The sequence below is a fragment of the Dyadobacter jejuensis genome (assembly GCF_003149085.1).
Taxonomy (GTDB): Bacteria; Bacteroidota; Bacteroidia; order Cytophagales; family Spirosomataceae; genus Dyadobacter; species Dyadobacter jejuensis.
Genome location: NZ_QGDT01000003.1, coordinates 461,371 through 519,041, shown reverse-complemented (window position 1 = coordinate 519,041; position 57,671 = coordinate 461,371). Strand labels below are relative to the sequence as shown.

Below are 57,671 nucleotides of genomic sequence, written 5' to 3'. Positions count from 1 at the left end.
GATTTTTAACCAAATTGAAATTGTACTTTAAACCTTGGCCTATCAAATCCTCTGGGTTGCAGTTCCAGCATATGGTGGCGTTTTTGTGCGGAGCTGCATCCATGATAGTCTTGATGTTGGGGAGTTCTTGTGTTTCTTTGCCATGTACTTCTAGCCGTATCTGCTGGCCAAAGTCTTGTGCATATCGACCAAGTTCATCTAAGGCCCTACCAATTTGTTCTAGCGTTTTTTCAGTGGGGACTTCTTTATGCAGTGCATTGGGCTTCACTTTGACTCCCGTACCTCCTACATCAGCACTTAGTCTTATAAATTCCTTGGTACGATCGATGGCCTTTTTAAGCCTTGCCTGGTCGGGGAAGTCGTATTGTTCGTTGGTCCCCAAGCCTACTATTTCTATTGGGCTGTCGTCAAAGCGCATTTTAACTTCCTTTCGGGCGGCAGCACTCAAGTCGGGCATTACCTTATGGGCATGATCGACCCGTAGCTCCACACCGGGTATCTTCGCCGCGCTGCAATTGGTGATCAGAGTCGGGACGTCCCAGTCTTTACCCCATAGATAGGTAACAAGGCCCAGCTTCATGCGGGTTTTGGCATTGGGCTCAGTGGCCATTCCTTCAAAGGGAAGGCAGGCCATTCCAGCCATCGTTCCCAAACTCATTAGAAATTCGTTCCTGTTCATGTTTTGTTAAATATTTTTTTAGCCGGAGTAGTACGGTTTCGTTTGTAGTATACCAAGGCGGCAAATGCCTACCTGCCCGGCCGATTGCTGTTTTACCTTATAAGACGAAGGACCGCTATAGTTACCACCGTTTCATTATTTATTTTATGGTTATCCTGCAATTAATGCCCTTAAGAATGGAGCAAGTAAGGGTATTATTGGGAATTTAGGTGATTTTTTTTGATTCAAAATGGATGATTACTCTCCAAGTCTTTTATCTTCGCAACTCAACTTTAGTACTTTTCCATAATCTTATAGCCTAAATCCTCAATCCAATGGATCAGCAAGACATTTCAAGGAGAAAATTTTTAGAATCGGGATTCGCAGCCGCGGGCCTAATGGCCATTTCTGGAGCTTCGTTCGGTATGCCAGCCTACATAAAAAACTTAGGGAAACCCAATTCCCTTTTTAAAGGGGTACAGATCGGGGTGATCAGTTATTCGTGGCGGAGTATGCCAAGCAGTGCTGAGCAGGTCCTACAATATTGCATAGACAGTAATATTAGTGCCATAGAGCTAATGGGGCCGGCTGTGGAAGCCTTTGCTGGTGCTCCGGAGCTGCCATTTGAGCGTCAGGGGCGCAAAGCGCTGACTGCCGAGCAGAAGTCACTTCAAGAAGAATATATCCTAAAACTAGCCCAATGGAGGGCGACTGTGCCCATGACCCGATTCCAGCAGTTGGGAAAGCTATATAAAAAGGCTGGGGTAAAGATTTATGGTTATAAACCGTCGGCCTTAGGTGAAAAAAATACCGATGCTGAGGTAGACTATGCTTTTAGAGCGGCTAAGGCATTAGGGGCCAATCAGGCAAACGTTGAAAAGCCTAGCGATGCCGAAACGAAAAGATTGGGAGATATTGCTTCCAAAAATAAAATATATGCCGGCTATCATGGCCATACACAACAAACTTTTGATTGGTGGGATAAGGCCTTGGAACAATCGAAATATAATGCCCTGAATTTTGATATGGGGCATTATGTAGCCGCCGGGTTCGACCCCATCGAACTGTTGGAAGCTAAGCATCAGCATATCGTGAGCATGCACACCAAAGATAGAAAAAACAAGGCCAACGGTGGCGATAATGTGGTATGGGGCGAAGGGGATACGCCTATAGTGCAAGTATTGCAGATGATGCGTGATAAAAAATACAAGTTTCCCGCTACTATTGAGCTGGAGTACCCCATACCTCAGGGCTCCGATGCAGTGAAGGAAACCGCCAAATGTGTAGAGTTCGCCAGAAAAGCTTTGGGAGCCTAGCCTGGAGGAGATGGAATGATAATCAGAGTAGGATTATCGTTTGCTTTAATTATTATATCTGGTAAAACTTAAAAAATATTACTGGCCGTACTTTATATTTGGGGCCAGTAATATTTTTTAATGATGCGTAAAATTCCAAAGGGCCTTATGGTAGGGGTATGGCTCGGCATGATGAGTCAGATAAGCTGCCAAAAATCCTACCAAGTGGCCCAGTCGGGCTATAGCCAATATGTGATGGACGATAGCCTAGCCGTCGACTCCTCCCTGATACGGTATTATTTGCCGTATAAACGACAAATGCAGGCCGAAATGGACCGTGTGATCGGGCATTCGGCAGTAGCCATTACCGGTGGTAAAGGACCTGAAACCCTATTGGGGAATTTCTTTTCCGAGGCCATCCTGGATCAAGGACGTAAATTCGATCCTTCCATTCAATTCACTTTCGCTACAAGAGGAGGCCTTCGCAATACCCTTCCTAAAGGGGCATTGACCATTGGGAATATTTTTGAACTGATGCCTTTTGAAAATGAAATGGTGGTCCTCAAATTATCGGGCGACACTACCTGGAAACTTTTGGAATACATAGCCGCTAGTAAGGGCCAGCCTGTGGCCGGTTTACGCATGTATATCGATGGTGGAAAGCCTACCGAGATACTTATTGGTGGGAAGGCCTTCGACCCCAAGGCACAGTATACCATACTAACCTACGACTACCTCGTTAACAGTGGAGGGGATTTGTCGTTTTTGTCAGAAGCCCAGGATCAGCGGTTAGTAGGCAAACGCTTGAGAGATGCGCTTATCGACTATGTGGAAGATATAACGCAACAAGGAAATGAAATACAGGTGCAACTAGACGATAGAATACGTGTCAATGAAAACGAATAGGAGAGAATTTTTGAAATTATCGGCAGGTTCCGTCGCCTTGGCGGGCTTGTCTTCGCTGCCACTTTCTGCCTTGGCGCACCCCGATACCCTGAAGCTTACGATTCTGCATACCAACGACGTCCATAGCCGCATTGATCCTTTTCCGATGGATGGGTCACGGAATCAAGGTCTTGGGGGAGTAGCCAAGCGGGCTGCGCTCATCAATAGCATACGTCAACAGGAGCAGAATGTATTGTTGCTTGATGCCGGCGATGTGTTTCAGGGTACCCCTTATTTCAATATGTTTGGAGGCGAACTCGAGATCAAAATGATGTCGGAAATGGGCTATGATGCCTGCACCATGGGAAATCATGATTTCGATAATGGGTTGCAGGGGTTCTTAAAACAATTGCCTCATGCTAATTTCCCCTTTCTTTGTAGCAACTACGACTTTAAGGATACCATCTTGGCGGGTAAAACACGACCATACAAGATATTTAAGAAAAGTGGAATTCGCATAGGTGTTTTTGGGCTGGGGATAGAATTGGAAGGATTGGTAGACAAAAAGAATTACCTAGAGACCCAATACCTGGACCCCCTTCAGAAAGCCACTGAAATGGCCAGCCTGTTGAAGTTTGATCATCAATGTGACTTAGTGATTTGCCTATCCCATTTGGGCTTTAAATATGGCGACAGTAAGGTGTCGGATCTAGTATTGGCCAAAGAATCCAAGTACATCGATTTGGTTATTGGTGGACATACCCATACTTTTTTGAAAGACCCTGTGGATGTTCTGAACGCTGATGGCAATATTACCACTGTTAACCAAGTGGGTTTCGCTGGGATTAATCTGGGGCGAATCGATTATTATTTTGATCGGCATAAAAAGTCACAAACAAGGCTTTCAGCAGTGTTGCCCGTAGGGTCAGTGCAGGAGGTAGAGGATAACTGGCCATCTTAAATTAACGAGTGGGCTACATAGGATTACAGAAGGAGACCGGAATTGCTATTCCGGTTTTTTTATGGAGTAGTATTCGTTTTGATCCTCCTGCTTTACTGATCAAAATGTGCACACAACTCCCTGGTTTTACCGTATTTAGGTGGGGAGATTATGTGCCAATGATCGCCCTCGCAGGGGGAGCAGGGGTGAGGGCCATTGCAGTTGAAATTCGTATTTCGTAACTTTTGCCAACCTTTTTCGTAATGGTATAAATATATTAATAGGATTCAACCCTTTGCTAACCGAAGGAGAAAAGGTTTTCTGGCATGGAATTAATTGAAATGGAATATGCAGCAATTACAAAACACGGTAAAATTACTAAGAATCCCCTTTTCTTTTTTTTTGATGCCTCTTTTCTTATTTGCCTTAAGTCAAGCCCCATCAGTCAATTGGGTCAAGGCAATTACTGCTTTTAGTATCATACACTTTTTGGTATATCCGGCGAGTAATGGCTATAATAGCTATATTGACCGAGACGAGGGGAGTATAGGAGGTTTAGAAAACCCACCCATGCCTACGATATGGCTGTTTTACCTGACCCTGGCCATGGACTTGGTGGCGGTACTACTGGCTTATTGGTATGTATCTCCTGAATTTGCCCTTTGCATTATCGTGTATATATTGGCCTCGAGAGCCTATAGCTCGAGGCTAATCCGACTCAAAAAATATGCTTTTGGGGGCTTTTTAACCGTTATGCTTTTTCAGGGCGCATTTACGTATCTGATGGCCACGGTTGGGGTTATTGGCTCATGGCCTACATTCAATAATGCCTTTAAGTTAGTTTTATTGGCCTGTTCTCTGCAAATTGGAGGGGCCTATCCACTCACTCAGATTTACCAACACCAGGCCGACTTAGCCGATGGAGTCGTTACTTTAAGTTATAAATTGGGGTATAGAGGTACTTTTTTGTTTACTGGGGCAATGTTCGCCTTGAGCAACCTATGCTATTTTTTGTATTTTCAACGCATGGGGACTGGAATGGTTTTTTACCTGCTTATTTCATTCTTTATGCCGATAATCGTTTATTACATTTATTGGATGCGTCTGGTATGGCAAAACGAATACTTTGCCAACTTCACCCATACCATGCGGATGAATGCCCTGGCCGCATGGTGCATGAATAGTTTTTTTATTTTTCTAATCGTTATTCGGTATTTTCTTTGAGTTATATATCCTACATATCCACCGCCGTTCCCGACTATGGGTATGAGCAAAAACAATTGGCCGATTTTTATTCATTAGGAGCGGCTACTCCTAGTGAAAGCAGGAAAATAAACATTGTTTCGTCTAAAACTGGTATCGATAAGCGATATTCTGTTCTTCCCGATTTCAGTGATCAGTTCTCCGGTAACCTGCTCTTCGGAAGGGGAGCGGACAAGCCGTCGGCTAACCTGTCCGATCGAATGGAGGTCTATCGGGCCGAGGCCCTAAAGCTATCGTTAAAGGCGGTGGGTGGCTTAAAAGATTTTTTGCTGTGGAAAAAGGATTGTACCCATCTCATTACGGTGACTTGCACGGGGCTATTCGCCCCGGGGCTCGATATAGAGCTCATTCGGGAATTAGCGCTTCCGCCGAACATTGGGCGGTCCTCCCTTAACTTTATGGGCTGTAATGCGGCTATTTTGGCACTCAAGAATGCCGATTATATCTGTAAAAGTGTGCCCGATGCCAAGGTGCTGGTCTTATGTACCGAACTATGCACGCTTCATTTTCAGCAACGGTTCGACGACGATTATTTGCTTTCGAATCTGTTATTTGCCGATGGGGCTGCGGCCGTGTTGGTCACTTCCCAGGCCGAAGGACAATATCCTAATCCGGTTCGGATCGACGCCTTTCATTCCATGATCGTACATGAGGGATATAAGGACATGGCGTGGCAGTTGTCTGAAAGTGGGTTTATTATGAACCTAACTTCGTATGTCCCAAGAATTATCAAAGAAAACATAAAAGATATGTTGGATGCTATAGGTCTAAATCCTGAAGAGGTGGAACAATGGGCGGTGCATCCGGGAGGTAAGAAAATACTAGAAGAATTTGCTAAGTCGGTGGAGTTAGCGCCGCATAAACTAGCCGATGCCTACGAAGTGCTACGATCGTATGGGAATATGTCCTCTCCAACGGTTTTGTTCGTACTGGAGGCCATCCTCGCAAAGAGTACCACTTCTATGGCTGGCCAACAGCTATTTTCTGCAGCCTTTGGCCCGGGAATAAGCATCGAAACCATGAGCCTACGTTATGTTTAAGCATAGAAGTACTCAAAAAGAGCTCCTCGATGCGGTGGATATACCTGAAAAAGATTTGTTTCAAAATCTGAAGGAACTCGATTTTATTAACCATTGGCTTGGCGGCTATGCGGTCTCTTTTAATGCCTTAAAGGACTTGTTGCCTCGGGATAAGGCCTTATGTGTCGTTGACATAGGAAGTGGTGGGGGAGATACCCTGCTGCGTATGGAGTCCTGGGCACAGCAACAAGGTATTGACCTCAAACTAGTGGGCATCGACCAAAAAGAAGTGTGCATCCAGTATGCCGAATCACGACAGAGAAGTGGTAATATTCAATATTTCTGTGATGACTATCGGAATATAGGCCAGTATATTACGCATTTCGACTTAATTCATGCGAGTTTGTTTTGCCACCACCTTTCCCATACCGAAATGGTTGATTTGGTGCGGTTCGCCTGCGAAAGAAAGTGTATTCTAGTCATCAACGATCTAGAGCGCAATGCCTTGGCCTATTGGAGCATCAAGGTGCTTACGTGGCTGTTCTCTTCGTCCTATTTGGTCAAAAACGATGCTCCACTGTCTGTGCTACGAGGTTTTAAGAGGGTGGAATGGAAAAAGATTCTGCAGCAAGCTGGGGCTCAGCATTACCGTATCAAGAACAAATGGGCCTTTAGACATCAAGTAATAGTATATGGAAAGCAATAATAGGGTATATGCCTGTGCAATTGTGGGAGGGGGCTTGGGAGGCTTGTGCCTGGCCATTCAGCTGGCCGATCAGGGACGAGAGGTTGTTTTATTCGAAAAGAATATATATCCTTTTCATAGGGTATGTGGAGAATATATTTCTAACGAAAGTTGGGGGTTCCTAGAATCTCTAGGGGTCCCATTAGCTGAGTGGGATCTGCCTAAAATCAGCCAACTAGGCATTAGTGCCGAATCGGGCTATATGCTAAATCACCGCCTAGGCTTGGGAGGGTTTGGCATAAGCCGATACAAATTAGACGCCTTCCTGGCCGACTTGGCCAGAAAAAAGGGGGTTAAGGTACTTGAACACTGTAAAGTGACCGATGTTGTAGCCCACGAACAGGGTTACAGCATCGTGACGACCCGTGGGATGTTTTATGCTGAGCTCCTCTGTGGTAGCTACGGTAAGTACACCCCGGCTTTTGTTCAAAAAATGGAAGGATATGACTTAGCAACCGATACAAGTGCCGACAATTACATTGGGGTCAAGTATCATATTCGGGCCGATTTGCCAGCGCACCGTATTGAGCTACATAATTTTAGGGATGGCTATTGTGGAATTTCTAAGGTTGAAGCCAACCAGTATTGCCTATGTTACCTGACTAAGTCCCAAAACCTGAGGAATCATGGCAATAATATCCATGACATGGAAATGGAGATATTAAATAAGAATCCTTTTCTCCGCCGTTATTTCTTTTCTGCAGATTTTATTTATAAACAACCATTGGTGGTGAGCAATGTGCAGTTTCATAAGCGTAGACCTTTAGTGGGGCCCTTGTTTCAAATTGGCGATGCGGCAGGCACCATATCGCCCCTTTGTGGCAATGGGATGAGTATGGCCATGAGGGGGAGTAAAATTTTGGCCTACCAAATGAACCGGTATTTTTCGGGACAACTGAGCAGAACACAGCTAGAAGGGACGTTTAGGTCGGAGTGGAACGAAGCCTTTTCGAGTAGGATTCAAATGGGTTTCTATTTACAAAAGCTTTTCGGTAAAAATACCCTAACTGATTGGTCGTTGAGGGGACTCTCCTTGTCATCAGGTTTGAGAAATAGGATTGTTGCTGCCACCCATGGCGACGTTTTCTAAAGTCTGTGAACCGTAAGCCTGAATTTTTTGATGAGGTATTCGAATATCGATACATTTATCATTAACATCAGCATCCCGTAAAAAATATCTTCAACTGGGATAGTGAGTATCCGGATGCCCATATTTTCTAGATCGTTGTACCATACCACGGAGTCGGTTATTCCCGTTCCGGTCAGCAGACCATTGACAATTAGAAACGGGAGTATCAAAAACATATGGGAATAGTAAAATAAGCTTAGCCAGGGCTGTGGCTTGAGGTACTGTACGAAGATAAGGGCCAGGGCTAAGGCCGTAAAGGTCCATCCGGTATAGTAGTTCGTTCCATGCAAGGTGAGCCCTACTGCCAGGAGCATGAGGATAATAAACGTAATGCGTTTCTCATATTTAAGCTTAAAATCGGCAGGATAGTAGATTTTAAAACAATAGTAGGTGAATAAACATGCGTAAGGGATACATATAAAAAAGAGTATTTCTTCCAGAGGTAAGCCCCCATAGAATATGCCCAGCAGATAGGCAGGATTAAAACCCCAGACCCCTAAATGAGTAAAATAGCTATCCCATATCACAAAAGGCAAAAGAGTGCCTCCTATGGCCGGGAAAAGGGCCGACCATTTGTGATATAACCGTATTCTGGGATGAAAAGAAAAAAGTAGCGGTACCGATAGCGACAGCAGATTTATCCAAAGATATAGACTGTTCATTTGGTTCTTTTGGGATTTAAAGATTCCTTGTAGTACTTCATAGGGACCCATAACATACCGAAGCATTCGCCATGGTGTTTTCCTAAGTGTTTGTGATGCATCTTATGCGCCCTTCTGATGGCCCTAAAATAGGGGGAATCGGCGTTGCGCAGCCATTTGAAACGTCTGTGGATAAAAACATCATGAATTAAAAAATATGCCGCTCCATAAATGGTAATTCCTGCGCCGATCCATAATACGTAGGGGAATCCTTGGTAAATCCCTAAGTACATCAAAATGATAGCGGGTATGGCGAAGATTAAAAAGAAGAAGTCGTTCTTTTCGAAAAAATTTTGATCATCTCTTTGATGGTGGTCCTCATGGAGGAACCATAAAAATCCATGCATCAGGTATTTATGAGCCAGCCACGCCACAGATTCCATACATAAAAAAGTGATCAGCATTATTAACGTGTTAAGAAGCAAATTTGTCATAAGGATCGATGTCAAGCCAATTGTCTTAAAACTTCAGGTAAACATATTTTGAACCATTCCGTATAGTTTTGCGGATTTTGCCGCATGTCAAGGTCTAGTTCGGTCGGATGTACGAAACGAAAGTCTGCTGCTTCTTCAGGGTTTATCTGGGGAGCCTGGTCGGTAATACCATAAAAGACATGGTCCAATTCATGCTCGATAAGGCCTTTGTCCAAGTGAGCGAAGTACTGAAATTGATAGATATGTTTCAATGGCGTTTGAATGCCCATTTCTTCCCATAGCCGCCTTTGAGCCGCTGTGGCCACGGATTCATTGGGGAATGGATGGCTGCAACAGGTATTGGTCCATAGGCCACCGGAGTGGTATTTGTCATGTTGCCGCTGTTGGAGAAGCAGCTGGCCGGCAGTATTGAATATAAAAACGGAAATGGCCCGGTGCAATAGCCCTTTTTGGTGCGCCTCTAATTTGTCCATCAACCCTATTTCTTCATCCGATGGATTAACCAGTACAATTTTTTCTTGTATCATTTTGATAGGAATAGGATTAATTTCTACTTTGTAAACGCCACTGAGTCAATAGTCTTGCTTGTTAGGTAAAAAAGCATGGCTAGTGGAAATAAACTAAACAATGTGTTGGTTTCAAATGTTCCTCTAACGATGTCAACAACCAATTACATCCAATCGAACTGATGCCTCACCAATGAGCGGAGCATAAGCCCAGCTTTGTCGAAATCGGGAATTCTAATTCGAGCATTCATCACCTTTTCTGCAGGGGTGGCCTTGATGCGTAGGTAAAGCTTATAATAGTAATAGTAAGCCAAATATACGCCACGCCGGGCGCCTGGAGGGAGCATTTTGATCCCTACTAGTGCCTCCCTGAAATCATTCTCGATCTCCAGCTGTATTTGTTCCTTATCGGCTTTAGAGAAATGCTCGAAATTGACACCCGGGAAGTAACATCTCCCTAGCTGCTGGTAGTCGGCCTTCAGGTCCCGCAAAAAGTTGACTTTCTGGAATGCCGCCCCAAGTTTCATGGCATAGGGTTTTAGTTGGTCAAATTGTTCCTTATTGCCATCGGTAAAAACCCTCAGGCACATGAGTCCCACCACCTCCGCCGAGCCAAGAATGTACTCCTTGTAGGTGTCGCTGGTATAGGTTATATTTTGAAGATCCATTTCCATACTCTTGAGGAAGGTATCGATAAGTGGCCACTCTATGCCGTAGGTATGTACCACGTGTTGGAAGCTATTCAAAATTGGGTTCAGGCTTATTCTCTTCTCGAGGGCCATCACGGTATCTGTGCGTATTTTTGCCATCAGGTCGGCCTTGTCATACTCATGAAAACTATCTACAATTTCGTCGGCCAGTCGAACGAAACCGTAAATACCGTAAATGGGATTTCTCCATTCCGATTTGAGGAAATAAATTCCCAGGGAGAAGGATGTGCTATATAATTCCGTGGTGCTTTTGCTACAAGTTTCGGAAAGACGGTCGAAAAGTTGTTTCATAATGCTTAGTTGAGATGTTTTAAGATTTCCTTTGCAGCGATTTGGCCAGAGATGATCGTGGGGGGCACTCCAGGGCCTGGGACGGTGAGTTGTCCGGCATAGTACAGGTTGGATACCTTCTGGCTTCGCATTTTAGGCTTTAGAAAGGCCGTTTGTCGTAAAGTATTGGCTAGGCCATAGGCATTTCCTTTATAGGCATTATAGTCATTAATGAAATTATTGATACAATAGCTTTTCTTATAATCAATAAATTCTCTAATAGGCTCCCCGGCAAATTTCTCCAGTCTTTCCATCAGCATCTCGAAGTATTCTTCTCGCAAACTGGGGCTGTCGGCGAGGCCAATTGCCAGGGGCATCAGCAGAAATAGGTTCTCCTTACCGGCCGGAGCCACTGACTCATCGGTTCGGGATGGGCAGCAGGCATAGAATAGAGGGTTTTTAGGCCATTTGGGATCCTTATAGATGTCGTGCGCATGTTGGTCGAACGATTCTTCAAAAAATAAATTATGATGCCTCAATCCCTCTAGCTTTTTGTTGATTCCCAGATAAAAGATAAGTGCCGAAGGAGCAAAAGTGCGCTTGTCCCAATAGCTGGTAGGGTAGGACCTGTGCGATTTGGGAAGCAGCATGCGCTCTATATGGGCATAGTCGGCAGTACCTAGCAAAATGTCGGCTGGATAAAAATCATTGATATTTTGTAAGCCCACTACCCTGTTATCCTTGATTTGAATAGAATGGATATCTGTTTGGAACTTAAATTTCACTCCTTGTTCTTCTGCGATTTTTTGAAAAGTTTCGGCTACCCTTCCAAAACCTCCCATGGGGTAAAATGTCCCCTGTTTTAAGCCTGCAAAATTCATTAGGCTATACATGGCTGGGGTGTTTTTGGGTAAGGCCCCCAGAAACAAAACCGGAAACTCCATCAAAGCCAATAAACGGGGATCCTTGAAATACTCGCGCACATGGCCTTTAAAGGATGATAGGAGCTGTAATTTTAAGGCATCCTTTAGCAACCGTACTTTCATGAATTCGATTACAGAGTGTGCTGGCTGGAATACCATTTCACCCATGCCTACCTGGTATTTGTAGGCCCCATCTGCGATAAACCTACGTAGCTTTTCGGCCGCCCCCGTCTCGTAACTTTCGAAAAGGGTGCATATCTCTTCAAAGTCGGCCGGAATATCCATCACTTCATTTTGGCCAAATATGACGGCAAACCCCGGATCCAGCTTTTTTAGCTCATAGAAGTCGGCAGTGGTATAGCCAAATTCATTATAATATTGTTCGTAAACATCGGGCATCCAATACCAAGAGGGGCCCATATCGAAGCGGTAGCCTTGATCTTCGAAAACCCTGCCCCGCCCTCCCGAGGTGGTGTTCTTTTCTATCACCGTTACGTCTAATCCATTTTTTGCCAGCAACGCTGCCCCAGCCATTCCTGCGAATCCTGAACCGAGTACGATTGCCTTATTTGTTGCTATCATGATTGGAGTTGGTTTTTAAGTTGCTCTACGGAGTGGAGGGCTATAATGTTTTTTTCTGCCAATAAGTTATTAAGGTAATTGCTCGGCCCTGACACACAGATGCTTTGTTGTGGAAAGTGTGCCGCCAGCTGTTCTATAAATTTTTTTAAATAGGTTTCTGGTTGATTACTAACACAAAAGGTACATAAATGCGTGGGGCCATATACCGCCGCAACTTCCTTTAAGTTCTCGAATGGTACTCTACTCCCCAGATATAAGGCTTGTGCACCTTGGCGTATGATGAGGTAATAACTATAGAGCAGTCCAATTTCATGCTCTTCTTTTTCGTTTAAAAAGAGAATCCATTTCTGTTTAGAAGTTTTACGGTTTTCTAAATTGGCTATGACAGAGAATAGCCGCTTTCTAATAATGTTAGAAAAAAAGTGTTCCTGAGCCGGCGTCATTTTATCGTTCATCCACCAAAGCCCCGTTTTAACCAGTAAAGGATAGATGAATTTCTCATAGGTGTCATCTATTCCTAACTCCCCGATCAGTTCGTCGAGAACAGCATGGATACTAATTTCGTCGTATTCTAAAATGGCTATGCGGGTCTGGTTTATTTTAACGGCCAATTTTTGAGGACCAGTTGACTCCTGTTCAATGGCCTCTTCTACTTTTTGTTTCCATTCGACATCACTCAATTTGCCAATCGCCGATATTTTCATCCCCGCCTCCATGAGCATCATGACCGATAATAATTTCTTTAAATCATCATCGGTATAGAAGCGAATATTGGTAGCAGTTCTTTGTGGGGTGAGGAGTCCATAGCGCTGTTCCCATATTCTGATGGTATGTGCCTTCAAACTGGTTATATTTTCAAGGTCTTTAATGGAGTACTCGGCCATAATATTGTTTAATGTTTATCAAAAATAGTTAAACAAAATATAAATCCAAATCGTTTTTCATTTTTTCTTTTCATACGGTGGGGGCATCACTAACGAGTTCTGTGCTTTACGCTATGGCCTGGTGTAGGCTAAGGAAGTATTGATTTACATTTAATGAGTGGATCCTACTCTTTATCAAGAGGGGATTAGGAATCAGCGGATTAGATAAGAAAAAATTATCAAAAGTATTGTTAGTATCATTAAGATGTGTATATTTGATACTGTTAATATCTTTTTCATGTAAAACGCTTGTACAATGAAGAATCATGCAATTTATTGGTCGGTTAACATTAAGTTTTTAAGGTCAAGGCGTAAATTGAGTCAGGAAGCGCTTGCCGAGAAATTAGGAATATCGCGGGTGAAGCTGAATGCCCATGAAAGCGGTAGGACGTCCAACCCTGGTATCGATGATCTGATAAATTTTTCTGAATTCTTTAGAATGAGTATCGACAGTTTGTTGAAGATCGATTTATCCAAACTGTCGGAGCAGAAATTGACGGATCTAGAGGTAGGCAGTGAGTTGTTTATGAAGGGGGGGCAGATAAGGGTATTGGCCATTACCGTCGACAAGGAAGACCAGGAAAATGTGGAGTATGTGCCAGTAAAGGCCAAGGCTGGGTACCGGGCAGGGTACAGTGATCCGGAGTTCTTGGCAACCTTACCAAAGTTTAATTTACCAAACTTACCCAAGAACGGCACATTTAGAATGTTTCCTACCCAAGGGGATAGCATGTTGCCTATACCCGAGGGGAGTGATATTATCGCTCGTTATGTGCAAGATTGGACCAGTCTTAAAAGGGAGACACCTTGCATCGTAATTTTAAGGGGTGAACAGGACTTCGTATTTAAGCAGGTTACGGTTCATGATAACGGAACCTTATTACTGCAGTCGTTCAACAAACAATATTTTGCTTATACGGTGCCGGTTTCTGAAGTTTTAGAGGTTTGGGAATATTATAGTTTTCACAGCAAGTCCCTGCCTGAGCCGCAGACCGACTTACAGGTTTTATTGAAAATGCTTCAGGAAATGAAAACTGAAATTGGGCAACTTAAGGAGGGCAAATCCTTGAAGGGATAGGTTAGCAAAAAGATCGAATAAAGTTGAAAGGAGTTGATAAATATGATTGGTAATTAGTACTATATGTACTCATGATGTAGTAATAATTTTTGATAGATGTTAAAACATGCATTTAGGCTTATTTGATTTATTACAATTGCTGTCGTAACCTTTAGATCGATTATTATGGGTAGAACCAAGGGACTGGAAAGCTGTTTTTTTTAACCACAGAAATTTGCGGTTTGACCCCGCTATATACCTCATTTAGACCTTTAATTTCCTGCTCTGTGATGGCATTTATAGTTTTGCGGTAGATAAAACCTCAAATCATTATGCAATCATACTTTAAATTCCTCCTCTTAAATATGGCCCTTTGTTGGGTCATTCCTGGCCAATCGGTGGCTCAAAGTCCTACCGCGCCAGCTTTGAAATTTAATATTTTCGTAAAAGGCAACACAATTCTACAGTCTTCAGAAACGGAAGGACCGGTTGCCATCGGTGGAAATTTGACAAGTAACCAGTATCAAATTAGTTTTGATAAAAGCCTTGGAATATTTCATGTGGGTGGCGTATCTATTGGGCTGGCCGTACGTGGGGGTGTGAACCTGAATAGTGGCAGCCTTACCATCAACGGAAACAACTACGTAAAGATTGGAAACTGCACGACGCCAACACCCCTAAAAACATGGTATCGTGATAATAATGGAGCGGCTTCCAATATTCGAATCACCAAAGCTACTAGCGGATATGGAAGCACTCCTAATATCACCTTGAATGCTCAGGCCAATTCATTTGGTAGTGCAGAGTTGAGTGATGCCAATAATCCCATCTGTCAAAATGTATTTGGAACAGGGTCTTCTCAGATCGATATCGATAAGGCATTTACCAATTTGATCAGTAATTCGGATAAATTAGCCTTGCTGGCCGACAACCTCCCTATCAAAGATCAAAATGGTAATACCATTCCAGGAGCTGAGATGGGACCCTATAAGGACCCATCGAAGTTTGGAAATAATCCTCGCATTGTTGTAGATCCTAATAAAATTAATGTACTGACGGTATCGGCCGCCGTATGGAACTCCATTCAAAATATCAATATTCAAGGTATTCCTAATGGGCCTTCGCAAGTGGGAGCTGAGGTTCCCAACAAAAATTTTGGATTGATTATTAATATTGTAGACTACCCTGCTTTTGGGGGCACGCTAAGTTTTCCTGGATTTGGCGGGCTTAACGACAGCCAAGGAAGCTATATACTGTATAATTTTCCGGATGCTAGCTCAACGCTTACAGTAGGAGGGAATGCGCAAATATCGGGTACGTTATTGGCTCCGAGAGCTAATCTGATCAAGGACAATAACGGTAATATCAATGGCCAGGTGATCGCCGATCAGTTCACACACCAAAGAGATGAGATTCATTTTTGGCCTTTTCAGCCCGATGTTCCATTGCAAGAGGACAAGACTATTACGGTCACTGGGGGATCTGAGTGCGACAATAACGCTCCTTGGTTAAACTATACCATAACGCCCAATTACGATGCGACAGGCGCCACAGCGAAGATTGAATGGATCAACGCCAATGACGAAGTGGTTAAAACGGAAACCAACCAACCGCTGAGCGGCCGTTTACTTTTCCCAGGTGCTGCGATCGATGCCGATGGCAAAGGTATTGCCTGGCCGGGATGGACCAAAGTCGATGGCAAATGGCAGGAGATCGATGATGCCAATGCTTCGATAAAAAAGGCAGGTTCAAAAATTAGAGTTACTGTGTCACCCACAACAACATTTGCCATTAGCTATCCAGAATCATCGAGTACGTGCAAGACCTCTCCGCCCGACGACACTCCACTACCGGTGAAACTAGCATCTTATTCTGTTGAAAAGGTGAACTGTGCTGCGGTTTTACAATGGACGGTAGCAGAAGCAGAGAATTTCTCTCATTTCGAAGTGGAAAGGTCTACCAACGCTACCAGCTTCGTAGCCTTAGATGAGGTGACTTATAACGCTACTCAGGATCAATACGAATATATCGACTCCCCTTTTTCTAAGGAAAGCAACCAGGCTGGTAACCAGTATTACCGATTGAAGCAAGTTGATATGGACGGTAGTTTCGAATACAGTACCATCAAAGCGATCTCAGATCGTGGATGTGCGGTAACTTCTTCTGTAGCCGTATACCCCAATCCAGCAATCAATGAGCTAACGGTGTCTAGTACCAGTAACATTCAAAAAGTTGAGGTATTCTCTATGAATGCTGCACGTGTAAAGAGTGTTCAGCCGGTAGTTGCAGCGCATCAGGCACAAATCGGCATAGGAAGCCTGCCTTCGGGAACCTATGTAATGCGTGTTGTGGATGAGCAGGGTGTTACCCAGCAAAAGTTTGTTAAACAATAATTGGTGGCTTAAGACGGCATTGATGCTAAAAAGGAGGTGTTCCATTTGGAGCACCTCCTTTTTTACTTAGGCGATATCGGGTATTACGATAGCCGTCTGCCTTTCCATATATAGGTCTTATCTTGGGCCGCTAAACCAAACAGGCAGACGTAAAAAGGATAGAGCAATTGAGTGAGTGGTATATAAGGAATTGACGATCTTTTTTTGAGAAAACCCAGTATAGGGGTTAGGAATATCCATTCAGGCAAGCATTTTAGCAGACATATAATGGCTAAGTCTGATAAAGATATGCATCCAAATAGGGCTAAAACTACACTAATGAGCATGGATACATTGGCCATGAAAATAAAGATAGCCAATATTTTAGGTGTAGGATTGGTATAATGTTTCCATTTACTACCCCATCGTTTTCTTTGCCTGTAAAAAGAGGTCCAGTCTTGATGCGCTGCGGTACTAACAATGACTTCAGGGTCATTAATGAATCCGTATTGGCCGGGGAATTGGTCCGCTATTTTATGCAAAAGAAACTCATCATCACCAGATGCCAGGTGGTCCACGCCTGAGTAGCCTCCTACGGCCATAAAAGTCCGTTTTTCGTAGGTGAGGTTGGCACCATTACACATAGAGGGGAACCCCGCCACCAGCGAGCACGCGCCACTACCTACTAAGCTTGCAAATTCTATAATTTGTAAATGGTCGGTGAGCTTTTGGGGTTCAAGGAAAGTGACGGGTCCACTGATCAGCCGGCAAGCCGTGGACTGGTAATAGGAGTCAATCGACGAAAGCCAGTGGGGACCCATACGGCAGTCGCCATCGGTGGTGGTTATGAGCGACCCTTTGGCCATTTTTATTCCATGTTCTATGGCTCGCTTCTTAGGCGATTTGGAGGGGTCGGAGGGAAGCTCGACCAGGTGGATCTGGCGGGTGGTATTCCTTATAATTTCCTCTACAAGCTGCGCAGTGGCGTCGGTGGAGCCATCGTTCATAATGAGCACCTCGTAAAGGTGTGATGGGTAGTCCTGACGAATCAAGTCCTGCAGTAGCTTTCCAATATTATTGGCTTCGTTTCGCACCGGGACTATCACCGTAAAAAAGCTGGATGGCTCCTTTAGGTCTTTGCGCTCTGCGATAGCTGGCTGACGCTTCCAGGTAAAGGCCAAAAGGCATGTGAATATAAAATAGCATACTAGGGTAATAGCGATGACCACTAGAATGACCTGTAAGGCGCTGTGAATCATTAGGAGATTAAGTATTTAAAGAATTCGATTTGATTTTGTATTTCCATATGAGATATAACCCAATAAAAATAGGACCCAAAACATTGACAACCCATATCAGGAAGGTAGCGGCTAGCAGTTGATCGATAGGCAAGTTAAAAGACTTGAATACGAAGAGTGCCGTAAATTCCCGTATGCCTAGGTCGCCCAGTACATTTACAGCTGGGACGACGGTCTTGACCAGAAAAATAAGGGTAATGCAGGAGGCCAGAAGGTAAATAGGGAGTTGAAATTGGAAGAGGGATAAGGCAATTAAAAACTGAGTCAAAAACACGAGGTATCTGGCTCCTCCTAGAGTGGAGGCCCATAGTAACTCCATAGGGCTATAAAGTCCTATTACTTTGAGGTATTCAGTGGTCTTTTTAAGTAACGGTATTTTTTTGGTGAGCAACAGGAGTCTATGACGGGCTATTGCCGTTAACACACCCAATGTAATAATCACAGCCAATACGATCCATATTCCATTTTTTTGTCCCATCGAAAGAGGTAACTGGGGAGATACCACAGCCCAGCCAATGGTGCCCGCAACGATGGAAACGTAAAACTGGATTCCGTTTGAAATGATGGCCGCTCCCAAGGCCTGCAGCCGCTGCCCAGTTTGGATGGCACCAAGCCTTCCTATGGTATCCCCTAGCTGGGCGGGCAGGGCTACACCCACAGCAAGGCCCGTTAAAGTGCCTTTAAATGCGTCCCTAAATGTCATAGGAAGGATTTTGTTGACAAGGTTTCTCCATTTTAGGCTTTCTAGAGCCCAATTGACCGGAACCAAAAGTAAGAGAAAACTTATGGATACAAAATGTTTTGAATTCCATACCTGTCTCAAACTCTGTCCGATATCCCGTAATCCCTTTTGCTCGCTTCTAAACGTGTCGACGATATAGGCCAGAATTAGTCCGGTTATTACTAGTTTTGTCGTCCAGAGCAATCTTCCCCACCTATTTTCCTTTAGGGTTGCTTTGGTTTGATTATCTTGTATCATTATGGAAAAAATACCTGCACATCCTGCTGAAAAAGTGATTATTGGAGTAGATCCGGGTACCCAGGTCATGGGGTACGGGGTGATATCGGTAAAAGGCCAGCAAATCTCTTTGGTTCAGTATGGTGTAATTCATTTGAGCAAATATAGCACCCACGAACTCAAACTAAAGAAAATTTTTGAAAGGATCTCTCAGTTGATCGACGACTACCTACCCGATGAAATGGCTATAGAAGATCCTTTTTATGGTAAAAACCCACAATCTATGTTAAAGCTTGGACGCGCACAAGGGGTGGCTATGGCGGCGGCTTTAGCCCGTAGTATTCCTATTGTGGAGTATGCACCCAAAAAGGTAAAACAGTCGGTGACCGGTAGTGGGAGTGCTTCAAAAGAGCAAGTGGCCTATATGTTGGAGAAAATTCTTAAAATGGAGCTCAGTCGTGAATTTATGGACGCCACCGACGGGATAGCCATCGCTATATGCCATCATTACCATGCTAATTCCCCGGCTTCGGCTAAAACATCCAATAGTTCAAAGGCTAAAAAAGGAGGGTGGGGAGCATTTGTATCCGAAAACCCAGAGCGAATAAAATAATCACTACATATGCTTCACGATTTCCATAGCCTTAGTATGAATGCTAAAGGTGTTTTTAAAGCGCTCAGGGGTTTTCGCTACATTTTCTAATACGACTAAAGTATACTTCCCCTCCGGGTAGTAGAAGCATGCGCTTGCAAACCCAGGGACATACCCGAATGCCCCCACCTGAACGGACTCTTCACCAGGCAAAAACGTTAACCCATAGCCATAATTCAGTGCGCCAAGTACCGGATGATTTCTAAGGGCATAGGGTCGAATCATTTTTTGGAGACTCGCTTCTTTTATAAGCCTTCCCGTCTGCAACAAACGAGTCCATTGCAGTAAGTCCTGGGCTGTCGATACGAAGCCTCCTGCTGCCACATCATACATTAAACTATTGGTTTCTAAGTGTGCTGAGCCATCTTCTGCCGTCGTATAAGCCTTTACGAGATTCAAGAAGGTGCGGTTTGTGGGATGCATCGTTTCGGGCATTTCTGCTTCACGAAATAGTTGTGTAGATAGCTCCTCAAAGGACTGCTGCGTAATACGCTCCGCTATTACCGCTAATAGCTCATACCCTAGTTGGGAATATTGAAACTGGCTTCCAGGTTCGAATTGCAAAGGTGCATCCATTTCTGCTATGCCGTGGGTGTGGCTGAGCAAATGATGTACGGTTACGGTATCGGCCCAAGATTGATTTAGCTCGGGAAGATACCTACTTATCCGATCGTGAGGATCAATTTCTGTTTTTTCGATCAGTTTCATGATCAGAACGGCGGTAATTTGTTTGCTGATAGAACCAATCACAAACCTATCGGTAGCTTTCAGTTCTCGCTTCATGGACAGATCGGCATAGCCCCGCACAGCCCTAAAGAGAACTGAATCCCCTTGTGCTAACATAATTACCCCATTAAAGTCTTTGGAATGCGATAGAGAGTCGAGCCGATGCTTCCAGTCGTTGGTCTCCGGCATAGCCTGGAAGGGATGGCCGATGTGTAGCATGATGATCAATGAAAGTATAGGGCTTAATATCAACATATGATTTAAAAATAGGAGTGAGATGTATTAAATATACAAAATATAAAGAATGGTTTACTAAAGTTCATCAACCGTATTGGTGCTAAATAGGCATTTTATAAGTTTTTCTTGTCAAGTTAATAAAATCAAACAAATGTTTGATTTTATTAAACAATCGTTTGATTTGTAAAACTTTCAATTCTACTTTTGTGTTGAAATAGCATATTAACGAAGGAAATATGGAATACGGAACTAAGCAGTTACAAATCATAGAAGTGGCCGAAGGCTTATTCGCTAAGAAAGGCTTTGCCGGAACCTCTATTAGAGATATAGCGCAAGAAGCAGACATTAACGTCTCAATGATATCCTATTATTTCGGATCGAAGGAGAAGCTTATTGAGGCTTTATTTAGCGTAAGAATGGCGGAGACCGAAACGACCATGGTCAATATATTGGAGAACCAAGATTTGACGGCCATGCAAAAGGTGAATATTTGGCTGGACAGTGTTGTAGGTCGGTTTATGTTCAGGAAGAATTTTCACAACATCGTGATGCGTGAACAATTATCGTCGAATCGATCGGAAACGATTACAGCCTTTATCATGGACCTTAAAATGCGACACATCGATTTGATGAAGCAGCTTATTAGTCTTGGTATTCGAGAGGGCGTATTCAAGGAAAATCTGGATATGTCCTTAATGATGACCACGATATATGGTACGGTGAATCAGGCGATTGCTAATCAGGATTTTTACAGGCGTTTGAACCAATTGGAGCATTTAAGTGAAGAGGAGTTCAATCTATATTTATTAGAAAAGTTAAAAGTGCATTTAAAGTTTATATTTATTAATTCGGTTTCCAATGAACAACAAGGTCTTAATTAGATGGTCCTATGTATTCGCAATCTTGTTTTTTGCTAATACGGAATCACTGCAAGCACAACCGACGCTGCATCTTAATATGGCGGATGCCATAGAAATGAGTCTACAGAATAGTAAGGAGTTGAAGCTTAGCCAATCGATGGTCGAAATGGCGAAGCTAGATACGCGAGAGCTCAAAGATAACCAATTGCCATCTTTTGGGGTGACGGGGGCATACCTCAGGCTAAATACGCCTAATGTTAACTTTAAGCTCGGTCAATTGGCCAATGATAGCACGGGGAGTACTTCTGGGCTAAAGGTGCATCAGGCGGCGTACGGAATGGCCACGGCCTCGGTGCCTGTTTTTTCTGGTTTTCGTTTTAAATATGGAATTGAGTCGAAAAAGTACCTAGAGGAGGCGACCAAATTGGATGTGAAAAAGGATAGAGAGGCCGTGATTATGAATACGGTTACGGCGTATGCCAACTTGCATAAGGCTCAAAAGGCCGTGGATTTGGTTTCGGAAAACTTGCTCAGCGAGAAGGACCGGGTGCGGAAGTTTACGGACCGAGAGAGAAACGGTTTGGTGGCACGTAATGATTTGATGAAAGTGGAATTGCAGGCATCCAATGTAGAATTGGCCCTGTTAGATGCTCAGAACGACCTTAAGGTCACGATGGTCAATATGAATCTGATGCTAGGACTACCGGTCGGTACCGTTTTGGAAACCGATGCGCGTTTTTTTGAGGCCTTACCGGAGGTCAGCCAAATGGATCAGTGGCTGGACGATGCCCTGGCTAGCCGTAAGGATTTGGCAGCCAATGCCATGCGTCAAAAAGCAACTAATCTTGGAATGAAGGTGGCTAGGGCCGACTTATACCCTTCTATTGCTCTTACAGCCGGCTACGTAGCCATAGGAATTCCGGGGGTGGTCAATATCCCTAATGCGATGAATATAGGCGTAGGCGTTAACTACAATATTGCCTCCTTATGGAAGTCTTCAACGAAGATCAGCCAAGCCCATACTCAAGCCTATCAAGTAAAAGCCCAAGAAGGTATTCTACAAGATCAAATTCAGAGAGAGGTAACCTCCGCTTTCTACCAATATCAGCTTAGCAAGCAGAAAATAGAGGTGTATACCAAGGCCAGGGAACAGGCCAATGAAAACTTAAGAATTACCAAAAATAAATATGAGAATAGCTTGGTGACGACCACGGAGCTGTTGGATGCCGACGTGGCGCAGGTCCAAGCCGAAATCAATTATGAAATGGCCAAGGCTGATGCGCTTGTAAGTTACAAAAGACTGCAGCAAGTGTCTGGGGTAATACAATAATCAATTAGCAAAAAAATATAAGATTTTCAAAATAAAGTCATCATGGAAAACAATCAAACTTCGGAAGGCGCACCAAAGAAAACAAATAAGCGCTTTATGATCATTTTGGGCCTACTTGTGGCGGTAAGTGGCTCATGGGGATTTAACAAATACAATCATGGCTTGCATCATGAAGAAACAGACGATGCGCAGATCGACGCCCATATTAGCCCCGTAATTCCCCGGATTTCGGGCTATGTGAAGGAGGTTAGGGTAGTGGACAATCAGTTGGTAAAGAAGGGTGATACCCTATTGGTTTTAGACAACCAAGACCAGCTTATTCGTTTGGAGCAGGCCAAGGCCGGGCTGGTAGGGTCAGAAAGTAACCTGACGGTGGCCACAGCCACCACCCAGGCTTCGAAGGCCGCCGGAAACACTTATTTGGCCAATGTAGACGTGGTACAAGCCCAGATAGAAGAAGCAAAGGTTGCAGTCTGGAGAGCCAATCAGGATTTTGCCCGCTATGAGAACCTGATACGCGACCATTCTGTAACGCAACAGGAATATGAATTGGCACAAGCAGCCAAGCAGAAGGCAGAAAGGGCCTTGGCCGTTTTAGAAGCCCAAAGACAAGCAGCCGAGCGGCAGGCCAAGGCCGCCGGATCCCAGACTTTGGCTACAGCCCAACAAAAATCGGTGGCTTCTGCTAATATAAGAGCCAGACAGGCAGAAATAGAAAATGCAGAGTTGATGTTGTCGTACACCGTAATCACGGCCCCAACTGATGGCCATGTGTCCAAAGTGAATGCGCAAATAGGGCAGTTTTTGCAAGCTGGGCAAACCTTATTCAGTATTACGTCCAATGAGAAGCCTTGGGTAGTGGCTAATTTTAAGGAGACGCAACTTACCAAAATGAAGGTAGGGCAGAAGGTCAAGATCCATGTGGACGCCTATCCCGAACATACCTATGAGGCTCAGGTAAGCTCATTCTCGCCGGCCACTGGTGCTCGTTTTGCGCTGTTACCTCCCGACAATGCCAGTGGGAATTTTGTAAAAGTGGTACAACGGCTACCTGTGAAAATAGAGTTTCTGGAGGAGAAAAATGAGGATATCGCCTTGCTCAGACCAGGGATGAATGTATTTGTGGATGTGGAGTTGAATTAATTTTAGCCGTACAGGGGCCTCTACTGGCGCATTGTTGCCGGGGGCCACAGGCTTAGTTTCGGCCTAGAGGCCAAGTAGGCAACCAGGCAGTGCAATTATAGCAATATAGATTATGGAATTACAAGAGTCTTTGGTCGAGTACGGTGCCCGTAGGGTCATCATTACACTTACCGCCGTACTTTGTGCCCTATTGGAAATAGTCGATACCACTATTGTCAATGTGGCCCTGAACGACATGAGGGGGAACCTAGGGGGAACTTTGTCAGAAGTAAGTTGGGTTATCACCGCCTATGCCATTGGCAATGTGATCGTGGTGCCCATGACTAGCTGGTTGTCCCAGCAGTTTGGAAGAAGGAATTATTTCGCTGCTTCCATCATTATTTTTACGTTTGCTTCTTTCCTTTGTGGCCAAGCCGACAATATATGGGAATTGGTATTCTTTAGGCTGGTGCAAGGAATAGGTGGAGGGGCCTTATTGGTAACCTCTCAAACACTGATTACAGAAAGCTATCCCCCAGAGAAAAGAGGCATAGCCCAGGCGATTTACGGTTTAGGCGTTATTGTAGGGCCCACCTTAGGTCCACCACTTGGCGGATACATTGTTGACAATTATAGTTGGCCTTATATCTTTTATATCAATATACCCTTAGGAGTCATTGCCGCATTAATGACCATAGAGTTTGTAAGGAGTCCTAAGTTTGCCAACAAGAAATCGGCCTCGGAAATCGATTGGTGGGGAATTGTCTTTTTGGCTGTCGCCGTGGGCTCCCTTCAGTTCGTTTTGGAGAGAGGACAAGAAGAAGATTGGTTTAATAATGGTCATATCGTGTTTTTTACGGTTTCTGCCGTGTTGGGTTTCTATTTCTTTATTTGGAGAGAGCTCACCTACAAGAATCCAATTGTCAACCTGCGAGTACTTAAAAATGGCAATTTGAGGGTAGGGACTATTCTATCGTTTATACTGGGTTTTGGGCTTTATGGGTCCACCTTCATTATTCCCTTGTATACCCAAGCTACCTTGGGCTGGACGGCCACTCAATCGGGCATGTTAATGGTGCCAGCAGCCATCGTAACAGCCATGATGATGCCTGTGGTAGGTCAGCTGATTCAGCGGGGCGTTAAGCAGCAATATTTAGTGTCGGCCGGTATGTTGTTCTTTTTTATATACAGTTTTTGGGGATACAAGATCCTTACGCCAGATACCGGATCGGAAGCGTTTTTTAACATGCTTTTGGTACGTGGCGTCGGACTCGGATTGCTCTTTGTGCCCATCACCACCTTGGCTTTATCGACCCTTAAGGGGCGTGAAATAGGGGAGGGAGCGGCTTTTACTGGGATGATGCGTCAATTAGGTGGGTCATTTGGGGTGGCTGTTATCACGACTTTTATAGCTCGAGAGAATATGCTTCACCGCAGCGACCTGGTTAGTAAGCTGAACGTCAATGACCCTCTGGTGCAGCAGCGAGTGGATAATCTGCAGAAGAGTTTTATCGGTAAGGGCTTGTCTCCCGACGTAGCCTTAAAGAGCGGCTATCAGTTATTAGATTTTTCGATTGCCAAACAGGCCATTGTATTATCCTATATGGATGTATTTTTGTACCTGGGGCTATTATTTCTAGTCTGTATTCCATTTGTGCTGATGACCCGCTCTGGAAAGACCAAAATTGACCCTGCTTCGGTACACTAATCAACCGTTTTTGCAGGAATATTGAGATCCTCTGAATCGTTTCAGAGGATCTTTTCTTTAGACAAAATGCTATATTTGCGTCTGAGTAGAAATGCGATTATAATACTACTTATAACCCCTATATAAAACTGGGAATGGATACGATTAGAAAAGAAGGGCCGATACGAAGGGTACAGGTCGAGCGGTATGTCACTCCACTGCGCGAGGGAGGGTCGTTGCCGGCACTAGTAGATGCCGATGATGGGATTAGCTATGTGCTCAAATTTCGAGGGGCAGGCCAGGGGGTAAAAGCGTTGATTGCCGATTTTATAGGAGGCGAAATTGCCCGAAGCATAGGCCTTAAGGTCCCTGAAATGGTATTTGCTGAGTTGGATGAGGCTTTTGGAAGGACCGAACCCGATGAGGAAATTCAAGACTTATTACGTGCTAGCGAGGGACTGAACCTTGGGGTGCATTTTTTGAAAGGCGCTATGACCTTCGATGCCGTGGCCAGTCCGGTAGATGCCTACTTGGCCTCCAAAATAGTTTGGCTCGATGGCCTACTGACTAACGTAGATCGAACGGTAAGAAATACGAATATGCTGATGTGGAACAAGGAACTGTGGTTGATTGATCATGGTGCTTCCTTGTTCTTTCATCACTCCATAGAAAACTGGGAAAAGGCGGCCGCCAAGCCTTTTGCACAAATCAAGGACCATGTGCTGCTCAGCAGAGCGTCGGAACTTGCAGGGGTCAATACCGATCTACGCAATATCCTTCGCCCCGATACGATCCGTGGCATCATCTCGTTAATCCCATCGGATTGGCTGCTGCAAGACAGAACCTTTTCCGATGCGGACAGTTATAGGGACGTCTATGCGCAATATTTAATCAATCGACTTAATGCCTCCGAGCAGTTTGTAAATGAAGCCCAAAATGCCAGAAACATCTAAATTCCTCTACGAATATGCCGTTGTTAGACTGGTTCCTTGTATCGAACGTGAGGAGTTTATCAATGTAGGGGTCATATTATTATGTGCCGGACAAAGATTTTTGGACACCCGGATCCATCTCGATCCTACACGCTTAAAGGCATTAAAGGTGCAGGCGGATCCTGAAGAGCTTCAGACCTACCTCAATAGCCTTCAGGCTATCGCAAAGGGAGAAGCCGATAGCGGGCCCATAGGACAGCAAAACCTTGCCCAGCGCTTTCGTTGGCTCACGGCACACCGGAGTACGGTTTTGCAAACCTCCAGAGTGCATCCTGGTTTTTGTCTAGATGCATCCCAGACCCTCAATAGTTTGTTTGAAGACCTCGTTCTTTAAAGTAGAAATTGAGGTGAGACGGTTATAGCCATTCTATTGTGTTTCGGCTAAGGTGTACGCGGCCATTTTGTTCCATTTTCTTAAGAAGTCTGGAGATCACTTCCCTGGAAGTATTGAGGTCATTGGCAATTTCCTGATGGGTGATTTTTATTTCTTTATTACCCGTTTTTCCGATTTGGTTTTGCAAATAGAACTCCAGGCGCTCATCCATTCCTTTAAAGACCACATGATCCAGAACCGTTAGGAGTTCTTCAAAGCGCGATCGATAGGTTTCAATGACGAAGTAGTACCACGATCGATATGACTTCATTAATTCGTCCATATTGCGGACGGGGACCAAGATAGCCGTGGTAGGTTCAATAGCCTTGGCCATGACCTGGCTCTCTTCATTTTTGGCGGCACATATCATCGATAAAGCACAGGCGTTCCCTGCTTCTAGTTCGTACATAAATACCTCGTTACCATCTTCTCCCTGCCGATACAACTTAACTCTGCCTGTGGCGATTAACATAGAATACTTGAAATGTTGCCCTGTGCGCATCAATACCTCTCCCTCGGCAAATTCTTTGGTATGGCAGATGGTACTGAGGTAATCTTGAAGAGATTCTTCGAATTGAGGGAAATAAGTCGTTAAAAGAGTTTTAATAGGGATGTTGTCGGACATAAAATATATCAATATCGGGGTACTTCTCCTGTTTTTTTGTAAGATAGTAACAAAAATACCACCCAGTCTCTGAATTCCTGTTGAATAATAATTGTTTTCTGTAATCGATTACTCTATTATTTTGATAGAGATACTTGGTATTGTTTGCTATTTTCCTTATATTGCAATTAGGAACATAACTAAATGTTTAGTGTTATTATGACATTATATAATATTTTTTGACCATTATTATGTAAAAATATTTTGCTGTATAATATAGATCCTGTATTTTTGATATAAACTAAATATATGCATAATAACCGATTGACTTGGCATATCAGTATAGTTTTAATACCACCCTTCCCTCATATATAAGCTAGACCTGTCCATGCATGGCAGGTCTGTTTTTCGTTAGTATTCATGATGTTCAATAAAACGATACAATGCGCTTATGAAAACACTATTTGAAATTCGAGCAGAAATAATGCAACAGATTTGGGATCATGAGTCGCTGGGGGAGATCACCGAGCGGGTCAAGGTGGTATTAGATGGTAAACTGGTGCTGATCACCGGGCAGTTTAAGAACTATGAGCAAAAGCGGATGTTGTTAGACATTGTATCAGGTTATCCGCAAATGCAAATACTTTGCGACGCCACGGTGGAGATGGATATGAGAGAATCTGAAGCGGATAGTAGGCTCAAAGAAATAGTGATGCAGGCCTTGAAAGATGGGCAAGGCGATTACCATAAGGTTAGGTTACGGGTCAGCGAGGGTAGGGTGTTTTTGGACGGAATGGTTCGGTCCTCAAAGGACCGTAAGATAATACAAGACCAAATCGATCAAATCCCTGGAGTGCGAAGTATCTTTAACAACCTGACCTTTCCTTGTGAAAGCGTCCGGATGTCGGCGGCATCTTAACTATGCCAAGCCACTCGACAGCCAATAAAAGCTTAACCGTTATCGGCAAATTCTGGATAGAGGGTCATCCCGCCATCTATGTACATCGTTTCGCCATTTACATAATCCGATTCGTCGGAGCATAGCCAGGCTACTGCCTTGGCCACATCCTCTGCCGTACCTATTCTTTTATACGGGATAAGCTTTAGCAATTCTTGGTATTTTTCCGGATCCGACCATACCGCTTCATTAATAGAGGTTTGGATGGCTCCAGGACTCACCGCATTGACTCTGATTTTGTAAGGAGCTAGTTCTTGAGAGAGGGTTTTCATCAACATATGAACCCCTCCTTTCGAGGCGGCATAGTTAACGTGCCCCGCCCAGGGAATAATATCATGAACGGAACTCATCATGACCATCTTGCCAATGGCAGCTTTGGGATCGGCCTCCGCCTGTTTGATAAATAGACGCGCTGCTTCCCGGGCACACAAAAATTGACCAGTCAGGTTGACGCCAATTACGCGCTCCCATTGAGCCAAGGTCATCTCTAAGAATGGGGCGTCTTTTTGTAATCCGGCATTATTGACTAGGATATCCACGCGGCCATAATGTTGGATGGCCTCTAAGAATAGGTTCTGAACGTCCTGCTCCTTACTTACATCGGCCTGCACCAAATGGGCAGCCCCTCCTTGTTGGAGGATATGATCGACAGTTTCTTGCCCTTCTTCTCGATTAGAAGCATAATTAACCACTATTTTGGCCCCAAGAGCAGCCAAATAGATGGCACAGGCACGTCCAATTCCTGAGCTAGAACCCGTCACTACGGCCACTTGTCCCGATAAACTAAGTGTGTTCTGGTTCATAACAGGTCCTTTTCGTTGAATTTAAGCTTTTTCCAAACCTTTCTATCGATGCTTTTTACAGCCCAACTCTTGGCGATTTCTATCGCTTGTCGAATAGCCCGGCTGGAAGAAATTTTTCTCGTCTGCAATAGCTCTTGAGCGATCATAATGGCTTTTTCCCTGGTTGTCGGAGACAGATACATTAATTCAGGGTTGTGATGAATTGATTCGTTTCTTGTCATGATAATTACAGTTTGTTTTACCCCAATTACATAAAATTCGATGCCAGGCGAATAACCTGTCAATATTTATATATAGGAACGACAATATTTCCCATTATGTGACAGAATGAGCAAAAAAAATCCCCACCTAAAAAGGTGAGGATTTTAATCTGCGATTTCAATTATTTTACCTCTTCGAAATTAACGTCGGTAACATCTTCGGCACCTTCCTTGCTGGCTCCGTTAGCTCCGGCTCCTGGGTTAGCTCCGTCGGCACCTGGCGCGCCAGGTTGCTCGGCTCCACCCTGAGCGTACATCTCTTGAGAAGCAGCCTGCCATGCAGCATTCAATTTCTCCATTGCAGCGTCTATAGCCTCAAGGTTTTGAGCAGCATGTGCGGCTTTCAGTTCCGTGAGTCCGCCTTCCAAGGTAGTTTTGTTACCTTCAGAAAGTTTGTCGCCAAATTCTTTAAGTTGTTTCTCAGTAGAGAATATCAAGGTATCGGCGGCGTTAATCTTATCGACCTTCTCGCGTTCGGCTTTATCGGCACTTTCATTGGCTTTAGCCTCTTCGCGCATCCTGTTGATTTCTTCTTCAGTCAAGCCACTGGATGCTTCAATACGGATTTTTTGCTCCTTATTGGTTCCTTTGTCCTTGGCCGAAACGTTCAGAATACCATTTGCATCTACATCGAATGTTACTTCGATTTGAGGAATACCTCTTTGTGCTGGTGGAATATCTGATAAGTGGAAACGTCCCAATGTACGGTTCTGGTTGGCCATTGGCCTTTCTCCCTGCAATACGTGGATTTCCACGGAAGGCTGGTTGTCGGCCGCTGTAGAGAATACTTCCGTTTTCTTTGTAGGAATGGTCGTATTGGCTTCTATCAGCTTGGTAGAGACTCCACCTAAGGTTTCGATACCAAGAGATAGAGGAATAACGTCCAATAATAGTACGTCTTTCACTTCACCTGTCAATACGCCTCCTTGAATAGCGGCACCTACGGCTACAGCTTCATCTGGATTCACATTTTTGGAAGGCTTTCTTCCAAAGAATTTCTCCACCTCTTCCTGTACACGTGGAATACGAGTAGAACCACCTACCAATATTACCTCACTAATATCACTATTAGAATAGCCTGCATTTTTCATGGCTCTTTTACATGGTTCCATCATGCGTTGGAACAAGGTATCGGCCAATTGTTCGAATTTCGAACGCGTAAGGGTACGTACCAAGTGCTTGGGGATACCATCTACAGGGAATATATAAGGCAGGTTAATTTCAGTTTGAGTAGAGCTAGAAAGTTCTACTTTCGCCTTTTCTGCCGCTTCTTTTAGTCTTTGTAGCGCCATTGGATCCTTTCTTAGGTCCACGGCTTCGTCTTTTTGGAACTCGTCGGCTAGCCAGTTGATAATCACCTGGTCGAAGTCGTCTCCTCCTAAATGCGTATCTCCGTCGGTCGACTTAACCTCGAATACACCATCTCCCAATTCTAAGATTGAAACGTCAAATGTACCTCCACCAAGGTCAAATACGGCGATTTTCATATCCTGGTGCTGCTTATCAAGGCCATAAGCCAAAGCGGCAGCGGTAGGTTCGTTGATGATACGCTTCACGTCTAGTCCGGCAATCTGACCCGCCTCTTTGGTAGCCTGACGCTCGGCGTCGTTAAAGTAAGCAGGAACGGTAATTACCGCTTCTGTAACTTCTTGCCCTAGATAATCTTCGGCAGTTTGCTTCATTTTTTGAAGAATGAAAGCGGATACCTCCTGAGGGGTATATTGACGGCCATCGATGGGGACACGTGGAGTATTGTTAGGGCCTTGTTCTACGCTATAGGCGATCGTTTTAAGCTCGCTGCCTACGTCGTTATACTTTTTACCCATAAATCTCTTAATGGAGCTAATAGTATGCTTGGGATTGGTGATTGCCTGTCGTTTGGCAGGCGCACCTATCTTACGCTCACCGTTATCCATGAAGGCAACCACAGATGGGGTAGTGCGTGCTCCTTCGCTGTTGGCTATTACGACAGGCTCATTACCTTCCATGACAGCCACGCAGGAGTTAGTAGTTCCTAAGTCTATGCCAATTATTTTTCCCATTTTAATCGTTATTTATTGTGTTATTAATTAAGTCCAGTTTTCTTACTCATCAGAGTTACTAAAACTCTAAAAACCCCGTACCAACGCATAATTTTACGGAGTCAGGTGACAAACTGTCAGTTCGGGATATCCCCATAAAGGAGTTATCCCGAACACTTAATTAAGTAAATGCAAGTGGTTCGTGCAGCCCAATACGGGTCATTTAGGAGCCCTGTCGTTACGAGTTTACCTGTCCCATCAAGGGGTCGGTCATACTCTCTTTTCCCGTTTCTACATGGCCGGCGAAGCGTTGAGAGAAGTGCGCATCGCCTTCGATTTGAACTGAAAAATCGTACCAGTGATGGTCTTTTTCTAAATTGAGTACCATCGTTTTCGAATCCGTCTTACCAGACCCCCAAGTCAGTGTTTTCGACTGACCCTTAGTATGGTAGGCGTTATCGGTAATTTGTAGTTTTATGGGTTTGCTAGTTCTAGAGGGCTTTAGCTGCACCACTACATTGCCACTGGCTTTACCTTTGTTATCCTTTTGATAAATACAGGAGATACTGATCGGCTCTGAAGCACCCGACCCTCGGAATTCCCGATAGAAGCCGTTGGGACCATAAACGGACAAACGATATTGTCCATTATGAAAATCGGAGAGCGACCATTCATCCATGAGTTCGTCCCCTGCTGACACGGCATAGTTGCGTACACTATCCTCCATATTCAAACAGTTTTTGGCATAAATGGTAAATGGACTGCCAGAGGCCTTTTTGCCAAATATGTCATTTCCTGCCTTTAGCCTGATTGAAAAGGCCGATTTGTCTGCCATCAGTTCGCCATTTGCATACATTTCGTAGGGGAGGGGACAAGCAGGACGAATTCCTTTTTCCTGTTTTGTCATCAATGAGGATTGGTACGGGTTCTCATTGATCTGTTTTACTTCCTCTTCGGTAAGGGCTTTATACCCCGAAGGAAGTTTCTTGAACTGGGCATTATGTATTCCTTCCATAAATGCAGCCCGATCTACAAATGCTGGGAGGTCTATCTTCTCTCCATTATAGGGGGTAAAGGAGGCAGTAAGATCGCTGCAAATGGTTCTTCTCCATTGGCTGATATTTTCCTCTTTGATGTTTTTTCCTGTTTTATGTTGAAGGAAGGTCTCCATAAACTGAAGAATGGAAGTATGATCGGACACTTCCGAAAACACCTTCCCACCCCGGTTCCACGGGGAGGCTATGACCAGGGGCACCCGGTAACCTAAGCCGATTGGGCTTTCGCGGCCATCTTTTCGGCCTTCCAAACTTAAGTCTTGTTCCAGGGTGACGTATTCCAAGGCTGCATCGATGTCTTTGGATACCTTACCCGTATTGGATTTGTTAGGGTTGGGCACTACGAATGGGGGGACATGGTCGAAATACCCATCGTTTTCGTCGTAACAAAGTATAAATATGGTCTTTTTCCAGACCTCCGGATTCTTGGTAAGGATATCGAGTGTTTCCGAAACATACCAGGCACCATACCAAGGGGATGATGGATGGTCCGAAAAGTTTTTGGGAGCTACCAGCCAAGACACCGTGGGGAGCTTACCCTCATTTACATCGGTCCGGAACTGATGCAGAATATCCCCTTGAGGTGCTTTGGCCTCACGAATAATATCCCCATCGTGGTATTGCACGGTGGTAATATTGCGGTAATCCGGATCATTTACATTGGTGGTAAATGCTTTTTGATGCAAGTTTTTCTGGTACTGGCTTAATTTTTCGAAGTTTTCGGCACTCCATTGTTGGCGTTCTTTTTCTATGAAGGCGAGTGTTTTTAATTTTTGATCCAGCCCCTTCTTTTCTTCTTCTGTAGCCTTCTCTTTTAGTTTGGCTTGGAGCTGTTCGGTTTGCACACGCAGTTCCTTCTCTTTATCTGCAAGATAATCTTGGTATTTGGTATGGTATCGGATATTGTACTGCTTAAACCACTCGATAGGGTTGTCGGTAAAATTGGCCAGCCAATCGTCTTGATCGCCCGTCAGCCCGGTTTCGATACTCAGCTCATTCTGGTACATTCTCCAGGGTATCCCGTGTTCTTCTAGTCGCTCTGGAAAAGTTTTCCAGGAGGCTTCATGCCTGCTGTTCACATGGTGGTTCTCGACATTGGCGAAGGAGTCGATACTCGGAGATTCGCGGATAGTGCCCGACCATAGGTAGAGGCGATTGGTAGTAGTACCAGCCAAGGCCGAGCAAAAGTTTTGGTCGGCTACCGTAAAGGCATCGGCAAAGGCATAATAAAACGGGATATCTTCTCGATTATAATAGCCCTGGGTGAGGGGCATTTTCTTATATTCTTTATCGCCAGGAGCTTTCGCAATGAGCCAGCGATCGTACAGGCCATTATTGCGGGCATCCACTTGGTTGGTCCAGGAGTGTGGAAGACTCCCCATCCAGGTAGCGTTGGTCTCCCGCATATTTAACCGGAAGGGTATATGCGTTTCACCAAAGGCGTTGGTTTGGAGCCATACCAAGTTATCGTTGGGCAGGCGTATCGCCCGGGGGTCGTTAAAACCCCGTACCCCTTGTAAGGTGCCATATGCGTGGTCAAAGGACCGGTTTTCCTGCATAAGCACCACTATATGTTCTGCGTCTAGGTAAGTACTCCCTGGAGCAGGATCTATGGCCAGGGCCTTTTGTATCGATTCGGGCATCATACTAAGGAAGCCAGCTGCGCCAGTAAGCATAGTGGCTTTCTTGATAAATTCTCTTCTTGATTCCATATTGAAAGGTAGCGGATTTGATCAGTTATGCCCCTTAAGTACGGATTTATTCCCTTAAGATACTACTGCTAACAAAAAGTTAATATGGTTCAGAATGGAAATCAAAGCCTATTTTTGGTAAAAATGGGGTGTTTTTCAATTTGGTAAAATGGCTGGGGTTCCAATAAAAATGCCTTTCGTTTCAGAAACGAAAGGCATAAAAGTAGCATGGCTACTGAATTATTTTCCAAACAGGCCGCCAAGCATCCCGCCTAGATCCAAGCCACCAGCAGGTTTTGAATCTGACTGGCTGCCGCCCATTAAGCTGCCGCCTACCCGAATGAGGTCGTTCATGTCGAGTTTGCCGTCGGCAAGTGCATAGCCAACTTGGTTAAAATCGAACCCTGAGCTTTGGGCTCCAGCATTTTGTTGGCCTCCCATCAGATTGCCCAGTATACCGTTAAAATCGATGCTGGAATCGCCAGGATTACTTACTTTACTGATAAGGCTGCTCAATACACCAGGTAATACAGAGGCTACAATTCCAGAAGCAGCACTGCTATTAAGTCCAAATTTTTGGGTGATCGAATTAATGGCGTTCCCCGCTATAGAGGCTACAATAGGATTGTCCATCAGACCAGAGGACGAAGACTGAACATCTTTCCCTGAAAGTAGTCCCATTAATCCTTGCATATTTCCCGATTGGGCTTGTTGTTGCATTCCTCCTGTAATCGATCCTAGGATGGTCTGCATCACATCGGTATTATTTTCATTAGGAACCTGTGGGTTCTCTACAATGGCTTGTTGCGAATTTTCCTGAATGAGGCCTAAGAGTTGTTCTAGCATGGTGGTTGTGTTATTGTTCTTCCTTGAGACCATTCTCAATGATGGAAGTAACGATATTATCTTCTATAATCAAAAAAAATCCCGCCAAATGGCGGGATGCTGTTTTATTTTACTTGATCAACGATCGCTTTAAAAGCATCGGGATGATTCATAGCCAAGTCGGCTAGAACTTTCCGGTTAAGAGCAATGCCCTTGCTTCCTAACTTGCCCATCAGCTGAGAGTATGAAAGACCGTGGATACGAGCTCCAGCATTAATACGCTGAATCCATAAAGCACGGAAATGGCGTTTCTTTTGTTTACGACCTTCGTAGGCATAGCTTAAGGCCTTGTCTACGGCATTCTTGGCAACGGTCCATACATTCTTGCGACGGCCGAAATAACCTTTCGCTAGTTTTAAAACTTTTTTACGTCTTGCACGCGACGCTACGTGGTTCACTGAACGTGGCATAATTAAACTGTTTTTGATAGTCGGCGCTCACGATGATGAGTCTTAGGGGCCGGCAATCGGGTTGAACAAAAAACCGATATGGTATTTTACTTTTTTGTGGGATGCGTAATTACTTACGAAGCATCGCCAAAACTTGCTTCTCGTTGCTCACATCGATAAGACCAGTTTTCATCAATCTGCGCTTGCGCTTGTTCGATTTTTTGGTCAAAATGTGGCTATGGAAAGCATGTTTGCGTTTGATCTTACCTGTTCCAGTAAGCGAAAAGCGTTTTTTCGCACCAGAAATGGTTTTCATTTTAGGCATAATACGAATTGAATAGTTGATTAAATATAAAACAGCGCGCAAAATTAAGCATTACTTATTAAAATAAAAAATCGTAGTCAGGCACTTTCTACCTGATTACGATTTTTTAAGGTTAATAATCCTTATTTTTTTGCAACAGCAGGAGCTAGAATGATGGTCATACGTTTGCCCTCTAATTTGGGCTGCATTTCCAATTTGCCATATTCGGAAAGTGCCTCCGAAAATTTGTTCAGCAAGTTGCTCCCTCTTTCTTTAAAGACGATCGTCCGACCTACAAAATGAACATAGGCTTTCACTTTTGATCCCTCTTTCAGGAAGTTAATGGCATGCTTTAGCTTAAACTCAAAATCGTGGTCATCGGTATTAGGTCCGAAACGGATCTCTTTAATGACTACTTTTTGTGCCTTGGCCTTTATCTCCTTTTGTTTCTTTTTTTGCTCGTATTTGAATTTGGAGTAATCTACCACCTTACACACTGGTGGAACAGCCGTAGGTGCTATTTCTACAAGATCCAGACTTTGCGATTTAGCCATGGCCTTTGCTGTAGCGATATCAACCACTCCTGGTTCTATATTTTCGCCTACTAGACGGACTTCTTTTGCTGTGATTCGATCATTTATTTTATAGGGTTCTTCGGGAACTCTGAACCGGCCACTATGGGGTCTTAATGCCATAAAGTATTGGATTGGTGATTTTTTGTTAAAATGTGGAAATCATGGGTTTAACACGACTTCCACAAAAATAGTGCCTTATTTGCTTAATTATAATAATTTATGCCGAAAACTTCAAACTTTTGCTTCTTTTTTGAAAAAATCAGCAAATTCTGCAATGGTGAGGCTTCCTAAATCTCCTTCACCCTTGCGGCGAATCGATATTTTACCCTCTTCCATTTCCTTTTCACCTACTATGATCATAAAAGGTACCTTGGTAACTTCGGCATCTCTAATTTTTCTTCCGATTTTTTCGTCACGATGGTCTACAAAACCACGGATGTCGTGATCCTGGAGTTGGAAAAATACTTCTTCGGCATATTCCGCATACTTTTCGGAAATGGGAAGAATGGCGATCTGGTCGGGCGATAACCATAGGGGGAATTGTCCGGCCGTATTTTCAATTAGGATGGCAATGAAACGTTCCATCGAACCAAAAGGTGCCCGGTGAATCATCACTGGCCGATGCTTTTGGTTGTCGGAGCCGGTATATTCCAATTGGAACCTTTGAGGTAGCTGATAATCTACCTGAATAGTACCCAGCTGCCATTTCCTTCCCAAGGCATCGCGTACCATAAAGTCGAGCTTGGGGCCATAAAATGCCGCCTCACCCAATTCTGTGACTGTTTCTAAGCCTTTTTCGGCGGCTGCTTCTATAATGGCCGTCTCTGCCTTTTCCCAGTCCGAGTCGGCTCCAATGTATTTCTGCTTGTTTTCAGGATCCCTTAGCGATATTTGAGCGCTATAGTCGTCGAAACCTAAGGAGTTAAAAACATAGAGCACCAAGTCGATGACCTTTAAAAACTCCGACTTTACTTGGTCGGGACGGCAAAAAATATGTGCATCGTCCTGAGTAAAGCCTCTTACACGGGTTAGTCCATGTAGCTCGCCACTTTGTTCGTAGCGATATACCGTGCCAAACTCGGCGAAACGTATGGGCAAATCCTTATAAGAGCGTGGTGAGGTCTTATAAATCTCACAATGGTGAGGACAATTCATCGGCTTCAGCAGATATTCCTCGCCAATATTCGGCGTTTTAATAGGCTGAAACGAATCCTTGCCATATTTGTCCCAGTGCCCTGAAGTAACATATAGCTCCTTGCTCCCTATATGTGGAGTGACTACCGGAAGGTATCCGGCACGGGTTTGGGCTTTACGTAAAAAGCTCTCGAGTCTTTCCCGAAGCATGGCTCCTTTAGGAAGCCACAAGGGCAGGCCTTGGCCTACTTTTTCGGAAAAAGCAAAGAGTTCGAGGTCCTTACCGAGGCGCCTGTGGTCCCGTTTTTTGGCCTCTTCCATCAGGGCCAAATGTTCGTCGAGCTCTTTTTGTTTTGGAAAGGTGATCCCATATATACGGGTAAGCATTTTATTCTCCTGCTTATTCCTCCAGTAAGCACCGGCAATATTGGTGAGCTTAATGGCTTTTATGATTCCTGTATTGGGGATATGTGGTCCCTTACATAGATCCGTGAAATTCCCTTGCTGGTATAAAGTGATGGAGCCATCCTCTAGGCCATCTAGTAATTCGAGTTTATATTCGTCGCCTTTCTCCTTGAAGTAGGCGATGGCTTCCTCTTTGCCGATCGGTTGGCGGACATACTCGTTTTTCTGCCTAGCTAGTTCTAGCATTTTGGCTTCAATTTTTGGGAAGTCATCTTGCGAAATACTATGCTCTCCTAGGTCGACGTCGTAATAAAATCCGCGTTCGAGTGATGGACCCGTACCAAATTTTACTCCAGGGTACAATGCCTCCAAAGCTTCGGCGAGCAAATGGGCCGAAGAATGCCAAAAAGTGGCTTTCCCATCGGTATCGTTCCATGTTAGAAGTTTGACCAAGGAGTTTTCTTCGATGGCTCTTCCCGGGTCCCATACCTCGTTACCCACTTTTGCGGCAATTACATTTCTGGCTAACCCTTCGCTAATGCTTAGGGCTATTTGCATGGCTGTTACTCCTTTGGGGTAATTCCTTTGGCTACCGTCAGGGAGTGTTATAATAATTTCTGACTCGTCTTTCATTCAATTATGCTAAATATGGCGTTAATGCACTTTTTTCCTTTGAGGAGAATATCCTGCAAATCTATTCAATTTTGGCCTTTTTAAGGGTATCTATCTGTAAAATTGTAGTTCCCCGTCGTTGAAGTGGCTTTAGAATAGTTCTCGAACTATCCCTTTGGAGTCCCGCCTCAGCCGCAGGCTCTACAATAGGCGTGTTTTCGAGGTAGGTATTCTCTCGCTGCTGCATACGATACATTCCGTAACGGGCGTCTTGATTGACGGGATCGGTAGATAAAATATCGTTATAAAGTTCCCGAGCTTTCACAAAGTTCCCGAGTTTTTCATAGGCATACCCCGTCAGGCTTAGGATCTTCAGGTCTCTATCCCTGATCTGGTTGAGCTTGTCTAAGGCAGGTATGGCTTTGGCATAGGCATGATGAGCGATGGCCGTTTGAGCCAATGCCAACAATGCTTTTTCGTATTGGGGGGCGATGGCGATGGCTTTTTGGTATTGGATCAGAGCCGTGTCCAGTTCGGTAATGCTGCGATATATTTCGCCCCTCTCAAAATATAACTCCGGAATATCCGTAAAGCGCTGTAGCGCCAAGGCGTTGATCTGCAGTGCTTGCTCGGGCTGGTGGAGCAGTCGGTAAAGCCTGCTCGACTGTTCATAGGCTCTTCTAAGCCTGGGATTCAGGGTGATAGCCTCTTGCAAGCTTCTCAACGACGATAGGCTGTCGCCTTGGTGGGCCTGAATCATTCCCTTTACGTAATACACCGAACCGTCGTAGGGGGTCATTTGCATCGCCTGGTTGAGATAAGCAATGGCCTTCCGATAGTCTAGGTTCGACTGGTATATATCTGCCAGAAGGATATATAACTCCGGACTACTCTGTTGTAGGGCTTCTGCACGTTCGGCATCGGCCTGGGCCTTGGCCAAGCTGCCCATTTCCAAATACACCTTACCCCGAAGCAGATAATAGTCCGATTGGTTTTCGTTTTCATTAATGGCCTTGTCAATATCCTCTAGGGCTAGCTTATAGTCCTCTTGGTCGTAGTAAATACGGGCTCTTTTAAAATAGTTGCTCTCCAAGTTTATGCCCCTCTGCAGTAGATCGGTAAGCGCTGTAATGGCCGTTTGCTGCCAGGCATCTTTGGAATACTTGATCGTAGGTGGAATTCGCGTATCGCTGGAGGTGTCCTTTTGGCACGATAAGAACAATAGGGGCACGAGCAATCCCCATAGATATACTTTTCGAAATGCCTTGGTCCTAGTCAAGCACGTCGGTTCACCTATCCAATTGGAGTAGTCGTATAAAAACAAGAAGTTTTCTTTCTTAGTCAAGATGATAATCCTTAAAGATCCGAAAATCTGGAAAACACCCCCAAAGGTAACTTTTTCCCGAATTCATCGGGGATGTACAGTTCACCGAATTGATGCGCAGACTCCTCACCGAAATGAGTTTTAATGAGATTTTCGACGATCAACGCGGATAGGCCCAGGGAATATAGATTGATGATAAAGAAAAAATGTTCTTTTTTTAAGAGCTGTGCCGATAAGCGCAACAATTCATTGAGTTGTTCCTCCAACACCCATTTTTCACCATCGGGTCCTCTGCCATAGGCCGGAGGGTCCAGTATGATGCCGTTGTATTGCTTACCCCTTCGCACTTCACGCTGGACGAACTTTACGGCATCTTCTACTACCCATCTGATGTTATCGAGGCCCGAAAGCTCCATATTCTCGCGCGACCAACTGATTACTTGTTTTACAGAATCGACATGGGTCACGTCGGCACCACAGGCCTTAGCGGCCAAAGAGGCTATGCCGGTGTAGGCGAAAAGATTTAATACTGTGGGTTTCTCTTCCTGTACCTTACCTAGTTTCTCGGCGATATAATCCCAATTGGTAGCCTGTTCAGGGAACATGCCCACGTGTTTGAAAGACGACAAAGCCAGCTTGGCTCTAAGGTGAAGTTTTCCTGAGCGGTACTGAATTACCCACCTTTCAGGCATATCCTTTTTGGTTACCCACTGCCCTTTTTCTTGGGCGTTTTTATCTTTTTTAAAAGTGGCATCACTACGGCTAGCCCATTCGGCCTCGGGGAGCGACTTGTCCCAGATAGCCTGTGGCTCTGGTCTTCTTAAGGTATATGCTCCGAAACGTTCGAGTTTTTCGTAGCCGCCTGAATCTATGAGTTGGTAATCGGTATGGTGATCAGGTGTAAGTAATAGCACGCTAAATGGTTTTTATGTAATAATGATGTAAAGATAAAGGCTATCGATCAACTATAAGCTATTGAAAGGGACAGATTGTTGGGAAGTCGAGCACGGGTAGGGGTGAAGAACGTCAAAAAGCCAATTTTGTAAGGTAAAAAACGTTACGTCTGCCCCGATTTTGTTCAGATGCCTTATTGTTGGTGATTCTTTGAACACCCCAGGCGAGGAAGTATTGGTCGAACCAATAATCGACATCATCGGTGGTTGTCTTTTTTATTTTATCTCCAGCATGTGTACTGGGTACGGTAATGCTGCGTTCCGCTGATATCACCTTGTCTTGTTGGATGACGGTCGTTTTTATGCTTCCCTCCTTGCTGTAGGCTACCGTCAGTTGTCCATTGGGCTCATTTTGGACTTTAATTTTTTGGCGTAATTCCATACTCTTCATTTCATCGAAACTGATGCTATTATCCCATAGGAGGTCGCCCTTGGGGGAGATTCCCGCAATAATGGCATGGGTATAAGTAAAACCATCGAATACCTGTTGGTTGTAGCCTCGGCCAGCGTACATGGGGTTGTATAGGTAAGGATTGTAAAGTCCCCGGCCAAAAGAATAGCCCATGAGGTTGCTGTACCCCGAGCCCATCCCGGAGGTTCGGTAGGTGAATTCAGGGTAGAATACTTCGGCCGTTAAGAGGAAATTTTCGCCATCGGGTTTCAAGTCGTGCATCAGCAAACGATAATTGAGCTTCAAGTCTTGTCCTGACTCTTTTTTTCTGTCTATTCTTCGCTCCAGCTTTTCTTGTTGCCGGTCGTTCATATAACTAAAGAAGTTTTCAAAATCGGTAAAGCTATGATATCTCGTATATACCTCCTTTTGTCGTATAAACTTACTGATATACAACCCTTGAGATGCCGAGGCATTGCTACTCTGCATGTTTCTATAACCATAGGTTCCTACCAGCAGCTGGGTGCTATCATTCAAAATTTGTATCCTGCCATTCAACAGGGAATAGTCTTGATCTGGCGTTTGTTGTATTTCAATGGCCTGTTGGCCGTCTTCGGTGTAGGCCCGCACCATTATTTTTGTCTGGCGGTTCTTTTTTATGGCAAAGTTCACATTGACCAGCCGGTTTACAGCATCCAGTTCTAAAGATTGTATGACCGTTGACCCTTTTATGGCTGTGGGTAAGAGCCGGGTTTGGGCGTTGTCGAGCCTGGAGTGAAGCAGTACGGCTTCATTTCGTATGGTTCCGGCCATAAACATCGAGTAGCCCAATGTTACGAAGTCGGTAATTTCGAACTTGGCCACGGTCTCAATTTGAAAAGTCTCCAAAAATCCCGGACCTATATTGACTTTCACAATGGTGTAATAGACGCTACGATTCTTGCCAAACAACAGGAACACCGAATGGCCGTCAAATGACGACGAAATGAATTGGAGGCTAGGCTCTATCGGACCTTCAATGGACCATATATTACTTAACTCACTATTGAATTTTTGAACCAAAAAGGCCCCTTTATTGGGCTTAGAAACTACAATTACCCCTTCGTGACCCAGCGGGATGGTTTGGATACTCTCCGTATTCCCCTCTGTCGGGATTTCTATCCTTTTTATTTCTTGGGCATATCCTATCTGTCCACTGACGTATAACGCCAGTGCTAGCACGAGTCCTATCCAATAGTACCCTCTATGTTTCATAAGCTAGTGCGACAATATGATCGAACTCTTCCGCCTTTAGGGGGGCTACCGAAAGTCGAGAATGTTTTACTAAGGCCATATCCTGTAAGGTAGGATCTTGCTTAATCTGCTTAAGGCTGATGGCTTTGGGGAGCTTAGCAACTGGCACAAAGTTGACAACCACCCAACGGGGATCGTCCGTGGTGGGGTCAGGATAATGTTCCTTTGACACTTTGGCAATTCCCACCACTTCTTTGCCTTCATTGCTATGGTAAAACAGGGCCTGGTCGCCTGTTTTCATGGCCATCATGTTGTTACGAGCCTGGTAGTTCCTTACTCCATCCCACATGGACTGGCCTTCTTCTACGAAATGATCCCATGAGTATTTGAAAGGTTCTGATTTGATCAACCAATAATTCATGCTAGGTTATTTATATTTTATGCGGGCTCAATTTTATAATGAAATTGAGCCCGCCCGTCTTTTGTACTAAAATCAAGGAAATTTGGGGAATTTGCTAAAATCCGGTGTTCTTTTTTCAAGAAAAGAATTAAAGCCCTCCTTGGCTTCTTCGGTTAGGTAGTAGAGTAGGGTAGCGTTGCCGGCCAACTCCTGAATACCTGCTTGTCCGTCCAGTTCGGCATTGAAAGCCGACTTCAGCATGCGGATGGAGAGAGGGCTCTTAACTTGAATTTTTTTACACCATTCTACCGTCGTCGCTTCGAGTTCTTCTAGAGGAACTACCTTATTGACTAGCCCCATGTTGAGCGCTTCGGTAGCATCGTACTGATCACATAAGAACCATATTTCTCTCGCTTTTTTCTGACCTACCACTCTGGCCAGATACGAGGCTCCAAACCCACCGTCAAAACTTCCTACTTTAGGTCCGGTTTGTCCGAATTTGGCATTGTCGGCGGCGATGGTCATGTCGCATATCACATGCAGCACATGTCCTCCTCCAACGGCCCATCCAGCCACCATCGCGATAACTACTTTGGGTATGGACCGTATCATTTTCTGTAGATCCAATACGTTTAAGCGAGGTACATGGTCCTCACCTATATATCCTCCATGCCCCCGTACCGACTGGTCGCCACCCGAGCAAAAGGCCTTGCCTCCTTCTCCTGTGATGATAATGACTTCTATGCGAGGGTCCTCCCTGCAGATGTGCATGGCATCGATCATCTCTTGCACGGTTTGCGGAGTGAACGCATTATGCTTATGGGGACGGTTAATACTTATCTTTGCTATGCCCTCATGAAGAGAAAATAGGATATCTTGGTATTCTTTGATGGTTTCCCACTGAATCGAACTAGACATATAACTGTTTTTGTGTTACTTAATAAATCTGTAAAATTATCCGATTAGGATTTTGGCAAGAGGGGCATCAACGGAATCCTGCTGTACCCATTGCTGGGTTGATAGATCCATTCTGTTGGAAGCTCCTTACTTGGTATGGCGAAATTAAAGATTGTTTTTCGGACAGTCAAAAACTTATATTTATCTTTCGAATTATAATAGTATAAAAATATTTCGGGCAACTCTGCCATAGACTTTTAGCGTGGCGTTCCCAGGAATTTTTAATCATAGTAGAATACGAATACCCATGCTGTGGAAAACTAATAAGCAAGCAATCCAAAATGGCATAGCCCCAGCCGAAGGTCCTTTTAACGAAGCGTATGTGTTTCTTAAAAATTGGTTGAACGGCCAACAGGAGTTTTATCTGAAAACCTCTGGGTCCACAGGTATACCCAAACAAATTGTACTCACCAGGAATCAGCTAACCGCCAGTGCTTTAGCCACAGGAGAGGCCCTTCAACTGGGGGCTGGTTCTAGGGTGTTGGTTTGCCTGAATACGGGCTATATTGCGGGTATGATGATGCTCGTCAGGGCTATGGTACTGGATTGGGAGCTCACCATCGTACCCCCAGCGGCCAACCCTTTCATAACGCTTCCCGAGTCCGAGGTTTTTGATTTTACCGCCATGGTACCCCTACAGTTGGAAGCTATCTTGACTGACCCTAGGACCCCTCAGGCCTTGGATAGGGTTGCACTCCTATTGCTAGGTGGCGGGCCCGTATCTCCTAGTTTACAGCAAAAAATTTCCCGGACACCCATTCGGGTTTATCAAAGTTATGGAATGACCGAAACGGTAAGTCATATCGCTTTAAAGCGACTAAATCCCGCTTTGGATCCCTATTATACCATCTTACCCGGGATTAGTATTGGGACGGACTCCCGGGGCTGTATCCATATTACAGGGGAGGTGACAGCCGGGCAGCTGGTCCAATGCAACGATTTGGTGCGGATCATCGACGATCGACATTTCGAATGGATTGGAAGAGCCGACAATGTGATCAACTCTGGGGGCGTTAAAATAGTGCTCGACCAGGTAGACCAGAAGATCGCCCTTTGGCTGGCGAGACAAGGGCTGGAGTGGCCATTTTTTACTTGGTACGAATCCGATGAGCGACTAGGTCAAAAATTAGTGCTATTTTTGAACCTTGATGGGCAAAAGCCTTCCAGAAACTGGATTCTTAGCCAATTAAAGCCATTACTATCAAATTATGAAAGCCCCAAAGAAATTTATTTTACCGGAGTGTTCCAGAAAACCGCTACCGATAAGATAGATAAAAAAAAGACGGCTGAATCGTTTTTTAAACAAACAACATGAATAAAGAATTACAACTTCCCGGAAAATACACGGTAAGGTTTCAAACGGCACCAGCCATCCCGGCACCCTTCTCGCATTATGACAGTCTGAAGCTAGATATTCGCTCAGAAAACGATTTGTTCATTGATTTTTCTATAAAGTATTTAGGAAGGGAGGAGCTAACTGAGGACGAAATCTATAATGAAGGCTTTACGATGGACGACGATTTTAGCTGGAAGGGAAAGATTCCTCCTGTCTGGATCGAAGAGTTTCAGGATATTTTTGTTTCCTCAAAGATGATTCGCCGCCGCGAGGAAAACGAATTTGAAGATTTTGTAGAGATTGAACTCGAAGAAGATCATAAATACGTGACAATATACCCGGTCGATCGGGAACGATGGGCTTATTTCTTGCAAGAATTTATGCAAGCCATCGTAGAAGTGGCCGGAAAAGAAAAGCCATTCGAGTTGACCTATATGAATATTGGAGACGAGGAAGTATCTGTCGATCTGACAGCCTCTTTTGCTAGTAAGTCATTTTATATTAAGAATAGTTTGGGTAGGGAGGAAGAGCTCCCTTGGGAACAGCTTAAGCGTATTTTGGACATCATCTATAGTGCCGAATTCCTCTACGAGGAGGCTAGTGATTCTAAACCAAGGAAAAAGGGATCGTATCTGACTGCAGGCGATGGGTTATGGTATCAGCTGGGTGTTAGCGTCCTGGAGCCTAATGCTAAAAGTAAGCATCTTGTTGAAATAGAAAATACCTTTCAGGATCTCTTGACCCGCTAATCGGAAAAGGGAGTTATACTTGTTTTTATATTATTAAAACTCTGGAGGGAGTCGACTCTCCCCAGAGTTTTAACTACATTATCGATTAGGAATTATTGAGTTGCTTAATCTCTGCCGCCATTTCCTCCTGAAGGGCGGCTAGTTTTGCTAAGGATGGGCGGGGCTGGGGGAGTTGTTTGCTCACATAAGCTTTAATAGCCCATACTTCAAGTACCTCGCTAATGGGGACGTCCAAGGGAGGGATATACCCCATTTCTGAAGTCAGGTGCAGGCTTCCAGTACGCTTTACCTTGTTATTGACCTTACGATACAGCACCCCATGTTTTTGGAGCACCAGTACATAGTTTTCGTCATCTTTTATTTCATACCAATTTCCCACAAAAGTCCCTATCAGAATGGAGTCTTTTAAAGGGAAGTCGTCGCCTATCTCGAATGCTCTGTAATAGCCTTGGTCCAAATTGGGGAGCTGAAATACAGGTAGTTGTGATAAATAGGTGGCGTCTCTGTGGCGTTGCAAATACGCTGCCTCTTCCCGTAGCGACACCCATTGGATGCGCGGATAGCGCATATCGGAGGTCGCTGCAGCCTCCTGCGCGAGGCGGGGCTCAATCTGATTATTAAAAATGGGGATTGAAGTGGCTGGCGCATCCATTCGCTGGTGTGCGGGTGCATGGCTCGGACCAGGGCCCTTGGAGCTGGAGGGCACCGTTTGGGTCGAGGACCCATGTATTGGCCTTAAGTTGATTTGGCGGGAGACAGTTCGGATTTCTGGTGATAAAGGGGTGAACTTCTCAAGGACCCGCTCAATAGGTTGTGGCTCGGACAATACCGATAGGCGGTTAGAAGTAGCGCTATTGGTAGAGCTGGTCGTGGTATGTGCGGAGACGGTCGTCTGCCGCGAAACGTTTAAGGGAAGTAGGGTGTCGGGAGTCTCTCTGAGGCGGCGTAAGTCATTTTTAAGTAGGTTGTCTACGGAAACTCCAAAAGAAGCCGCCATATTTTTTAAATTCGTAATATTAGGGTTCGCTCTGGCCTCTTCATAGGCGCCCAGCAGCGAGCGTTTTATGCCTATCTTACGAGCAAATTGCTCTTGAGTTAAGCCGTTCAATCTCCGGAGGTATTTGATGTTATTGCTGACGATACTCATGGGGTACTGATCATAAATGCTATTTTTAGTAATTAGCAAAATTTTTAGTAAAGAAGCAATATAGATGCCTTTCTGGACATTTACATGCCAAGAGGTATATTTTTTGTAGCTAGTCTGTTGTTTTAAGTTGTCAAAGTCTAAATCTACTCATTATGAATGATATAGCCATTCAAAGACTGCATGTTATCCAGCATGCCCATAAATATTCGGTGGGCCGCACCTCCTATCATGAACGAAGGGGCAAATTGCTAAAGCTTAGAGAATATTTGTTGGCTCATGTAGATGAAGCCTGTCTGGCGACTGACCAAGATTTAGGTAAACCCCGCTCCGAAACCATTATTGGGGAGATCCTAGTCCTGATCAATGAGATTCAATATGCGGTAAAGCATCTGAAGGTATGGATGGGGCCGCACCGTCAGCCTACTGGTCTGGTAGCCTTGGGTACGAGTAGCCATATCCAATATGAGGCCAAAGGCCAGGTGTTGATAATGTCTCCGTGGAATTATCCCATCAATCTGGCATTAAAACCGCTTATTTCGGCAATAGCTGCCGGGTGTGTGGCGATTATTAAGCCATCGGAACTCACGCCGGCCTCGTCCTCGTTCGTGGGTAAACTGGTGGCCGACTTATTTGAAGAGCAGGAAGTAGCCGTGGTAACTGGGGATGTCTCAGTATCTGAAAAATTATTAGAATTGCCATTCGACCATATTTTTTTTACGGGCAGCACGCAGGTGGGTAAAATTGTGATGAAGGCCGCTTCTGCTCATCTGTCATCGGTTACGTTAGAGTTGGGGGGCAAGTCGCCTTCCATTGTGGATGCCTCGTGTGATTTGCCCACTACGGCTAGGCTCATTTGTTGGGGGAAGTTCTTCAATGCCGGCCAGACCTGCATTGCTCCCGACTATATTATTGTGCACGAGTCCATTCATCGGGCTTTCCTTAAGGAAATGGAAAAGGCTATTCATCATATGTATCCCAACAGTACCTTTACCTCCGAGCCAAGGGAGTTCTCTCGTATTGTAAATCGGAAACACTTCGACCGTTTGACGGGCTACATAGCCGATGCCAGGGCTAAGGGAGGGCAGGTTACCGTGGGGGGAAGCTGGGATGAGAAACAATTAAGTATATCGCCCACGCTCATCGATCAGGCTAAGGACACCATGCTTTTGATGCAAGAAGAGATATTTGGCCCTATATTACCTGTGCTGACCTATAGGAATGAAGAGGAGGTATTAGCCATGATTCGTGCCAAAGACAAGCCTTTAGCCTTATACATTCATGCCAAAAATAGGGAGTTTATCGACACCATGCTCAAAGGTACTAGTTCAGGAAATGCCTTGGTTAATGAGTTGTTGATGCAATTCAGTAGCCCCAACACACCCTTTGGTGGGGTTAATCAGAGTGGGATTGGCAAGGCGAATGGTTTTTTTGGCTTCAAAGAGTTTAGCAATGCCAAAGGGGTCATGAAAAGGCGGTATGGATCACTGAGCTTCCTATATCCGCCCATTTCGCCCCGCTTAAGTCGCCTTTTGGAAAAAGCGATACGTTGGTTGTAGTCTGGCGCTGCTCCCCTTCCATTCACTATGGAGGCAGGGGAGCAGGCGTTTTATACTAGTTATATATTTCTTTTTTGGTCGCCTTTAGCGTATTGGTGAGCAGCCCACAGATGGTCATGAGCCCTACGCCCCCGGGCACCGGTGTAATGTAGCTGGTATGGGGTGCTACTAACTCAAAGTTAACGTCACCTTTGATAGCAAAGCCACTTTTTTTGCTGGCATCGGCTACTCTGGTGATCCCAACGTCTATGACCACTGCCCCTTCTTTTACGTATTCAGGCGTAACGAATTCGGGTCGGCCTAGGGCTACGATCAGAATATCGGCCGTCTGGCAGATCTCCTTGAGGTTATGCGTTTTGCTATGCGTAATGGTAACGGTACAGTTGCCAGGATAATCGTTTCTTTGCATTAATATACTCATAGGGAGACCTACTATTTGGCTCCGTCCTATGACCACACAGTGTTTGCCGGCCGTGTCTATATTAGCGCGCGTGAGCATCTCCAATATTCCAAATGGGGTAGCCGACAAATAGGCCGGTAGCCCCTTGCACATGCGACCCACGTTGATGGGGTGAAATCCGTCCACATCTTTTTTGAAGTCTACCGCCTCCATGACGGTATTCTCCGAAATATGTTTGGGCAGGGGCAACTGAACGATGAATCCGTCGACGTCGTCGTTCTGGTTTAGGGATTCCACGGCTTCTAATAATTCCTTTTCTGAAATATCAGCATCGAATTTTAGAAGAGTAGAGGTAAAGCCTATCTCCTCACAGCTCCGTATTTTGGAGTTAACGTAGGTTTGGCTGGCCCCATCCATTCCTACCAGAATAGCGGCTAAATGGGGCTTTTTTCCTCCTTTGGCAACCCATTGTTCCACATCTTGTTTTATTTCAGCTTTTATCTGAGCCGAAATGGCCTTACCATCAAGTAATTGCATGCTCTTTTATAGTCAATAGTTTTATGTTTCTTGTTTGGCGGAGCGTTTAGCAAAACCACTAACTCACCGTCCGCCAGTCTTTATAGATTGATCAGCTTCCTAAGGGTCTGAAGTCCCGTACTGGCATTTTCTAATATAAACTTCATATTGGGCGTGGGTCGAAGATTGGGCTGTCGTGGGTCTATCACATAAATGGGCACCGAGGGGTCTACATATTGAACCAGCCCAGCCGCTGGATATACGGCCAAAGAAGTCCCTACAATTACAAATAGCTCGGCTTGTTGCACCAGGTCAATGGCTTGGTCCATCATCGGAACTTCTTCCCCAAACCATACAATATGGGGTCGGAGCTGGCTGCCTAAGGCACAGCAATCGCCCAGCTTTAGCTCCCACCCATCTAGCTCATACACCAATCGTGGGTCTTGGGTACTTCTGGCTTTGAATATTTCGCCATGTAAATGCAAGACCCGGGATGTCCCGGCACGTTCATGCAAATTATCGATGTTCTGGGTAATGACGGCGAGGTCATAGTCTCTTTCGAGGTCGGTCAAGGCTCGATGGGCCGCATTGGGCGCTACCTCCAGGGCTTGTTTTCTCCGTTGGTTATAAAATTTGAGAACCTTTTCGGGATCCTTAGCCCATGCTTCAGGGGTGGCTACCTCTTCGATACGGTGGTTTTCCCACAGTCCGTTTTGGTCGCGGAAGGTGCTGATTCCACTCTCGGCACTAATGCCCGCACCCGTCAATACAATCAACTTTTTCATACCCTATTGGCCATTACCGTCCTATATGAGAGCCTGGGCTATCCGCCCTCAATCCCTTATGGGTTTTCAACTATTATTCCTTGGTTTTCTTTGCCGCTGTTTTCTTGGCCGGAGCCTTTTTAGTCGTTGTTTTTTTAGCAGCAGGCTTTTTGGCCGCTACTTTTTTAGCACCGCGAGCAGGTTTGTCAGGAGTTTCGGCCGCAAGCTTTACCACCTGTTCGTAGGTGAGCGATGCCGGTTCTACATCTTTAGGGATCTTGACGTTCTTCTTGCCAAAAGCAATATAGGGTCCATAACGGCCATTCAAGACCTTTGCATCTTCATCTTCCTCAAATTCCTTGATGAGTCTGTTGCTTTCGATAATGCGTTTTTCCTTGATTATTTCGATAACCCTAGCTTCGGTTACCGTCATAGGATCGTCGGTTTTGGCTAGGGAATAGTATTTGGTGAGGTGCTTGGCATAGGGGCCAAATCTTCCAATATTTACAGTCAACTCTTCATCTTCAAAGCTACCCACTACACGAGGTAGCTTAAATAGTTCCATGGCCTCTTCAAACTTGATGGTTTCCATTAACTGGCCCTTTAGCAAGCTCGCAAATTTGGGTTTTTCCTCGTCTTCCACATCTCCAATTTGAACGTAAGGGCCGTATTTTCCAATGCGTACACTTACTTTCTTTCCCGTGGCGGGGTCTTGTCCAAGCTCTCTTGAAGTAAGGCTCTTATCTACAGCCTCTTCTTTTACTTCGTTAAGCTTTTTATGAAAGGGAGTATAAAAGTTCTTGATCATGTCGCGCCAGGAGAGTTTTCCTTCTGCAATATTATCAAAGTCCTTTTCTACGCTGGCGGTAAAAGAAAAATCAAAAATATCCTCGAAATGGTTGACCAGATAGTCGTTGACCACCATTCCTGTGCTGGTAGGAAATAATTTGGACTTCTCAGCTCCGTGGTTTTCTGTCTTAATGGCCTTACTGACGCTTCCATCCTGTAGGCACAATTCCTTGTAGGAACGCTCGTGACCGTCTCTATCCTCTTTCACCACATAGGCGCGGCGTATAATAGTCGAAATAGTGGGCGCGTATGTGGAAGGACGACCAATCCCCATTTCTTCTAATTTTTTGACCAAACTAGCCTCCGTATAGCGAGGAGGATGCCTGGTGAAGCGTTCGGTGGCACGTAGGTCGTCTAGCTGAAGGATTTGGTCGATATGTAAGGGTGGGAGCATGCCTTTCTGCTCTTCATCTTCTTCGTCACTCGACTCCAAATAGACCTTCAAAAACCCTTCAAATTTGATTACCTCACCATGTGCTACCAAGTTTTCTGGAGTGGTTGAGATTCCGATGGTTGCGGTGGTTCTTTCCAATTGGGCATCCGACATTTGAGATGCAATGGCTCGCTTCCAGATCAGCTCGTAGAGCCTTTGCTCATTACGCTCCCCACTGCCCTTTGTAGTCGAGAAATCGGTAGGACGTATGGCTTCGTGAGCCTCTTGTGCGGAGTCAGATTTGGTCTTAAAAACTCTTTTGGTAAAGTATACCTTTCCGTATTCCGATATGATTTGGTTTTGTGCCTTATTGACCGCCTCTTCCGACAGATTTGTCGAGTCGGTACGCATATAGGATATTTTACCCGCTTCATACAATCGTTGCGCAATGGTCATGGTCTGGGCCACCGAAAAGCCTAATTTTCTGGAGGCCTCTTGCTGCAAGGTAGAAGTGGTAAAGGGCGCTGCTGGGCTTTTTTTCGCCGGCTTTGTTTCCAGATTTTTAATTGAAAACACCGCTTGAAGGCATTTTTCCAGGAAGGCGTTTGCAAGTTCTTCTGTCGCTAGGTTTTTAGCCAATTCGGCTTGCAGGACTTTGCCCTTCCCAAGGTCGAACCGTGCCGACACCTTAAAGCTTCCCTTGGTTTGGAAGGCTTCTATTTCCCTTTCTCGATCTACAATAATCCGTACGGCTACCGATTGAACCCTACCAGCTGAGAGATTGCCAAGTCGTATTTTTTTCCAAAGTACAGGAGATAGCTCATATCCTACAAGGCGGTCTAAGATCCGCCGTGCTTGTTGGGCATCCACCAAGTCTACGTCAATATTTCTGGGCTTAAGTATGGCATTCTGCAAAGCAGTTTTGGTAATTTCCCTAAACACAATTCTTTTGGTGGTATCGGGCAGCCCTAAGGCTTCTTTTAAGTGCCAAGATATGGCCTCTCCTTCACGGTCATCATCCGTTGCCAGCCAAACTTCTGCTCCTTTTGCCAATTTCTTAAGTTCAGTAATTACCTTTACTTTGTCAGATGAAATTTCGTACGAAGGTTGAAAATTGTTCTCGACATCGATGCCCATATCGTGTTCGGGTAGGTCTCTTACGTGACCGAAACTCGATTTGACAATGAAGTCCGCTCCTAAATAATTTTCTATTGTTTTGGCCTTCGCCGGTGACTCCACGATCACCAGATTTTTTGACATAATTTTGGATTTAGTTTTCGATATGGCTGTTTTCGAGTTCAAATATAGGTTAGAATTATGCAGAAAATCAAAGCTCCTCTAAATTCATTGGTTCAAAAAAATCTGTTTGTTGCCTTTTTCTGGACCCTAAATGGCTTTGAAATTAGTGATTTAGAATAGGAATTGAGGGCTGATTCATTTAATTTTAGTATATAATGATGCTAAATAAAACGAAAAAATGACAGAAGAACCTTTAATATTCTGGAATTTTGTAGTTTCGCATGATTAATAGACAACAGATAATTTCAATACTGATTTTTTTACTATGGCTTTTGACTTAGACATGATTAAGGGCGTATATGCCCGCATGCAAGAAAGAGTGGAAGTTGCCCGCAAAGTAACTGGCCGTCCCTTAACTTTAGCAGAAAAGATATTATACTCCCACTTATGGGAAGGAACTCCTAGCCAGGAATACTCAAGAGGGAAGTCTTATGTAGACTTTGCCCCTGACCGGGTAGCCATGCAAGACGCTACTGCGCAAATGGCCCTTTTGCAATTTATGCAGGCTGGCCGGCCACAGGTTGCAGTACCGTCTACGGTACACTGCGATCACCTGATTCAGGCTGAGGTAGGTGCCGCGCAGGATTTGAAAAACGCCGTTAACAAAAACAAGGAAGTGTATGATTTCTTATCATCCGTTTCTGATAAATATGGCCTAGGCTTCTGGAAGGCCGGAGCTGGTATTATTCACCAAGTAGTTCTTGAAAACTATGCCTTCCCTGGTGGTATGATGATCGGTACCGATTCGCATACTCCAAATGCCGGTGGATTAGGTATGGTGGCGATTGGTGTAGGTGGAGCCGATGCTAGTGATGTAATGTCGGGCTTGGCCTGGGAGCTTAAAATGCCAAAATTGATTGGTGTTAAGCTAACGGGTAAGCTTAGCGGCTGGGCAGCGGCCAAAGATGTAATTCTTTGGGTTGCCGGTCAACTAACTGTTAAAGGAGGTACTGGAGCCATTGTAGAATACTTTGGCGAAGGAGCAGAAAGCCTTTCCGCAACTGGAAAAGGTACTATCTGTAACATGGGTGCTGAAATTGGAGCTACTACTTCCATCTTTGCTTATGATGGTAAGAGTGCCGATTACCTTCGTGCTACCGACCGTGCCGACGTGGCTGACGCCGCTGACGCCGTAGCACACCTATTACGTGCCGACGACGAAGTGTTAGCCGATCCTTCTCAGTATTACGACCAATTATTAGAATTGGACCTTTCTACTTTGGAACCCCATGTAAATGGTCCATTTACTCCAGACTTAGCTTGGCCTCTGTCCAAATTCGCTACGGCCGTAAAAGAAAATGGATGGCCTGAAGTATTGTCTGTAGGACTTATAGGCTCTTGTACTAACTCTTCTTACGAAGATATCAGCCGTGCTGCCTCTCTGGCCGAGCAAGCAGTAGTGAAAAAGTTGAAGGTGACTTCCGAATATACCATTACCCCTGGCTCTGAGCAGGTACGGTTTACAGTAGCTAGGGATGGTTTCCTAGATACTTTCGCCAAAATTGGTGGAGTCGTATTGGCCAATGCCTGTGGACCCTGTATTGGACAGTGGGCACGTCATGGAGCCGAAAAAGGAGAGAAAAACTCAATTATCACCTCCTTTAACCGTAACTTCTCTAAGCGTGCCGACGGGAACCCGAATACGCACTCATTTGTAGCATCTCCCGAAATTGTTACCGCTTTGGCTATTGCAGGTCGTCTTACTTTCGACCCTCGCACCGATAAGCTTGTAAATACCGACGGACAAGAGGTGATGTTGGACGAGCCTACAGGCCTTGAGTTGCCTACCAAAGGCTTTGCAGTAGAAGATGCCGGATACCAAGCTCCTGCCGAAGATGGTAGCCAAGTGCAGGTTAAGGTTAGCCCTACTTCCGATCGTCTACAATTATTGGAGCCGTTCAAGGAGTGGGAAGGTACCGACCTAAAAGGTCTTAAGCTTCTCATAAAAGCGAAGGGGAAATGTACGACGGACCATATTTCTATGGCTGGTCCTTGGTTGAAATACCGTGGTCACCTCGACAATATTTCAAATAATATGTTGATTGGTGCGGTTAACTTCTATAATGAAAAAACGAATACCGTTAAAAATCAGCTGTCGGGAGAATACGGTGAGGTTCCTGCCGTTCAACGCGATTATAAGGCGAAAGGTGTAGGGACTATCGTAGTAGGAGATGAAAATTATGGGGAAGGCTCTTCACGTGAGCATGCGGCCATGGAACCTCGGTTCTTGGGAGTTCGTGCTATTTTGGTGAAGTCTTTCGCTCGTATTCACGAAACCAACTTGAAAAAACAAGGCATGCTAGCCTTAACATTCGATAATCCAGCGGATTACGATAAAATTCAAGAAAATGATAGCATTGATATTGTTGGTTTAGAAAGCTTTGCTGAGGGTACTCCTCTGACGATCGTCTTGAATCATGAGGATGGTACTTCAGAATCGATTACTGTTAACCATACTTATAATGCACAGCAAGTAGAATGGTTTAAGGCCGGTTCTGCCCTGAACATCATCCGCAAGTCGATCGCCTAATTTGAGCCTCCGACTGTAGGGAAATAAAAACGGAACGGGTCCAGTAGGATTCGTTCCGTTTTACTTTTTATGAAATAAATTTAAGGTTGTAATGGGGTTTTTGAGGGGAATATTGATTGCACAATGAAAAGGATCATCCCAATCATAATAGAGACATCTGCCATGTTGAAGATCCCGGATTGGATGAAGCCAAAATTTAAATGCATAAAGTCGGTTACGGAACCCCGGAACAATCGATCATAAATATTGCCAAAACCACCCCCTATGGCAGTAGACAAGGCAATTTTACTCAGCATACTTAAGCTGGTATTCCTGAAAAGGTAGAAGACTCCAAATATAAGGGTGAGCAAAGGAACGATAGACAGCACAATATTTTTTACCTGTTGTGGCAGCTCACTGCCCATGCTCAAAAAGGCCCCGGTGTTCTCTACCTTGGTTAAAGTAAAATACTGTTCGATTACCGGTATTATTTCATGATCGTCGATGCTGTTTCGTGCTAATTCTTTAGAGATTTGGTCGCAACTCAAATTGACGAGTAGCAGGATTATTATTCCTATATTCTGAAAATCGGATTTTTTCATCTAGCTATCAGGGTTGGGATGTTGGTTTGTTATCTGCTGTGGATTTCATAGATTGCCGGGTGCAAAGAAATTGGTTTCTTTCTTTACAATGGTGAAGGTTTCGAATTTTATTTTACTAATATTTGAAAACATAGGGTTAAATAAGAGTCTTGGGTGGCTTTAGATAGTATAACAATGTCATGAATGATGAATCGTCGTAAAGCCATAGGCTCCATTTTACTCACTGGTGCAGGGGTACATCTCTATCCAGAAAAGGTCAGCAAACAAAGTTTTAAATACTCCCTGAATATGTCGACCCTTCGAGGTCATGGACTAGGGTTCAGAAAAGAATTGGAAGTTGCGGCGAAGGCGGGTTACACTTCGGTCGAAATATGGGTCGATACTTTCCAAAAGTTTTTACAATCGGGACATTCCCTTGACGATGCTAAGCATATCATTCAAGATTTGGGACTTACTGTTGAAAACGCCATCGGCTTTGCCAATTGGATTGTCGATGACCCCGCTCAACGCCAGAAAGGAATGATGCAACTGAAATTGGAAATGGACCAATTGGCCGCGATCGGTTGTCGTCGTATTGCCGCGCCTCCTGCTGGTGCCGTGGAAGGGGAAGTGCTCAATCTCGACCGGGTGTCGGAGCGTTACCGGGCTATATTGGAGCTTGGGGACCAAACTGGTGTTGTGCCCCAGTTAGAATTGTGGGGCTTTGCCAAAAATTTGAGTAGGGTAGGGCCATTGCTCTACGTAGCCTCTGAGGCTAGTCATCCATCTGCCCGTTTATTAATGGACGTGTATCATTTGCATAAGGGTGGATCGGGGATGGATAGTGTCCGCAATGTGGGTCCCTCATTAATAGAAATTTTTCATATCAACGATTATCCCTCCCAACCGGGGCCGGCCGACATCAAAGATGCCGATCGATTGTATGCCGGTGATGGCGTGGCTCCTTTGCCCCAATTGCTCCGTGACCTTACTCATCCCGAAAATCCAGTAATATTATCATTTGAAGTGTTCAACAAGACCTATTACGGGCAGGACGCCTTATTGGTAGCGAAGACGGGCCTAGCCAAAATGAAGCAGGTAGTAGCCTTAAGTGAGTCTGTCTAAACGCCTATTTGGATAGTTGGGTGATGGACTGTAAGGTGATGTTTTTGAACTCGACTTCGGCCCCCTCACTTTGCAAGGCGATTTGTCCTTTCGAAGCCGTGGCATTATAACCATAATTGACCATTACCCCATTGAGCCACACCTTGATGCTATTATTAAGGCATTCGATCCGGTATTCATTCCATTGGCCCAAGGGCTTCTCGGTACCATCAGTTAAGTTTGGGATTCTTCTTAGCTTTCCTTCGCTTACTCCCCATTGGTCCTTAGGACCTCGGCGCGCTTCCATATCGGGCACGGTGATATCCTCTTGTATGCACCAAAAATCACCCGCATTTTCATGCATCATCTGAACCTCAATCGATTTGGGGAACATATCGTATAGGGCTCGAGGTGTGGAAGCAAATACCAACACTCCACAGTTGCCAGGTTTTCCTACAAAGCGGTAACTAAAGCTGAGTTTAAAGTTCTCGTACGACTTGTCGGTGATGAGGTGGCCCCCAGGGGTGCCTAGGCTTACTAGATTTCCGTCTCTCACCAGAAATGGGATCCGTGTGTTTTTGTCTTTGTCTATTGCGGGTACATCCCAATGCCAGCCTTGTAAATTTTTCCCATTAAATAATTTGACACCCGATTTCTGAGCTTGGGTGGGTGCCGCTGCCATAAAGATTCCTAGACCTATAAGTAGGGAAAATAGCGCGGACTTGGTTACAAGGTTCCAGATAGTTGCTTTCATCATAAAGATAGGGATTGGAATGGCCGCATAACTGGGCAGGGTTTAGTATTTTTGATCGGTGTTTTCGGACGAGATTCCCTTGAATAAACGGTTAATAAATTCAAAACTATATTTCTGTGCTACGTTTTTAACA

General features: G+C 44.8%; 54 protein-coding genes (2 of these 54 only partly in view). 22 read left to right on the top strand and 32 right to left on the bottom strand.

Annotation, left to right across the window (positions count from 1 at the left end; genetic code table 11):
* Window positions 1–679, bottom strand: partial view of a sugar phosphate isomerase/epimerase family protein gene (locus tag CLV98_RS09075; RefSeq protein ID WP_109673979.1) — the 5' portion only. It extends 188 nt beyond the left edge of the window; the window shows 679 of its 867 coding nt (coding positions 1–679); it begins with the start codon at window positions 677–679; its stop codon lies beyond the left edge, outside the window.
* Between the two features lie 314 nt (window positions 680–993).
* Here CLV98_RS09075 and CLV98_RS09070 point away from each other — a divergent pair, with 314 nt between their 5' ends.
* The 7 genes from CLV98_RS09070 to CLV98_RS09045 all read left to right on the top strand — a co-directional run bounded on the left by CLV98_RS09070 (window position 994) and on the right by CLV98_RS09045 (window position 7,895).
* Complete coding sequence (locus CLV98_RS09070) at window positions 994–1,974, top strand: sugar phosphate isomerase/epimerase family protein (RefSeq protein ID WP_109673978.1); 981 nt, start codon at window positions 994–996, stop codon at window positions 1,972–1,974.
* 120 nt (window positions 1,975–2,094) lie between these two features.
* Window positions 2,095–2,859, top strand: a complete 765-nt coding sequence (locus CLV98_RS09065) for a 5'-nucleotidase C-terminal domain-containing protein (RefSeq protein WP_109673977.1) — start codon at window positions 2,095–2,097, stop codon at window positions 2,857–2,859.
* Window positions 2,846–3,799 (top strand): bifunctional metallophosphatase/5'-nucleotidase, encoded by a 954-nt coding sequence (locus tag CLV98_RS09060; protein WP_109673976.1) that lies wholly within the window; start codon window positions 2,846–2,848, stop codon window positions 3,797–3,799. Before CLV98_RS09065 ends, CLV98_RS09060 begins: the two co-directional genes overlap by 14 nt.
* A gap of 327 nt (window positions 3,800–4,126) precedes the next feature.
* The gene (locus tag CLV98_RS23870; RefSeq protein WP_229203281.1) at window positions 4,127–5,002 is read left to right on the top strand and encodes a UbiA family prenyltransferase; all 876 of its coding nucleotides are present in this window, start codon (window positions 4,127–4,129) and stop codon (window positions 5,000–5,002) included.
* Window positions 4,999–6,081 carry a type III polyketide synthase gene (locus tag CLV98_RS23865; protein WP_229203280.1) on the top strand — a complete coding sequence of 361 codons (1,083 nt, stop codon included), beginning with the start codon at window positions 4,999–5,001 and terminating at the stop codon, window positions 6,079–6,081. The genes CLV98_RS23870 and CLV98_RS23865 overlap by 4 nt, the downstream gene beginning before the upstream one ends.
* Window positions 6,074–6,766, top strand: a complete 693-nt coding sequence (locus CLV98_RS09050; protein WP_109673975.1) for a methyltransferase domain-containing protein — start codon at window positions 6,074–6,076, stop codon at window positions 6,764–6,766. The genes CLV98_RS23865 and CLV98_RS09050 overlap by 8 nt, the downstream gene beginning before the upstream one ends.
* Window positions 6,753–7,895 carry an NAD(P)/FAD-dependent oxidoreductase gene (locus CLV98_RS09045; protein WP_109673974.1) on the top strand — a complete coding sequence of 381 codons (1,143 nt, stop codon included), beginning with the start codon at window positions 6,753–6,755 and terminating at the stop codon, window positions 7,893–7,895. The genes CLV98_RS09050 and CLV98_RS09045 overlap by 14 nt, the downstream gene beginning before the upstream one ends.
* Here the strand turns inward: CLV98_RS09045 and CLV98_RS09040 are convergent.
* From CLV98_RS09040 to CLV98_RS09015, 6 genes are all read right to left on the bottom strand, one after another.
* The gene (locus tag CLV98_RS09040; protein ID WP_109673973.1) at window positions 7,892–8,596 is read right to left on the bottom strand and encodes a lycopene cyclase domain-containing protein; all 705 of its coding nucleotides are present in this window, start codon (window positions 8,594–8,596) and stop codon (window positions 7,892–7,894) included. The two genes, CLV98_RS09045 and CLV98_RS09040, sit on opposite strands and share 4 nt — an antisense overlap.
* On the bottom strand, window positions 8,593–9,039 hold the full coding sequence (locus CLV98_RS09035) for a sterol desaturase family protein (protein ID WP_229203279.1): 447 nt from the start codon (window positions 9,037–9,039) through the stop codon (window positions 8,593–8,595). Before CLV98_RS09035 ends, CLV98_RS09040 begins: the two co-directional genes overlap by 4 nt.
* A gap of 41 nt (window positions 9,040–9,080) precedes the next feature.
* The gene (idi, locus tag CLV98_RS09030; protein ID WP_109673971.1) at window positions 9,081–9,596 is read right to left on the bottom strand and encodes an isopentenyl-diphosphate Delta-isomerase; all 516 of its coding nucleotides are present in this window, start codon (window positions 9,594–9,596) and stop codon (window positions 9,081–9,083) included.
* Between the two features lie 143 nt (window positions 9,597–9,739).
* Window positions 9,740–10,576 carry a phytoene/squalene synthase family protein gene (locus CLV98_RS09025; protein ID WP_109673970.1) on the bottom strand — a complete coding sequence of 279 codons (837 nt, stop codon included), beginning with the start codon at window positions 10,574–10,576 and terminating at the stop codon, window positions 9,740–9,742.
* Window positions 10,577–10,581: 5 nt separating this feature from the next.
* Complete coding sequence (crtID, locus tag CLV98_RS09020) at window positions 10,582–12,060, bottom strand: bifunctional phytoene desaturase/3,4-desaturase (protein WP_109673969.1); 1,479 nt, start codon at window positions 12,058–12,060, stop codon at window positions 10,582–10,584.
* On the bottom strand, window positions 12,057–12,944 hold the full coding sequence (locus CLV98_RS09015; RefSeq protein WP_109673968.1) for a MerR family transcriptional regulator: 888 nt from the start codon (window positions 12,942–12,944) through the stop codon (window positions 12,057–12,059). The genes crtID and CLV98_RS09015 overlap by 4 nt, the downstream gene beginning before the upstream one ends.
* 295 nt (window positions 12,945–13,239) lie before the next feature.
* On the opposite strand from CLV98_RS09015, the gene CLV98_RS09010 reads away from it, so the two are divergent.
* The gene (locus CLV98_RS09010) at window positions 13,240–14,061 is read left to right on the top strand and encodes an XRE family transcriptional regulator (protein ID WP_109673967.1); all 822 of its coding nucleotides are present in this window, start codon (window positions 13,240–13,242) and stop codon (window positions 14,059–14,061) included.
* Between the two features lie 311 nt (window positions 14,062–14,372).
* Entirely contained in the window at window positions 14,373–16,433 is a 2,061-nt protein-coding gene (locus CLV98_RS09005; protein WP_109673966.1) for a choice-of-anchor A family protein, read from the top strand.
* A gap of 83 nt (window positions 16,434–16,516) precedes the next feature.
* Here CLV98_RS09005 and CLV98_RS09000 read toward each other — a convergent pair whose 3' ends face one another.
* Entirely contained in the window at window positions 16,517–17,671 is a 1,155-nt protein-coding gene (locus CLV98_RS09000) for a glycosyltransferase (RefSeq protein WP_109673965.1), read from the bottom strand.
* A 7-nt stretch (window positions 17,672–17,678) separates the two neighbouring features.
* Entirely contained in the window at window positions 17,679–18,689 is a 1,011-nt protein-coding gene (locus CLV98_RS08995; RefSeq protein ID WP_109673964.1) for a lysylphosphatidylglycerol synthase domain-containing protein, read from the bottom strand.
* Between the two features lies 1 nt (window position 18,690).
* On the opposite strand from CLV98_RS08995, the gene ruvC reads away from it, so the two are divergent.
* Window positions 18,691–19,281, top strand: coding sequence for a crossover junction endodeoxyribonuclease RuvC (ruvC, locus tag CLV98_RS08990; protein WP_109673963.1), 591 nt, complete (start codon window positions 18,691–18,693; stop codon window positions 19,279–19,281).
* A gap of 3 nt (window positions 19,282–19,284) precedes the next feature.
* Here ruvC and CLV98_RS08985 read toward each other — a convergent pair whose 3' ends face one another.
* Entirely contained in the window at window positions 19,285–20,301 is a 1,017-nt protein-coding gene (locus tag CLV98_RS08985; protein ID WP_109673962.1) for a serine hydrolase domain-containing protein, read from the bottom strand.
* Window positions 20,302–20,519: 218 nt separating this feature from the next.
* Between CLV98_RS08985 and CLV98_RS08980 the strand changes: the two genes are divergently transcribed.
* The 6 genes from CLV98_RS08980 to CLV98_RS08955 all read left to right on the top strand — a co-directional run bounded on the left by CLV98_RS08980 (window position 20,520) and on the right by CLV98_RS08955 (window position 26,608).
* Window positions 20,520–21,164: a TetR/AcrR family transcriptional regulator gene (locus CLV98_RS08980; RefSeq protein WP_109673961.1), complete on the top strand. Its 645-nt coding sequence runs from the start codon at window positions 20,520–20,522 to the stop codon at window positions 21,162–21,164.
* The gene (locus tag CLV98_RS08975; protein ID WP_109673960.1) at window positions 21,142–22,473 is read left to right on the top strand and encodes a TolC family protein; all 1,332 of its coding nucleotides are present in this window, start codon (window positions 21,142–21,144) and stop codon (window positions 22,471–22,473) included. The genes CLV98_RS08980 and CLV98_RS08975 overlap by 23 nt, the downstream gene beginning before the upstream one ends.
* 42 nt (window positions 22,474–22,515) lie before the next feature.
* Entirely contained in the window at window positions 22,516–23,616 is a 1,101-nt protein-coding gene (locus CLV98_RS08970) for an HlyD family secretion protein (RefSeq protein WP_109673959.1), read from the top strand.
* Between the two features lie 112 nt (window positions 23,617–23,728).
* Window positions 23,729–25,303, top strand: coding sequence for a DHA2 family efflux MFS transporter permease subunit (locus tag CLV98_RS08965; protein WP_109673958.1), 1,575 nt, complete (start codon window positions 23,729–23,731; stop codon window positions 25,301–25,303).
* A gap of 134 nt (window positions 25,304–25,437) precedes the next feature.
* Window positions 25,438–26,235, top strand: coding sequence for a HipA family kinase (locus CLV98_RS08960; RefSeq protein WP_109673957.1), 798 nt, complete (start codon window positions 25,438–25,440; stop codon window positions 26,233–26,235).
* On the top strand, window positions 26,219–26,608 hold the full coding sequence (locus tag CLV98_RS08955) for a DUF3037 domain-containing protein (protein WP_109674039.1): 390 nt from the start codon (window positions 26,219–26,221) through the stop codon (window positions 26,606–26,608). The genes CLV98_RS08960 and CLV98_RS08955 overlap by 17 nt, the downstream gene beginning before the upstream one ends.
* A 22-nt stretch (window positions 26,609–26,630) precedes the next feature.
* Here the strand turns inward: CLV98_RS08955 and CLV98_RS08950 are convergent, their stop codons facing one another.
* Window positions 26,631–27,272 carry a Crp/Fnr family transcriptional regulator gene (locus tag CLV98_RS08950; protein ID WP_109673956.1) on the bottom strand — a complete coding sequence of 214 codons (642 nt, stop codon included), beginning with the start codon at window positions 27,270–27,272 and terminating at the stop codon, window positions 26,631–26,633.
* A 430-nt stretch (window positions 27,273–27,702) separates the two neighbouring features.
* Here CLV98_RS08950 and CLV98_RS08945 point away from each other — a divergent pair, with 430 nt between their 5' ends.
* Complete coding sequence (locus CLV98_RS08945) at window positions 27,703–28,170, top strand: BON domain-containing protein (RefSeq protein ID WP_109673955.1); 468 nt, start codon at window positions 27,703–27,705, stop codon at window positions 28,168–28,170.
* Window positions 28,171–28,202: 32 nt separating this feature from the next.
* On the opposite strand, the gene CLV98_RS08940 is transcribed toward CLV98_RS08945, so the two are convergent.
* From CLV98_RS08940 to menB, 14 genes are all read right to left on the bottom strand, one after another.
* Entirely contained in the window at window positions 28,203–29,012 is an 810-nt protein-coding gene (locus tag CLV98_RS08940) for an SDR family oxidoreductase (RefSeq protein WP_109673954.1), read from the bottom strand.
* Window positions 29,009–29,233 (bottom strand): hypothetical protein, encoded by a 225-nt coding sequence (locus tag CLV98_RS08935; protein WP_229203278.1) that lies wholly within the window; start codon window positions 29,231–29,233, stop codon window positions 29,009–29,011. Before CLV98_RS08935 ends, CLV98_RS08940 begins: the two co-directional genes overlap by 4 nt.
* Window positions 29,234–29,394: 161 nt before the next feature.
* Entirely contained in the window at window positions 29,395–31,314 is a 1,920-nt protein-coding gene (gene dnaK / locus CLV98_RS08930; RefSeq protein WP_109673953.1) for a molecular chaperone DnaK, read from the bottom strand.
* 217 nt (window positions 31,315–31,531) lie between these two features.
* Window positions 31,532–34,060 carry a phosphocholine-specific phospholipase C gene (locus CLV98_RS08925; RefSeq protein ID WP_109673952.1) on the bottom strand — a complete coding sequence of 843 codons (2,529 nt, stop codon included), beginning with the start codon at window positions 34,058–34,060 and terminating at the stop codon, window positions 31,532–31,534.
* A gap of 219 nt (window positions 34,061–34,279) precedes the next feature.
* Window positions 34,280–34,885, bottom strand: a complete 606-nt coding sequence (locus tag CLV98_RS08920) for a DUF937 domain-containing protein (RefSeq protein WP_109673951.1) — start codon at window positions 34,883–34,885, stop codon at window positions 34,280–34,282.
* Between the two features lie 104 nt (window positions 34,886–34,989).
* Window positions 34,990–35,334, bottom strand: coding sequence for a 50S ribosomal protein L20 (gene rplT, locus CLV98_RS08915; protein ID WP_109673950.1), 345 nt, complete (start codon window positions 35,332–35,334; stop codon window positions 34,990–34,992).
* A 109-nt stretch (window positions 35,335–35,443) separates the two neighbouring features.
* On the bottom strand, window positions 35,444–35,638 hold the full coding sequence (gene rpmI / locus CLV98_RS08910; RefSeq protein WP_109673949.1) for a 50S ribosomal protein L35: 195 nt from the start codon (window positions 35,636–35,638) through the stop codon (window positions 35,444–35,446).
* Between the two features lie 122 nt (window positions 35,639–35,760).
* A complete protein-coding gene (gene infC / locus CLV98_RS08905) occupies window positions 35,761–36,312 on the bottom strand; it encodes a translation initiation factor IF-3 (protein WP_109673948.1) in 552 nt (183 codons plus the stop codon).
* A 111-nt stretch (window positions 36,313–36,423) separates the two neighbouring features.
* The gene (gene thrS, locus CLV98_RS08900; protein ID WP_109673947.1) at window positions 36,424–38,364 is read right to left on the bottom strand and encodes a threonine--tRNA ligase; all 1,941 of its coding nucleotides are present in this window, start codon (window positions 38,362–38,364) and stop codon (window positions 36,424–36,426) included.
* 61 nt (window positions 38,365–38,425) lie between these two features.
* A complete protein-coding gene (locus CLV98_RS08895; protein WP_109673946.1) occupies window positions 38,426–39,688 on the bottom strand; it encodes a tetratricopeptide repeat protein in 1,263 nt (420 codons plus the stop codon).
* A gap of 11 nt (window positions 39,689–39,699) precedes the next feature.
* Window positions 39,700–40,581: a class I SAM-dependent methyltransferase gene (locus CLV98_RS08890; RefSeq protein WP_109673945.1), complete on the bottom strand. Its 882-nt coding sequence runs from the start codon at window positions 40,579–40,581 to the stop codon at window positions 39,700–39,702.
* Window positions 40,582–40,693: 112 nt separating this feature from the next.
* Window positions 40,694–42,265 (bottom strand): hypothetical protein, encoded by a 1,572-nt coding sequence (locus CLV98_RS08885; RefSeq protein WP_109673944.1) that lies wholly within the window; start codon window positions 42,263–42,265, stop codon window positions 40,694–40,696.
* Window positions 42,255–42,665, bottom strand: coding sequence for an EVE domain-containing protein (locus CLV98_RS08880; RefSeq protein ID WP_109673943.1), 411 nt, complete (start codon window positions 42,663–42,665; stop codon window positions 42,255–42,257). Before CLV98_RS08880 ends, CLV98_RS08885 begins: the two co-directional genes overlap by 11 nt.
* Window positions 42,666–42,737: 72 nt before the next feature.
* Entirely contained in the window at window positions 42,738–43,562 is an 825-nt protein-coding gene (menB, locus tag CLV98_RS08875) for a 1,4-dihydroxy-2-naphthoyl-CoA synthase (protein WP_109673942.1), read from the bottom strand.
* A gap of 286 nt (window positions 43,563–43,848) precedes the next feature.
* Here menB and CLV98_RS08870 point away from each other — a divergent pair, with 286 nt between their 5' ends.
* On the top strand, window positions 43,849–44,916 hold the full coding sequence (locus CLV98_RS08870) for an AMP-binding protein (protein ID WP_109673941.1): 1,068 nt from the start codon (window positions 43,849–43,851) through the stop codon (window positions 44,914–44,916).
* The gene (locus CLV98_RS08865) at window positions 44,913–45,686 is read left to right on the top strand and encodes a hypothetical protein (protein WP_109673940.1); all 774 of its coding nucleotides are present in this window, start codon (window positions 44,913–44,915) and stop codon (window positions 45,684–45,686) included. The genes CLV98_RS08870 and CLV98_RS08865 overlap by 4 nt, the downstream gene beginning before the upstream one ends.
* Window positions 45,687–45,771: 85 nt before the next feature.
* On the opposite strand, the gene CLV98_RS08860 is transcribed toward CLV98_RS08865, so the two are convergent.
* On the bottom strand, window positions 45,772–46,872 hold the full coding sequence (locus tag CLV98_RS08860; protein WP_229203277.1) for a helix-turn-helix transcriptional regulator: 1,101 nt from the start codon (window positions 46,870–46,872) through the stop codon (window positions 45,772–45,774).
* Between the two features lie 113 nt (window positions 46,873–46,985).
* Here CLV98_RS08860 and CLV98_RS08855 point away from each other — a divergent pair, with 113 nt between their 5' ends.
* On the top strand, window positions 46,986–48,389 hold the full coding sequence (locus tag CLV98_RS08855; protein ID WP_109673938.1) for an aldehyde dehydrogenase family protein: 1,404 nt from the start codon (window positions 46,986–46,988) through the stop codon (window positions 48,387–48,389).
* Between the two features lie 55 nt (window positions 48,390–48,444).
* On the opposite strand, the gene CLV98_RS08850 is transcribed toward CLV98_RS08855, so the two are convergent.
* The 3 genes from CLV98_RS08850 to topA all read right to left on the bottom strand — a co-directional run bounded on the left by CLV98_RS08850 (window position 48,445) and on the right by topA (window position 52,551).
* The gene (locus CLV98_RS08850) at window positions 48,445–49,326 is read right to left on the bottom strand and encodes a bifunctional 5,10-methylenetetrahydrofolate dehydrogenase/5,10-methenyltetrahydrofolate cyclohydrolase (RefSeq protein WP_109673937.1); all 882 of its coding nucleotides are present in this window, start codon (window positions 49,324–49,326) and stop codon (window positions 48,445–48,447) included.
* 80 nt (window positions 49,327–49,406) lie between these two features.
* Window positions 49,407–50,090, bottom strand: a complete 684-nt coding sequence (locus CLV98_RS08845) for an SIR2 family NAD-dependent protein deacylase (protein ID WP_109673936.1) — start codon at window positions 50,088–50,090, stop codon at window positions 49,407–49,409.
* A 73-nt stretch (window positions 50,091–50,163) separates the two neighbouring features.
* Window positions 50,164–52,551 (bottom strand): type I DNA topoisomerase, encoded by a 2,388-nt coding sequence (topA, locus tag CLV98_RS08840; protein ID WP_109673935.1) that lies wholly within the window; start codon window positions 52,549–52,551, stop codon window positions 50,164–50,166.
* A gap of 304 nt (window positions 52,552–52,855) precedes the next feature.
* On the opposite strand from topA, the gene CLV98_RS08835 reads away from it, so the two are divergent.
* Window positions 52,856–55,120, top strand: a complete 2,265-nt coding sequence (locus CLV98_RS08835; RefSeq protein ID WP_109673934.1) for an aconitate hydratase — start codon at window positions 52,856–52,858, stop codon at window positions 55,118–55,120.
* A gap of 80 nt (window positions 55,121–55,200) precedes the next feature.
* On the opposite strand, the gene lspA is transcribed toward CLV98_RS08835, so the two are convergent.
* On the bottom strand, window positions 55,201–55,701 hold the full coding sequence (gene lspA / locus CLV98_RS08830; RefSeq protein WP_109673933.1) for a signal peptidase II: 501 nt from the start codon (window positions 55,699–55,701) through the stop codon (window positions 55,201–55,203).
* Between the two features lie 183 nt (window positions 55,702–55,884).
* Here lspA and CLV98_RS08825 point away from each other — a divergent pair, with 183 nt between their 5' ends.
* Entirely contained in the window at window positions 55,885–56,805 is a 921-nt protein-coding gene (locus tag CLV98_RS08825) for a sugar phosphate isomerase/epimerase family protein (RefSeq protein ID WP_229203276.1), read from the top strand.
* Between the two features lie 4 nt (window positions 56,806–56,809).
* On the opposite strand, the gene CLV98_RS08820 is transcribed toward CLV98_RS08825, so the two are convergent.
* On the bottom strand, window positions 56,810–57,541 hold the full coding sequence (locus tag CLV98_RS08820) for a 3-keto-disaccharide hydrolase (RefSeq protein ID WP_374755182.1): 732 nt from the start codon (window positions 57,539–57,541) through the stop codon (window positions 56,810–56,812).
* A gap of 39 nt (window positions 57,542–57,580) precedes the next feature.
* Window positions 57,581–57,671, bottom strand: partial view of a 5'-methylthioadenosine/adenosylhomocysteine nucleosidase gene (locus CLV98_RS08815; RefSeq protein WP_109673932.1) — the 3' end only. It continues 701 nt past the right edge of the window; the window shows 91 of its 792 coding nt (coding positions 702–792); its start codon lies beyond the right edge, outside the window; the stop codon is at window positions 57,581–57,583.

Bases quoted from the DNA above. Each gene is read 5' to 3' on its own strand.
- CLV98_RS09070 (WP_109673978.1), top strand. From the start codon at position 994: ATGGATCAGCAAGACATTTCAAGGAGAAAATTTTTAGAATCGGGATTC.
- CLV98_RS09065 (WP_109673977.1), top strand. From the start codon at position 2,095: ATGATGCGTAAAATTCCAAAGGGCCTTATGGTAGGGGTATGGCTCGGC.
- CLV98_RS09060 (WP_109673976.1), top strand. From the start codon at position 2,846: ATGAAAACGAATAGGAGAGAATTTTTGAAATTATCGGCAGGTTCCGTC.
- CLV98_RS23870 (WP_229203281.1), top strand. From the start codon at position 4,127: ATGCAGCAATTACAAAACACGGTAAAATTACTAAGAATCCCCTTTTCT.
- CLV98_RS09050 (WP_109673975.1), top strand. From the start codon at position 6,074: ATGTTTAAGCATAGAAGTACTCAAAAAGAGCTCCTCGATGCGGTGGAT.
- CLV98_RS09045 (WP_109673974.1), top strand. From the start codon at position 6,753: ATGGAAAGCAATAATAGGGTATATGCCTGTGCAATTGTGGGAGGGGGC.
- CLV98_RS09040 (WP_109673973.1), bottom strand. From the start codon at position 8,596: ATGAACAGTCTATATCTTTGGATAAATCTGCTGTCGCTATCGGTACCG.
- CLV98_RS09035 (WP_229203279.1), bottom strand. From the start codon at position 9,039: ATGCTGATCACTTTTTTATGTATGGAATCTGTGGCGTGGCTGGCTCAT.
- idi (WP_109673971.1), bottom strand. From the start codon at position 9,596: ATGATACAAGAAAAAATTGTACTGGTTAATCCATCGGATGAAGAAATA.
- CLV98_RS09025 (WP_109673970.1), bottom strand. From the start codon at position 10,576: ATGAAACAACTTTTCGACCGTCTTTCCGAAACTTGTAGCAAAAGCACC.
- crtID (WP_109673969.1), bottom strand. From the start codon at position 12,060: ATGATAGCAACAAATAAGGCAATCGTACTCGGTTCAGGATTCGCAGGA.
- CLV98_RS09015 (WP_109673968.1), bottom strand. From the start codon at position 12,944: ATGGCCGAGTACTCCATTAAAGACCTTGAAAATATAACCAGTTTGAAG.
- CLV98_RS09010 (WP_109673967.1), top strand. From the start codon at position 13,240: ATGAAGAATCATGCAATTTATTGGTCGGTTAACATTAAGTTTTTAAGG.
- CLV98_RS09005 (WP_109673966.1), top strand. From the start codon at position 14,373: ATGCAATCATACTTTAAATTCCTCCTCTTAAATATGGCCCTTTGTTGG.
- CLV98_RS09000 (WP_109673965.1), bottom strand. From the start codon at position 17,671: ATGATTCACAGCGCCTTACAGGTCATTCTAGTGGTCATCGCTATTACC.
- CLV98_RS08995 (WP_109673964.1), bottom strand. From the start codon at position 18,689: ATGATACAAGATAATCAAACCAAAGCAACCCTAAAGGAAAATAGGTGG.
- ruvC (WP_109673963.1), top strand. From the start codon at position 18,691: ATGGAAAAAATACCTGCACATCCTGCTGAAAAAGTGATTATTGGAGTA.
- CLV98_RS08985 (WP_109673962.1), bottom strand. From the start codon at position 20,301: ATGTTGATATTAAGCCCTATACTTTCATTGATCATCATGCTACACATC.
- CLV98_RS08980 (WP_109673961.1), top strand. From the start codon at position 20,520: ATGGAATACGGAACTAAGCAGTTACAAATCATAGAAGTGGCCGAAGGC.
- CLV98_RS08975 (WP_109673960.1), top strand. From the start codon at position 21,142: ATGAACAACAAGGTCTTAATTAGATGGTCCTATGTATTCGCAATCTTG.
- CLV98_RS08970 (WP_109673959.1), top strand. From the start codon at position 22,516: ATGGAAAACAATCAAACTTCGGAAGGCGCACCAAAGAAAACAAATAAG.
- CLV98_RS08965 (WP_109673958.1), top strand. From the start codon at position 23,729: ATGGAATTACAAGAGTCTTTGGTCGAGTACGGTGCCCGTAGGGTCATC.
- CLV98_RS08960 (WP_109673957.1), top strand. From the start codon at position 25,438: ATGGATACGATTAGAAAAGAAGGGCCGATACGAAGGGTACAGGTCGAG.
- CLV98_RS08955 (WP_109674039.1), top strand. From the start codon at position 26,219: ATGCCAGAAACATCTAAATTCCTCTACGAATATGCCGTTGTTAGACTG.
- CLV98_RS08950 (WP_109673956.1), bottom strand. From the start codon at position 27,272: ATGTCCGACAACATCCCTATTAAAACTCTTTTAACGACTTATTTCCCT.
- CLV98_RS08945 (WP_109673955.1), top strand. From the start codon at position 27,703: ATGAAAACACTATTTGAAATTCGAGCAGAAATAATGCAACAGATTTGG.
- CLV98_RS08940 (WP_109673954.1), bottom strand. From the start codon at position 29,012: ATGAACCAGAACACACTTAGTTTATCGGGACAAGTGGCCGTAGTGACG.
- CLV98_RS08935 (WP_229203278.1), bottom strand. From the start codon at position 29,233: ATGACAAGAAACGAATCAATTCATCACAACCCTGAATTAATGTATCTG.
- dnaK (WP_109673953.1), bottom strand. From the start codon at position 31,314: ATGGGAAAAATAATTGGCATAGACTTAGGAACTACTAACTCCTGCGTG.
- CLV98_RS08925 (WP_109673952.1), bottom strand. From the start codon at position 34,060: ATGGAATCAAGAAGAGAATTTATCAAGAAAGCCACTATGCTTACTGGC.
- CLV98_RS08920 (WP_109673951.1), bottom strand. From the start codon at position 34,885: ATGCTAGAACAACTCTTAGGCCTCATTCAGGAAAATTCGCAACAAGCC.
- rplT (WP_109673950.1), bottom strand. From the start codon at position 35,334: ATGCCACGTTCAGTGAACCACGTAGCGTCGCGTGCAAGACGTAAAAAA.
- rpmI (WP_109673949.1), bottom strand. From the start codon at position 35,638: ATGCCTAAAATGAAAACCATTTCTGGTGCGAAAAAACGCTTTTCGCTT.
- infC (WP_109673948.1), bottom strand. From the start codon at position 36,312: ATGGCATTAAGACCCCATAGTGGCCGGTTCAGAGTTCCCGAAGAACCC.
- thrS (WP_109673947.1), bottom strand. From the start codon at position 38,364: ATGAAAGACGAGTCAGAAATTATTATAACACTCCCTGACGGTAGCCAA.
- CLV98_RS08885 (WP_109673944.1), bottom strand. From the start codon at position 42,265: ATGAAACATAGAGGGTACTATTGGATAGGACTCGTGCTAGCACTGGCG.
- CLV98_RS08880 (WP_109673943.1), bottom strand. From the start codon at position 42,665: ATGAATTATTGGTTGATCAAATCAGAACCTTTCAAATACTCATGGGAT.
- menB (WP_109673942.1), bottom strand. From the start codon at position 43,562: ATGTCTAGTTCGATTCAGTGGGAAACCATCAAAGAATACCAAGATATC.
- CLV98_RS08870 (WP_109673941.1), top strand. From the start codon at position 43,849: ATGCTGTGGAAAACTAATAAGCAAGCAATCCAAAATGGCATAGCCCCA.
- CLV98_RS08865 (WP_109673940.1), top strand. From the start codon at position 44,913: ATGAATAAAGAATTACAACTTCCCGGAAAATACACGGTAAGGTTTCAA.
- CLV98_RS08855 (WP_109673938.1), top strand. From the start codon at position 46,986: ATGAATGATATAGCCATTCAAAGACTGCATGTTATCCAGCATGCCCAT.
- CLV98_RS08850 (WP_109673937.1), bottom strand. From the start codon at position 49,326: ATGCAATTACTTGATGGTAAGGCCATTTCGGCTCAGATAAAAGCTGAA.
- CLV98_RS08845 (WP_109673936.1), bottom strand. From the start codon at position 50,090: ATGAAAAAGTTGATTGTATTGACGGGTGCGGGCATTAGTGCCGAGAGT.
- topA (WP_109673935.1), bottom strand. From the start codon at position 52,551: ATGTCAAAAAATCTGGTGATCGTGGAGTCACCGGCGAAGGCCAAAACA.
- CLV98_RS08835 (WP_109673934.1), top strand. From the start codon at position 52,856: ATGGCTTTTGACTTAGACATGATTAAGGGCGTATATGCCCGCATGCAA.
- lspA (WP_109673933.1), bottom strand. From the start codon at position 55,701: ATGAAAAAATCCGATTTTCAGAATATAGGAATAATAATCCTGCTACTC.
- CLV98_RS08825 (WP_229203276.1), top strand. From the start codon at position 55,885: ATGATGAATCGTCGTAAAGCCATAGGCTCCATTTTACTCACTGGTGCA.
- CLV98_RS08820 (WP_374755182.1), bottom strand. From the start codon at position 57,541: ATGATGAAAGCAACTATCTGGAACCTTGTAACCAAGTCCGCGCTATTT.